The sequence below is a fragment of the Corynebacterium sp. HMSC071F07 genome (assembly GCF_001810285.1).
GTDB classification, from domain to species: Bacteria; Actinomycetota; Actinomycetes; order Mycobacteriales; family Mycobacteriaceae; genus Corynebacterium; species Corynebacterium simulans.
This window is the reverse complement of sequence record NZ_KV800702.1, coordinates 64,934-122,258: the sequence shown is the minus strand read 5'-3', so window position 1 is coordinate 122,258 and position 57,325 is coordinate 64,934. Positions and strand designations below refer to the sequence as shown.

Sequence of the window (57,325 nt, the reverse complement as noted above, 5' to 3'; positions counted from 1 at the left end):
TTTTTTCTCCGTCTTTGAGGAGTGCGCGCGGTAATTCTGCAGCGCTTTGTAGCGGCCATTGAGGCGGCGCTTGCGGTCTTTGCGGTCTCCTGCAAGGGCAGTGGCCTCCACGTGCTGCTTGCCAAATTTATTAAGCAGCAGGTCGTCGATGAGGCGCACCTGGCCGGGGCGGAAGCGGTAGTTGATGGCGTCGTGTACGAAGGCGATGTCACCTGCATTCAGCAGCGACTTCAATTGGCTCATTGTGGTCACACCGTTGAGCTCCAAAATCTCTGCTAGGAAGCGGTAGTGCTCCGAACGCGAGCGCGGGAAGCGCCCGCCCATCAACACAGCCAAGACACCGGGCAGGGTCTCGGCGGAAAGCTCTACGTCTTCGCTGGTATCCGTGGAAGGATCTTTCAGCGCAGCAATCTGATCGAATTGCTGGTCCGCCAGCTCGATAAGCCCGGCGGCCAAGGTAAAGAGGCGGTCAACCTGCGCGGAAGGAGCCGCAGTGCCTTGCTTATAGCGGATATCGTGCTCGAACTCTGCCCACGCATGCTGCAGCGCGGTGCGTATTTGTACCTCAAAGGTCCAGCCTTCGTACTCTGCGAGCTCTTCAATCGCGTTGGTCACGCGCAGCACTAAATGGTGGGAGCCGTAGCCAAAACCGCCGGAAATGCGGGTCTCTGCGGCCTTATCCACCGAGCGCACCACCGCAAAGGAATCGCCCAAGACCTCGAGCGCCTGGGGGATAGCGGTGGAGTGGAAGACCGTAATGCGCACGCCGAGAACGTCGTGGATGTCTTCCCAGGGTCTGGGGTAATAAAGCTCGCCGTTTGCGTGGCGCTTTTGGCCTTGGCTTTTAGCGATGGCCAGCGCTTGACGCGGGCGGAGGCGCGGTCGAAGATAACGCCGGCGTCGTTAAGCAGGTCCTCGATGGCCTCGTTGAAGTCTGCTTCTGCTCGTGGATGCCGGCGAACCCACTCGTGATACTGGTTGCTCAACCGAGAGATGGCGGATTCCTTCACCCCGCACCGACCTCCTGACTTTTTGCTTAAGCATGCGTTTATTCCCCTAAGCTTCTAGAGGAAATCCGTTAGCCCATAATAGTGGTTCGGGCGCAAGAACCGCACCGCGCAGGCGCCTTTGCTCGTTTAAGCGCCGTGACCAGTGCCGGACGCGCTTTAGCGGCGAGTCATGCAAGGCCACCACCGTGGCGGGATCCGGAACCAGGTAGTACAACGTCTGCCGAGCTGTTGCATGGGTTAAGCGGCGCAGGTGCGAGTCCATGATGCTGAAAGTCTGCGGATGCGCCAACCACGCACTAGCCTCGGCGCCGCGGGCCTGGATTTGAATGCCTTCCTCGCAGCCCGGCAGAATCTCCGCCGCGCAACGGGTGCGAAAGCGCAGTCCTTGGGCAGTAAGAGCGCGCCTTTGCAGGTTCGCTGCCGCCAAGTCCCACGCTTGGCGGGTGCTCAAGCCGAAACCGCTGATAGTGCGATGCGAAACAAAAGCCCGCGGAGCGTGTGCGGAGGTGTCTGCGAACTCGTCGCGCTGAAGGAATAGCACCGAAAGCTGGCGGGAGAGCTGCACTCCAGCGGGAGTATCGCCAAAGCCCTGGTCCGTCAAGGTAGCGCCCGAAAAGTCCTTCCGGCGCGCTAGGGCCGGCAGCAACCCCGCTAGGGCGATGGCCTCGAAATCTAGCGACTCAAACTTTTCCGGCGCAATGGCAGTGGTCATGGCGTGTGTCCTCCCCGCAGGACGAATATTTCACTTTCTGCACTAATTGGACTGCCATTTCCCGCCATCGGTTCCCAACGGAGTAGGAGAGTTTTAAAAAGGCGGCTGCTCGTTGAGCTGGAGTTCTTCCAGCAGCTTCGACGCCGGCCACAATGCGATGTCCTGGCCTTTTTCGATGAGCTCTTCGGCGCGCTTTTCCTTCGAGGTCTTCGTCGCCCACTCGCCGAGGACCAGAATGGTGGTCTTTTTGGTGACGTTCTTGCCAATCTTGCCGCCGCGCTCAGCGATGCCCTTCCAGAGCAGACCTTTATCGAAAGGCTCAAAGTCACCGGTCAGAGTTACGTTTTGGCCAAAGAGCGCGCCTTCCGGATCCGCATCGAGGTTCGGGTCCGGAATGGTATCCGGTGTGGCTACCGACTGCCACGGAGCGGGTCCGCGGCCGGACTTCTTTTCCTTTCCGCCGGCCTTTGCGTCGGTCTTAGTACCCGACTTACGGGTCTTGTCGCGGAAGTCCGTGCCAGCGCCAAGGTCGGCCGCAGAGGTAGGCGCGGTATGCGCGCGCAGTACCGGCAGAATTGCCTCTTTATCCAACTTGCCGAGGCTAAATTCGCGGGAACGGAAGAGCTCATCCACCGAGCCCACGTGCCCAAAGCGCCGCGCAAGGTCCGCGACGATGACGCCGGCTGCGCGGGCGTCGGCAGTTGCCTCGGGGTGTTGGAAGCCATCGGCACCACAGAATGCCGCCACCGTGGGCAGCTTGTGGTTGACCACATCGATAACGCCGGCAGAAGAGGCATCGCGAGCCAGTGCTAGCGAACATGCCAAAGTGATCTCCGGAATCGAACCGCCAGCCTTCAGCAGGCCCTGACGCAAAGCGGTGGAATCGAACTGTGCGTTATGCGCGACTAAAACATCGCCGTCCATGAACTCAAAAAGTTCCGCCGCGGCCTCTGCAAAAGGCTGGGCACCCTCGACGTCGGCAGGCTTAATGCCGTGGATCGAGATGTTGATATCGGCGAACTTCTCAAGGCCCGGCGGGGGAGTACACAGCCAAGTGCGGGATTCGGTTTCCTGCCCATCGCGGAAACGCACCGCACCAATCTGGCACACCGAACCCCAATCATCGTTGGCGGTTTCCACATCAACGGCGGTGAAGTTCAGCCCGCTGACCGAGGCCGCCTCCGCCGGCGCCTCACCGCGCAGCGCAGCCTCGACCGCACGCGCGAAAGCCGCCGCGTCCTGATTGGGGGCAAAGGCAATGCGCTTGCCGACGCCGCCTAATTCCACGTATCCAAAGCCCGCCGCGGTGGGGGCGCAGACGGTGACATCGGTGACGTCGCTTAGCGCAACCTGCTCCTGTTTAGCCTTGCCCAGGCAAGCAGAAAGCAAAGAAGCTTGGAAAATAAGCTCCTTATTCGTGACATCGATGCGGGTGGCGTGGGCGTGAAAAGACACGAACTACCTTTCCGGGGAAAATCGGAGGAAAATTTCTTAAGCGTCGAAGACTGGCGGCTCTTCCTGGCGCAGAATCAGCGTCGAGCGCGGTTGAACAGTGATCGTACCCTCTGCATCAATGTAGGTTTCCTCCGCGGGGTAGCCGCCGGAATCCGCCGTATCGACCATAAGCCGCCAGCGCGCGCCCAAGTCCTTGGTAGGCAGGGTGAACTCAATCTCGCCGTGGTGGGCGTTGAAGATCATGATGAAGGAATCATCGGTGATGCGCTCGCCGCGGGCAGTGGTCTCGGTGATTGCGTTTCCGTTGAGGTAAACCATCAACGCGCGGCCAAAGTCATGATCCCAGTCGTCCTGCGTCATCAGCTTGCCAGAGGGCACCAGCCAGGCGATGTCGCGGTCCTGCACGTCGGAGCCCAGCGGGCCACCGGCCAAGAAACGCTGCCTGCGGAAGACCGGATGCGCGCGGCGGATGGCGAGCACACGCTTGGTAAAGCCCAGCATCGCCTCGGACTTTTCTTCTTCCAGCAGCGACCAATCCATCCAGGAAATCTCGTTGTCCTGGCAATAGACGTTGTTATTGCCGCCCTGCGTGCGCCCGAACTCGTCGCCGTGGCAAAGCATCGGCGTGCCCTGGGAAAGCAACAAGGTGGTCAGGAAGTTGCGCACCTGCCGGCGGCGCAACTTCTTTATCTCTTCGTCCTCGGTAGGCCCTTCCACGCCGTGGTTCCAGGAACGGTTGAAGGACTCGCCGTCGCGGGAGTCCTCGCCGTTTTCCTCATTGTGCTTGTCGTTGTAGGTGACGAGGTCCCGCAGCGTAAATCCATCGTGGGCGGTGATGAAGTTGATGGAAGCGGTAGGGCGGCGGCCATTGTTGCCATAAAGATCGGAAGAGCCGGTAAGCCGCGAGGCAAACTCTCCCAAGGTGGCGGGCTCGCCGCGCCAGAAATCGCGCACGGTGTCGCGGTACTTGCCGTTCCACTCGCTCCAAATCGGTGGAAAGTTTCCCACTTGGTAGCCATCATGGCCCACGTCCCAGGGCTCCGCGATGAGCTTTACTTGGCTGACCACGGGGTCTTGTTGCACGAGGTCGAAGAAGGTGGCGAGCTTGTCGACGTCGTCAAGCTCCCGCGCCAGCGTCGCCGCCAGGTCGAAGCGGAAGCCGTCCACATGCATCTCCGTGACCCAGTAGCGCAGCGAATCCATAATCAGCTGCAGCGAGTGCGGATGCCGAACGTTAAGGGAATTACCGGTGCCAGTGTAGTCCATGTAGAGGCTCTTGTCCTCATCAACCAGGCGATAGTAGGCGTGGTTATCGATGCCGCGGAAGGCGATGGTGGGGCCTAGATGGTTGCCCTCCGCGGTGTGGTTATAGACCACGTCGAGGATGACCTCGATGCCTTCCTCATGGAAGGCACGCACCATGGCCTTGAACTCCGCGACGGCCTCGCCGGGCTTTTTGGCATAGGCATAGTCCAGGTGAGGAGCGAAGAAGCCGAAGGTGTTGTAGCCCCAGTAGTTGCGGAGGCCGAGGTTGCGTAGGCGATCATCCTGCAGGAACTGGTGCACCGGCATCAGCTCGACGGCGGTGACGCCGAGCTCCTTGAAATAGTTGATGATCGCTGGATGCGCCATGCCCGCGTACGTGCCTCGCAGCTCCTCAGGCACGTCGGGATGGCGCATAGTCATGCCCTTGACGTGGGCTTCGTAGATGACCGTCTCATTATCAGGGGTGCGGGGGCGGCGGTCGCCGGCCCAATCGAAGAAGGGGTTGATGACCACCGAAAGCATGGTGTGGCCGAGGGAATCTTCAGTGTTGCGGCCGGTGCCTTCCTCTTCGGCGTGGATGTCATAGGAGTAGAGGGAGGCGTCGCCATCGAAATCGCCGTCGAAGGCCCTAGCATACGGATCTACCAGCAGCTTTGAGGGATCGCAGCGCAGGCCATTGGCGGGGTCATAGGGGCCATAGATGCGATAGCCATAGCGCTGGCCCGGGCCAACGTTGGGCAGGTAGGCATGCCAGACGTGGGCTGTTATTTCATTCAGCTCGACGCGCTCTTCTTTTCCTTCGCGGTCGATGAGGCAGAGCTCGATTTTTTCGGCGATTTCAGAAAAGATGGCGAAGTTTGTACCGGAGCCATCGAACGTGGATCCTAGTGGCGCGGGTTTTCCTGGCCAGGCTTGGGGAGGGCAGACAGCGGTTTCAGTCATGCCCTAGAGCATAATTAATTTTCCGTGCCCGCGAGCGGGTTGCGCAGGCCGTTTACGATGATCTCGACGCCGCGGTGGATATCTGGGCGGTGGTCTACGGGGGATTTATCCGCGGCGTCTGCAGAGGCTGTGGCCTTAGCTGACTCTGCCAACTGCTGGCGCGATTGTTCCATCTGGGTAGCGCCCAAGACTAGGTGCGCGATGGCTAGCGACGCCGCCTGAACCTCGGCTTCCAAGGCGCAGTGGCCTTCGACTGACTTAAATGAGGCGGCGATCTTTTCGGTGAGTACTTCCCAAGTCCCGGAATCAGGGTAGGCGAGGCCCGCGCTGGCAACCTCTGCGCCATCGCGCCAGCTGAGTAGGGCAGAGTGCAGGCTCTTTGCGACGTTTAGCGGGCTCGTGCCGGAAACAGGCGCCAGGATTTTCTCGGCCATGGCGGCGATGAGCGCTTGCTTGTTGGCGACGTGCCAGTACAGCGCGCCGGGCGCTACGCCGAGTGCGGTGGAGACTCTGCGCATCGTAACGTCCGCGAGCCCGTAGGAATTTAAGAGCTCGAGGGCAGTCGAAAGAATACGGTCTCGGTCTAATTGCACGCTGTTATCTTACCCGTCCGGCTGTCGGTGCATCCGTGCGGCACGGCAGGTGTATAAGGCCTGTGCGCCGAATAGTGGTGACTGGCTTAACATTTGCCAGTAAATGTGTAAGAAAAGGCCTAAGTTCACAGGCTTCTTTGAGGGATCCGACATGTATTCCGCACCTTCGACTTGTTAGGATGAGGCGGAAAGAAAACTGGCTCAGGCTGTTTCGCTCGCGCTGAATCGGCGACCATTCGGAACCGATTTACAGCGACCTACATTTAGCCTTGACGCCAGCCATCGTAAATATTTCAGGAGCCTAACCCTTGTCTTTTCTAACCCCTGCGAAGAAGTCCCTCGTTGCTGTAGCCATGGTTCTGCCGATGACCCTCGTTGCCTGCGGTAACGACGAAGAAGCCAACAACGCTCAGGGTGGCGACAAGACCACCGCCACGAAGACCACGCAGGCTTCCAAGGATGCGGACAAGTCTGCTGCTCCGAGCAAGGAAAAGAAGTCCGAGGACAAGGACGCAAACAAGGATAAGAAGGACGGCAAGGACGCAGAGAAGAAGGGAGGCGCAGACAAGGACTCCAACGCAGCCGCTGCGGAGGAGACCCTGGCTAACCCATTCGAGGGTGGCGCCAACCCGCTTGAGAACGCCGCGCCGGTCGCTCCGGTTGAGGGCGCTCCGGCAGAGCAGGGAGATGTCGACGGCATCAATCAGCTGGTCCGTGGCCTCTACGAGACCAAGACCATGCGCCAGTTCTTCAAGTACATGCCGGATCACACCTGCTCCGCAGTGCTGAACGCGCAGGGCTCTGAGGTTGCCAACATGGACTACAACCAGATCCCGGATGTTCCGATGAACGAGCTGAAGAACATGCTCGCAGCTTCCGGCCAGGACACCTCCCAGCTGGATGGCTTCGACTGGAACGCAATTGGCGTTGAGTCCATCAACGACGTTGTTGTCAACGGTGACGATGCTTCCGCAACCGTCAACGTCAACACCAACGAAGGTCTGGATAGCTCCACCATGCGTTTCCGCCGCGAGAACGGCAACTGGACCTTCTGTGGCGAGGTCTAAACTCTCCGCGGAGAAAATAGCGTCAAACAAGGCGCTGTAATTTATAAGGAGGGAGTGCTTTGGCACTTCCTCCTTTTCGTTTTAGTTCTTTCGAGTCAGGCCTTATAAAGAAATGGTGTCCAAGTCCAAGTTTCGTATTCCTCGCTCCATCGGGTTCGGTGCGGGGCTGCTTGCCCTAGTCCTTGTTGTCTATTCGGTAGTGGGGGCGGTGTGGGGGATGTGGCGCCCGACTCTTACCGGCCGTGAAGTAGAAGACGGCGGCTATGCCATCGAAAATGTTGCTGACGTGCAATTTTCTTCCTTCATTGTATTCGCTGTCCTGGTGGGTTTCTTGGGGCTTTGCTTCGGGCTGTTTTCTTATATGCGCGGCGCGGCGTTCCGCGGCGTCGGGCAATTGCTGTGGTGTGGGGTGGCCTGCCTGGCAGGTGCGGCGGCTTTCTATGTGGTTGGCGGGGTAACGGCGCATTCCGCGCCGGCGGATCCGGGGCAGGTGGTCCAGTTTGTGCCAAAGTTTGCCCCGGGGATCGCGTGGGTGGTTTCGCCGTTTATGGCGATGTTTGCTTATTGGTCGGCGGCCTTCGTGGATGTGCCGGGCGTAGATTAGAGGCCGAGGATGCGGGGCTCGGGGGTATACATTATGTGTAATTTGCTGGACGTGTGGCGGGAATCATGCTGTGGAGTAAACCAGCATTGTTCCAGCTATGCGGGTCGATTTTGTCCAAAAGCTAAATAAGCACGGAAAAACCATTGGTATTTCGGGGTGGGTGCGACACAATGAAAAATAAGTCACACTAGTGAAAAGTTGTATCTCTCACCACCGAGGAATTTTCCCATGGACTATGTATTGGCTCTGGGTGAAAACCCAGACTTTCCTATCTGGTTGCGGGCCTCGCACCTCATCAACTTCGTACTCATCGGTATGCTGCTGCGCTCCGGCATCGAAATGCTCTCTTCCTTGCCGCGTCTGTGGTGGCGCAGTGATTGCGCGCCTGGCACCGAGTGGATCAAATTTACAAAGCGTGAGCTGCCCAAAGAGGAGGGCGTTTACACCTCCCTTATGGATGAGCTTTCGGTCTCGCCGATGCTTTCCCTGCCCGGCCGCGAGAACATCGGATTGGGCCGCCACTGGCACGGCGCCGCGGTGATGCTGTGGGTGCTCAATGGCTTTGTCTACGTTACCCTGCTCTTTGCCACCGGCCTGTGGCGCCGGCTGATTCCGACCTCCTGGGATATAGTCCCTGAGGCCTGGGAATCGGCCAAGGTCTACTTGAGCCTGCAGGCACCCTCGCTGGAGCACTTCACGCCATACGACGCCCTCCAGCAGCTCGCGTACTCCTTCGTCATTTTCATCCTGGCGCCGTTTATGATGCTCACCGGCGTAGCCATGGCCCCGGCCGTGCGAGTGAAGTTCCCTCGCTACGTGAAGTTCTGGGGTGGCCACCAAGGTGCTCGCTCCCTGCACTTCATTGGAATGGTGCTGATGAGCGCGTTTATTGTTGTGCACGTCTTCCTCGTGTTCTTCGTTCACCGCGAGCACAACATGGTCCACATGGTCTTCGGCGACGTGAGCGTGGAGCGCTACGCGCAGGCCTTTACCACCGTGGTCTTTACCATCGTGGTGGTCATTTTGTTCTGGATCTTCTTGTCCTACTGGTCCCTGGCGGATCGCGCCCGTGCCCAGCGCATCGTGGTGAAGTTTACCGAGCTCGGCCGCAAGCTCTTCCTGAACTGGTTGAAGGTTTCGCCTTCTACCCAGCAGGCTTATACCGATAAGGACATTTCCAAGTTTCACTGGACTAACGGCCTGCCGCCGACGCCCGATGAGTCGCCGGAGTGGACCAAGTTCCGCGAGAATGACTGGAAGGGCTACGAAATCACGCTGGCTGATGACATTAATGGCGTAGAGAAGGTCGTCACCATCGAGCAGCTACGTGAGTTGCCGCAGCAGTCCTACGTGGCAACGCATACTTGCATGCAGGGTTGGTCGGCGACCTCCCGCTGGGCTGGGCCTTCCATCGAGGACGTGCTAAGCCTGTTGGGACCACGCCCAGAAGGCGCCAACTACGTCATGGTCGAGTCCTATGGCCTAGCGCAGAAGATGTACGACAACCGCCCGCGCGAGCCCTTCTATGCCTGCTTTAGCATTGACGACGCCCTGGATGCACAGTCTGTCATCGCCCTGTCCCGCAACGGCCATGAAGTCGACATCCATCTCGGTGCCCCGGCGCGCTGCCGCGTGGAATCCAACCACGGCTACAAGGCCGTGAAGTGGGTTTCCAAGGTTAGCTGGATCGCTGATTACGCAGGCTACGGCGACGGCCGCGGCGGTACCCGCGAGGATTCTGCGCTGCAGGCGTTCAACGGCCGTATCTAAGTTCGGGAATCTAACGGCAAAAGTCGTACAATTTGACTCATGTCGATTATTGTTTCCACTCACTACCACGTCAGCGGCGTAAAGAATGACAACGATGTCCGCAAAGCGCTGCAGGCACTCTATGACATCTTCGCTTCCGGTGGCCTGGGCCAGGCCACCTTCGAAATTACGGACCATGAGTATGCCCGCCTTGTGGTCAAGCACAAGGACGATGTGATCCCCTCCGTCCCGGCGATGAACGAGGCCCTGGCTAAGGCTGGCAACTACGAAATCGTCCAGTAGTTTGAGCCTTTAAGGCCTGTTAAGGCCACTGGACCGGTGAGGCGCCAACCGCCTCTCGGGCAATATCGTCGATGCCGTGCAGGATGTGCTTCATGCCGCGGCCCAGGCTGGTCAATAGCTGGGCGTCGGTAAGCCCGCCGCCTGCCATGACCGCGTAATCCAAGCGCACCTGCAGGCCGTCGACGTTCGAGTGACAAAACGCCGCCGCCGAATGATGCGTGCGGTTCCAGTCGTTGCACGTTAAAAATATGCGGGTGAAATCCTCACCCTTTAAGTTCGGGTCCCAGTGGCCCTTGATGATTAGGCTCGGGCCCACATCGAGCACGAATGCAAATAAAACATCGTTTATCCAGGCATAAACGGATTGCTCGGCGTCCGTCTGGAAGCGATTGATGCCTAGCCTGCGCAGGATATCCTCCACCCGTGCGATGTCCACGGGCAGCACCTCCGCTGTTGCGCTTTCCGACGCCGGCGAATCCTCCGCTGGGGATGGCTGGCTGCGGAGGGAAGGGAAGGCGTCGGCAAGCGCGTTCAAAAACAACCTCGCATTGCGCAAAGCCGGCACCAGCGCTGCCTCCAACTGGGAATCCTGCGGCTCGTCCTGAACCACCAAGAATGTATGCCCCCACAGCGTGACCGCAGTGGGGTCGGCATAATCCACCACCACGCGCGGCGAGATGCAGTCGTGGTTCCAGTCGTTGGCGAATTCGCCGAGCGCTGCTATATCTTCGAAGCCCAAGTGGCCTTGGTGGGTGGTATAAAAATGCAACACCGGCTCGCCTGCAGCGTCGAGGCTCACGCGGGGTTCACCCCCTGTGGGATGTGGAAAAATCACTAGCTCATCAGTGGCTTTAATGGAATGAATACCCAAGCGGGAAGCGATCTCGCACATGCGAGCCAGGAGCCTCGTGCTCGTGGCGGACTCGCAGCTGGCATCTGAATCGAATTCATCCATGCGCTGGGCCCTGCCTTCCATAATTTGCTTAAGCGATAGTGCAATAAGGGGAGAGAAGCTGTGGCCCAATTCTATTACCAAAACTCGCCCTACCGCTGGGGAATCGGCGTTAGTATATTGGTCTAGCTATAGAAAGGGCTCGGACTATGTTGCACACCATCGATCTGCGCGGAAAGACTTTAAGCCCCGCCCGCCTGCGCCGAGTCATGCCACGCGGCGGCGCTGACGTTGCGGCTTATCTGGACAAGGTAGCACCGATGGTGCATGCGGTGCGGGAAAAGGGCGCGGCTGCGGCATTGGACTATGGCGAGCATTTCGATCGTGTACGCCCGGCCGCCGTGCGCGTTTCCCAAGCCGCGCTCACTGCAGCCGCCGCCGGGCTGGAGCCTCGGGTCCGTGCCGCTATCGAGGAATCCATCAAGCGCGTGCGCAAGGTGCACGCGGAGCAGAAGCCGGCCGCGCACACTACGACGCTTGGCCCGGGAGCCACGGTGACGGAGGTCTTCCAGCCGATAGAGCGCGTGGGCCTTTATGTTCCAGGTGGCAAGGCGGTTTATCCTTCCTCGGTCATCATGAATGCCGTTCCCGCGCAGGAGGCGGGCGCTTCCAGCCTGGTGGTGGCCTCGCCGCCGCAGGAGCAGTTCGCTGGCATGCCGCATCCGACAGTGCTGGCAACCTGCCACATGCTGGGCGTCGACGAGGTATGGGCCGTCGGCGGGGGACAGGCCGTAGCCTTGCTAGCCTACGGCGATGAGGAACCGGTGACGGGCGAGGCCTCCCTCGAGCCGGTAGATATTATTACTGGCCCTGGCAATATCTTCGTCACCGCAGCCAAGCGCCTGGTACGCGGCGTGGTGGGCACCGATGCGGAGGCAGGGCCCACAGAGATTGCCATCCTCGCGGATTCCACGGCAAACCCGGTCTATATTGCCTACGATCTAATCTCCCAGGCAGAACACGATCCGCTGGCGGCGAGCGTGCTCATCACTGACTCGCCGGAGCTTGCCGCGCTTGTCGACGCCGAGGTTTCCACGCGCTACCTTGTCACCCGCAACGCCGAGCGGGTGCGCGAGGCGCTGGAAGGCCAACAATCGGGAATCATTCTGGTCGATGACCTAGAGGCCGGAATCGCGGTTGCCAATGCCTATGCCGCAGAGCACCTGGAAATCCACACCAATGATGCCCGCGCTGTGGCCGAACGCATTAAGCATGCTGGCGCGATTTTCGTCGGGGAGTACGCACCGGTGCCGCTGGGGGATTATTCCGCAGGCTCCAACCACGTGCTGCCAACTTCTGGAACTGCCCGCTTTAGCGCCGGGTTATCCACTCATACTTTCCTGCGCCCAGTAAACCTCATCGAGTATGACCGAGCGGCGCTGGCAGAGATCTCTGACAACGTCATCGCCTTCGCCGCCGCCGAACAGTTGCCAGCCCATGGCGAATCCATCGCCGCCCGTTTTCAAGGAATATAGCCATGACCCAACTTTCTGATCTGCCCCTGCGTAAAGAGCTGCGCGGCAAGTCTGCCTACGGTGCGCCGCAGCTGCGTGTGGCCAACCAGCTCAACACCAACGAAAACCCCTATTCGCCTTCTGCCGCCCTCGTAGCGGATCTCGTGCGCAGCATCGAGGAGCAGGCAAGCACGCTCAATCGCTATCCGGATCGCGACGCCACCGAGCTACGCCGCGCGCTGGCTGAGTACTTAAGCGCCCAAACCGGCACTAAACTGAAAGCGGAAAACCTCTGGGCGGCAAATGGCTCCAACGAGGTTCTGCAGCAACTCCTGCAGGCCTTCGGCGGCCCAGGGCGTAAAGCCCTGGGCTTTAGCCCCAGCTACTCCATGCACCCCATCTTGTGCGCGGGCACCCACACCGAGTTCATCGATTGCCCACGCGGTGCGGATTTCCGCATCGACGTGCCCCGAGCGCTGGAAGCTATAGCGCAGCACCGCCCCGACATCGTATTTATCACCACGCCGAATAATCCCACTGGCGATGTCACGCGCCTTGCAGACATCGAAAAACTGGTCCAGGCCGCGCCGGGAATCATCATCGTGGACGAGGCCTACATGGAGTTTTCTTCCTCGCCCTCGGCTGCCCACTTGATTGCGAAATATCCCACCAAGGTGGTGGTCTCGCGCACCATGTCCAAGGCCTTCGACTTCGCCGGCGGGCGCCTGGGATACTTCGTGGCTGACCCAGCCTTCATCGAGGCCGTTATGCTCGTGCGCCTTCCTTATCACCTTTCCACGCTTTCCCAGGCCGCGGCCATCGTCGCGCTGCGGCATAGCGCTGAGACACTGGAAACGGTGCACAAGCTGGCCACGGAGCGCGAACGCGTCGTCGCCAAGCTGCAGGAGCTGGGATATTTTGTGGTAGAAAGCGAGGCCAACTTCGTGTTCTTTGGCCGCTTTGCAGATCAGCACGCGGTCTGGGAGCGGTTTTTGAGTAGCGAGGTGCTGATTCGCGACGTCGGCCAGCGCGGATTTCTGCGAGCCACCATCGGGCTGCCGGCAGAAAACGATGCCTTCCTTGCGGCGGCAGCGAAACTTAGCGGTACAGTAACTGCGGAAGGAGAAGACTAATGGCAAACCGCATCGGCAAAGCGGAAAGGGTGACCAACGAGTCCCAAATCCGCGTCGAAATAAACCTCGACGGCAGCGGGGACGCAGACATCAGCACCGGCCTGCCATTCTTCGACCACATGCTGGGCGCGATGTGCACCCACGGCAGCTTCGACCTCATGGTCCACGCCCAAGGCGATACCCACATCGATGCCCACCACACGGTGGAAGACACCGCGATTGTGTTGGGCCGCGCGCTTGCCGACGCCGCCGGCAACAAAGCTGGCATCCGCCGCTTCGGTTCGCAGCTTTTGCCCATGGATGAGACATTGGTAGAAGCAGTGGTGGATCTTTCCGGCCGCGCCTACTTCGTGATGAACGGCGAGCCGGAGCATCTACAATGGCAGATTATTGGCGGCCACTATGCCACAGTCATCAACCGCCACTTCTTCGAAACATTGGCCACACACGCGGCAATGACCTTGCACCTCAACGTGCGCTACGGGCGCGACCCGCACCACATCACCGAGGCAGAATTCAAGGCGGTAGCCCGTGCGCTGCGGCAGGCCGTCGAACCGGATCCCCGAGTAAAGGGGATTCCTTCCACGAAGGGAGCTTTATAATTTCTGGGAACTTTTTGATTTTGGTCCTGTTCTTGGTGGCAGGACTTCTTTTTGGTGGTGCCTGGTCTGCTTATCAGCAAGGCTCTAAGTTCTTTACCATCGTGGCTGCTGTGCTCGGCGCGGTATCCATCGCAGCGGCGCTGGCGTGGATGTTTGGTGTGATGGGCCAGTGAGCAACGCGAAGCAGTCCATCTGGAAGGTCCCGGGCTATACCGCCACGATGGTCGCCGTTGCGGCGGCCTTTGGCGCGTGGTCCATTCTGCTGCCGGTGGTCCCGCTGGCGGTTCTAGACTCGGGCGGCTCGGCAACCCTGGCAGGCGCCTCGACCGGCGCTTTCATGGCTGCCACGGTTATCACCCAGACTTTGACCCCGCGCATGTTGCGTACCTTTGGCTACCGTCCCGTCATGGCGGCGGCCGCGCTGCTGCTCGGTGTTCCGGCCTTCGGCCACTTGCTTGGTAACGCCGCCGTTGTCGTGCTTGTCTTTTCCGCCCTGCGCGGGATTGGCTTCGGCGCGTTGACAGTTTCGGAAAGCGCGCTGATCGCAGAAATCGCCCCCTCGCGGCTGCTGGGCAAGGCCACCGGAATGATTGGCGTCTTTGTCGGATTCGCCCAGATGGTCTTCTTGCCGGCCGGCATTGCGATGGGGCAGGCTTGGGGCTTTGAAACCGCGTACATCACCGCTGGCATCATCGGCATCATTGGCTTCGTGATGTGTTTGCGTGTGCCATCGCTGAAGGCGGCGTCGTCAAGCGTGGCGAACCGTGAGACCGGAGCCGTCGCTCCGATGTGGAAACTCTTCGCCGTGCCGGCCCTAGCTCTTACCACCTTCTCCATGAGCTACGGCGTGGTCTCCACGTTCATCGCCCCCGCGGCGCGAGAACTGGACCCAGCCACCGGCGCGGCCGTCGGCGGCCTGCTGCTTTCCTTAGTGGGTGCTGCGACGATGGTGATGCGTTACTTCGCAGGCGCGGTGGCAGACCGCCTTGGCAAACCCGGCACTTTGTATATCCCGGCCCAGCTCGCGGCCGCCGGTGGCGTGGCGTTGATTGCCCTCACGCTCGCGGAGAGCTGGTCGCTGTGGCTGCTGGTTTGCGGCGCCGTAATTTTCGGCGGTGCCTTTGGCATCGCGCAGAACGAGGCACTGCTGGCGATGTTCGACCGCGCGCCTCGCGAAAAGATTTCCGAGGCCTCTGCGGTGTGGAATATTTTCTACGACGCGGGCACCGGCCTGGGCTCCACGGTGCTGGGCGCGTTGGTCGCCAGCACCGGCTATAGCGGCGCGTTTGGTGCGGGCGCTGCGATTATCGCGGGCGGGCTGTTGCTGACCGTCAGCGATACGCTGCTGGGACGTACCCGCGTTAGCGAGACACACGATATTAAGACCCGTTTGCGAAGGTTGCGTAAGGTATAGCCCATGACAGGCAAGAATGTTGTTGTGCTGGACTACGGTGCCGGCAATCTGCGTTCGGCGCAGCGCGCGCTTGAACACGCAGGCGCGCAGGTCACCGTCACTGCGGATCCCCAGGTGGCCGTAGCTGCCGACGGCCTCGTGGTCCCCGGAGTCGGCGCCTTTGCCGCGTGCATGGAGGGGCTGAAAAGGGCCCAGGGCCCGCGGATCATCGGCCAGCGCTTGGCCGGTGGCAGGCCGGTGTTGGGGATCTGCGTGGGCATGCAAGTGCTTTTCGACGCCGGCTTCGAGCACGGCATTGCCACCGATGGTTGCGGGGAGTGGCCCGGCCGGGTGGAAAAGCTGCAGGCTGACGTGCTTCCGCATATGGGCTGGAATACCGTGGAATTTGCTGCGGACTCGGCGATGTTCGCGGGGATTTCTCCGCAAGAGCGCTTCTATTTCGTGCACTCCTATGCGGCCCGCCGCTGGGAGCTGGAAACCGAAATCACCGAGCCGCCGCGGGTGGCCTGGGCTGAGCACGATGGGGACCGTTTCGTGGCGGCCGTGGAAAATGGCGCGCTGTGGGCCACCCAGTTCCACCCGGAGAAGTCCGGCGAGGTAGGAGCGCAGTTGTTGCGCAACTGGATTAATACGCTTTAAGTAGGATTTGAAACCATGACCTTTACTTTGTTGCCGGCCGTCGACGCCGTTGACGGCCAGGCTGTGCGACTTGACCAAGGCGCGGCCGGAACCGAAAAGAACTATGGCACCCCGCGCGAGGCCGCGCTCAAGTGGCAGGAGCAGGGAGCTTCATGGCTGCACTTTGTCGACCTCGATGCGGCTTTTGGCCGCGGTTCTAATCACGCGCTGATGGCGGAGATCACCGCGGAGCTTTCGATGCAGGTGGAACTGAGCGGCGGAATTCGCGACGATGAGTCTTTGGAGCGTGCGCTTGCCACCGGTGCGCGGCGGGTCAACATCGGCACCGCGGCGCTGGAGAAACCGGAGTGGGTCGAGGAAATGCTGGAAAAGCACGGCGACAAAATTGCCGTGGACTTAGCGGTGCAGCTAGAAGAAGGCGAGTGGCGCTGCCGCGGCAACGGCTGGGTATCGGATGGCGGAGACCTCTGGGAGGTACTCGAGCGCCTCGATGCGGCAGGCTGCCAGCGCTTCGTGGTCACCGACGTCACCAAAGACGGCACCCTCGAAGGGCCCAACGTGGAGCTGCTGCGTGAGGTTGCTGCGGCTACCGAGGCAAAGATTACGGCCTCGGGCGGCATCTCTAGCCTGGATGATCTTCGCGAGCTGGCGCTGTATGAAAACGAGGGCATCGATTCCGCGATTGTCGGGAAAGCGCTCTATGAGCAGCGCTTTAGCCTCGAAGAAGCAATCGCGGCGGTGGCGGAGGTAGAGCCGCTGCCGGAAGAGGATTACATCGACCCCATTGACACCTATTAAAGCGAGGAGCGCCAATTCATGACTCAACCGCGTGAGCTCGTGGCTTTTGCCGAGGCGGCCGTTGACCAAGTAAGCGAATTATTCCGCGCCGGCCTCGGCGCGCCGCCTGCCCATTTCAAGGGCGAGGGCGATTTTGCCACGGAAGTGGACCTGCAGATCGAGGCGCAGCTGCGCCAGCATCTCACCCAGCTCGCAGGCATTCCGGTTTATGGCGAGGAGTCTGCCTCGCCTTCCGGCGTGTTTGCGTCCGAGGAGACCATGTGGGTGGTCGATCCCATTGATGGCACTGCGAACTATTCCGCGGGCAACCCGCTGTGCGGCGTTCTGGTCAGCCTCGTCCATGACTCCCGCCCCGTAGTTGCGGTGGCGGACTTCCCGCTGCTGACGCGCCGCGTGGTGGCTGCCGAGGGCATGGGCCTGCGCTCGGTTGGCGGACCTGCCACAGGCTTTGGCGGCGGCGCGGATTCTCTCGGTTTTGACGAAGGCCGCGGGCACGTCGGCTGCTCTTCGCACCTGCCCACGGATATCTTCCACGAGCTGCGCGAGACCGGGCTGCGCCCACGCATGACCGGCTCCGTGGGGGTTGATTCGGCTTTCGTGGCGCAGGGCGTCTTCGACGGCGTGGTGAACTTCTCGCCGCATCCGTGGGACAACGCCGCGGGCGCTCTGCTCATCAAGGCCGCTGGCGGCATCGCGACCGACCCCGAAGGCAACGACTGGGCACCGGGCGCCCGCGGTCTGGTCGCCGGCACCCCTCAGGTGCACGCCACGATTCTCGACATCGTGGCCCGCCACAGTCAAAAATCTTAAAAAGGAGGATGCCATGGCCTTGGCCGTGCGTGTTATCCCTTGCCTCGATGTGGACAACGGCCGCGTGGTCAAGGGCATAAACTTTGAAAACCTGCGCGATGCCGGCGACCCAGTAGAGTTGGCCGCCCGCTACGAAGAACTCGGTGCCGATGAACTGACCTTCCTCGACGTCAGCGCCTCGAAAGAAGGCCGGGGCACCATGCTCGAGGTGGTGCGACGTACCGCAGACCAGGTCTTTATCCCACTGACCGTGGGCGGCGGCGTGCGTTGCATCGACGACGTCCGTAAGCTGCTGCGCGCCGGGGCCGATAAAGTAGCCGTCAACTCCGCGGCGTTTTCCCGCCCGGAGCTGCTGCGCGAGCTTGCCCGGGTCTTCGGCTCCCAATGCATCGTCCTATCCGTCGACGCCCGCAGAACCCCACGCATGCCTTCCGGCTTCGAGGTCACCACCCACGGCGGCACGCGCTCCGCTGAACTCGACGCCATCGAATGGGCGGCCCGCGGCGCGGAGCTGGGTGTCGGCGAGATTCTGCTGAACTCCATGGACGGCGACGGCACGAAGGCAGGCTTCGACATCGAGCTCATCAAAAAGGTGCGTGCTGCGGTGTCTATCCCCGTCATCGCCTCCGGCGGAGCGGGCAAGGCAGCCGACTTCCCACCGGCTATTGCAGCTGGCGCCGACGCCGTCCTCGCGGCCTCCATCTTCCACTTCGGCGAGGTGGAAATCGCCGAGGTGAAGGATGCCCTCGCGGCGGCCTCCTACGAGGTACGCAAGTGAGTAGCCCGGCAGACTTCGAGCTAGACCCGGGCGTCGCTAAGCTGCTCAAGCGCAACGCCGACGGCCTGGTTCCCGCCATCGCCCAGTCCGAGCAAGGCGAGGTGTTGATGTTGGCATGGATGGATGACCACGCACTCGCGCACACCTTGGCCACGCGCAAGGGCACCTATTACTCGCGTTCGCGGCAGGACTATTGGATAAAAGGCCAGACCTCGGGGCATACCCAAGAAGTACTGGGGGTGCGGCTGGATTGCGATGGCGACACCATCCTGATTACAGTTCGCCAAGAAGGCGCGGCCTGCCATACCGGAGACCGCACTTGTTTCGATTCTCGTGACCTTTTGGGAGGCGCATTTTAGATGGCACGCCGTCTTGGCCCACTTTTAATTGCTGCAGGCGCAATCCTGCTGTGGCTTTCATCCCGCATGACGTGGGCTACCGCTGCCGTAGAAGACGATAAGTCCGGCTCCAGCACCGTCGACATGGTGGGTTCCTTCTGGTCCCTCGAGCTAATCGCGCTGACCCTTGTGCTTTTGGCTGGTTCGGTCGCCGTGGCGGCCCTGCGTCGCACCTCCCGCCGCATCGTGGCCGTCATTTGCGCGCTGGCCGCAGCCGCCGTGGCGTGGAGCCCAGTCTCCCTGCTGACCTACGGCGCCGACGCCGCTCGCGCCCAAGAACTCCTGCGCGCCGGCTCCTCCGACGAGAATGCCGTCAACGGTGCGCATATCTCCGAGTGGGCCACCGTCCTCAGCACCGAGGCCGCAAAGGCTGGCCCCATTCTTGCCATCTTCGGCGCAGCGTGCGCGCTGTTTGGGGCGATGCTGCTGGTGCGCAAACCGGGCGTCGACAAGCCCCGCTCGACCAAGTACGAAAGCCCGGCCGCCCGCCAGGAGCGCATCGCCGAGGAACTAGAGACCACCACCGATTCCGGTCGCGTGATGTGGGATGCGCTCGACGCCGACATTGACCCCACGGACGTAAAACGCCCCTGAATTTCTATTTCGCGGGCCATCGCGATAGCCTAAGTGTGATCTCAAACGCCCCTGTGGAGGGAGGTGCTGATGTCCACTCCGATCGCCGTAGACCACCTGATAGCAGGTGTGCTTGACGACGTCGCCGTGCGCGAAGCCCGCGTCTCCTTCCAAGACATCAAAGCGCGCTCGCGTTCCATGAGCGAGCCTCGCGACGTCCGTGCTGCGCTGTTACGCCAGGGCTGCTCCGTGATTACCGAAATCAAACGCGCCGTGCCTTATGCCGGCGAAATCGCACATCTGGACTCTCCGGAGTCGGTGGCGCAGATTGCCGCGCAGCTAGCTGCCACGGGGGTCCACCTGATGGCCTGCCAGACCGACAGGCGGCGCTTCCACGGTTCTTTGGAGGATATGCGCCAGGCCCGCGAGGCGATCGATATCCCGATGATTTGCCGCGACATCATCGTGGACCCGTACCAGATCCACGAGGCGCGCTGCTATGGCGCGGATGCGGTGCCGCTGCAGGTGGAGATCTTGGAGCAAGCGCGGTTGGAGGCGCTGCTCGATCGCATTGAATCGCTGGGAATGACCGCAATTTTAGAGGTGCGCACCTGTGATGAAGTCGACCGCGCCATCAAGGCCGGTGGCAGCGTGGTGGCCATTAACGCATGGTCGGTGGCCTCGGATGCCATCAACCGCGAGGCCTTCTCCGAGATTGTGCCGGGGCTGCCGGAATCCATCGTGCGCATCGCAATCGGCGGAGTGAATTCGCCACGTAACGTGTTGAGATATGCCTCCCAGGGCGCCGATGCGGTGCTGGTAGGAGAGGCCATCATGGCGGCCCAAGACCCCGCCGCCGCGGCGCGTTCCTTGGTCGCTGCTGGCCAGCACCCGGCGTGCCCTTCGCGGAAGTCTCTTTAGTGGCTTTGTCCCGCCGGATAAGGCAAACTGTCTAGCGTGCAAATTCTGGCAAACATCCCGTCCCCGCCGCAGGGCGTGTGGCATTTAGGTCCGTTTCCGCTGCGTGCTTACGCACTTTGTATCATTGTCGGCATTCTGGTGGCGATGTGGATGACGCAGCGCCGCTACGTTGCGCGTGGCGGCAATTCCGATGTCGTGTGGGATGCGGCCATCGTTATCATCCCGGCGGGCATCGTCGGCGGGCGCTTGTATCACGTGATTACGGATCACCAGAAGTATTTCTGTGCCGACTGTAACCCGGCCGATGCCTTGAAAATCACCAACGGCGGCCTCGGTATTTGGGGCGCGGTGGCGCTCGGCGTGTTCGCGATTTGGGTGATGTTCAAGATTAAAAAGGTGCCCATGGCGCCGTTTGCCGACGCCGTCGCTCCCGGCCTCATCCTTGCCCAAGCCATCGGGCGGCTCGGCAACTGGTTTAACCAGGAGCTTTACGGCCGGCCCACCGACGTTCCGTGGGCGCTGGATATTTACTACCGCATCAACGAGGCAGGGGAGTATGCGCCGGTCTCGGGCCGCTCAACTGGGGAAGTAATAACGTCCGTGCACCCGACCTTCCTCTACGAGCTGGTCTGGAATGTTGCCGTGTGCTTGTTCTTACTGTGGGCGCAAAAGGCGTGGAAGCTGGGGTACGGCCGAGTGTTTGCGCTCTATGTGGCGGGGTATACGCTGGGTCGTTTCTTCGTTGAGAATATGCGCTCGGATGAGGCCACGATGGTCTTCGGCCTGCGAATCAACGTCATTGTTTCAGTAGTGCTTTTCATCGTGGCGCTGGTGGTATTTTTCAAGCTTCCGCGCGGGCAGGAGACTCCCGCTGAGGTAGATCCTGCGCGTAACGGGCCGAAAGCGCTCGGTGAGTCGCAGGAATCACACTAAGCAGTGTACGTTGCCCATTCATGCCCGCTTTTAAGCGGGCATTTCTGGTTTTGTTGGCTTTGGCAGTGGCCGTTGCCGGCGAACGCGGGTAGGTTGGGTTTCGTTAGCATTCCCGATGTGAATAGGGCTTTTAATGTTGGATAGAAGAACCAAAATCGTTTGTACCTTAGGTCCCGCTGTGGCAAGCAAGGACGGAATCCTGCGCCTCGTGCAAGAGGGCATGGACGTCGCTCGCCTTAACATGTCCCACGGCGAGCACACCGACCACGAAGCCAATTATCGCTGGGTACGTGAGGCCACCGATGAAACTGGCCGCGCCGTCGGCATCCTAGCCGACCTGCAGGGCCCGAAAATTCGCCTGGGTCGCTTCATCAACGGCGAGGAGATGTGGGCAGAAGGTGAAATCGTTCGCATCACCGTCGACGACGTCGAAGGCACCCACGACCGCGTCTCCACCACCTACAAGAACCTCGCGAAGGATGCGAAGGCTGGCGACCGACTGCTTATCGACGACGGCAAGGTCGCCGTGGTCTGTAAAGAAGTAGATGGCAACGACGTCGTCTGTGAGGTCACTGAAGGTGGCCCCGTATCCAACAACAAGGGCGTTTCCCTGCCCGGCATGGATATTTCCGTGCCGGCTCTATCCGAAAAGGACATCGCCGACCTGCGCTTCGCTCTGCAGCTCGGCGTCGACATGATCGCGCTGTCCTTCGTGCGCTCGCCAGCCGACGTCGACCTAGTCCACGCCATCATGGACGAAGAGGGCCGTCGCGTGCCGGTCATCGCGAAGCTGGAGAAGCCGGAGGCGGTCGATGCTCTGGAGTCCATCGTCCTTGCTTTCGACGCTATCATGATTGCCCGTGGTGACCTGGGCGTCGAGGTGCCGCTCGAGCAGGTGCCGCTGTTCCAGAAGCGCGCCATCCAAATCGCGCGTGAAAACGCTAAGCCGGTCATCGTGGCAACCCAGATGCTGGATTCCATGATCAGCAACCTGCGCCCGACCCGCGCGGAAGCATCAGATGTGGCCAATGCCGTGCTCGATGGCGCCGACGCCGTCATGCTCTCCGGCGAAACTTCCGTGGGCATCGACCCACAGAACGTCGTGCGCACTATGTCTCGTATCGTGCAGAACGCTGAGTCCGATGGCCAGGTGCCGCCGCTTTCGCACGTTCCGCGCACCAAGCGCGGAGTGGTGTCGTACTCGGCGCGCGACATCGCTGAGCGCCTGAATGCGAAGGCAATCGTTGCCTTCACCACCTCCGGCGATACCGCAAAGCGCGTGGCGCGTTTGCACTCCAAGCTGCCGCTGCTGGCGTTTACCCCGTTCCCGGAGGTGCGCTCGCAGCTGGCCCTGACCTGGGGCGCACAGACTTTCCTGAGCGATGCCGTGGACTCCACCGACGACATGATGGCTACCATCGACCGCTCGCTGCTGGCCATGGATAGTTACAAGGAAGGCGACCTCATCGTCGTCATCGCTGGCACCCCGCCGGGAATTGCGGGCAACACCAACATGATTCAGTGCCACATGTTGGGTGAAAGCCGCTAACCGAGCTCCTTGAGCGCGCTTCGCCGGCGCTCGGTAATCGCTGGCCCGTCAGCCCTGTGGCCTTCCTGCTTTTGCGCAGGGAGGCCTCTTTTTGTGGATAACTTTGTGGCCGCGTCATCGGAAAGCGCGTTTTAGCCTCTTTTAGGCGAAGTTATCCACAGACCAAAAATTGATGCTTGTGGCGGTCTTGTGAGTGCTTTTAGTGTGAAAGGTATGAACCTTCAGACGTATTTGCAAGCACGGGCGCGCGGCGTGGATCTTCTCGCCGAGGCGGCCGCGCTAAGCAAGTCTGAAATCATGGCATTAGGCGCAAGCCCCGATGACGCCGACCATCTCATCCGCCTCGCCGAGCCTTATTTTGGCAAGACGCCGTATACCCGCAAGCAGGCTCGTGCGCTCGCCGGCGCGCGGCGCCGTGGCCATGGATTGAGCGTGCTGGCCCGAATCGAAAAATACGTCGCGCGGGTGCGCAACCACCATCACGCGTGGGACCTAAGAGTCGAGTTGTGCCACGTGCCAGCCAATAACGTGGACGGGCTCGCGCGCGCTCGGCTACGCGAGCTCCTCACTCCGCCGCAGCCCCAGCCGCAGGTATCGCATACCCGGTACTCCAACGGCCTGGGCGCAATCCGTATCACCGATAAGGCGATGACCATCGAGGACTTTCGCGCCATCATTTCGCATGCGGACGGCGCCCTTGAGGGTTTTCGCGCGTTGGTGGCCGGAAACGCGAGCGGCGGGGCCGTTAAAGTATCGACCTCGGCGATTGTTTATCTTGACCAACTCGACCGCATCGTAAATGGTGAGGGTGAGGAGGTCACCATTGAGCTGAGTAACGGCGCGGTGGTCTCTGGCGCGCAGTATATTCAGCGCGCGCTGGCCCAGCATGGGGAGGCCGTCCTCGTGCATCCGCTGGCTGGGCCGGTCGATGCTTTCCGAACCCAGCGCATCGCAAACGATAAACAGCGTGCCATGCTCAAAGCGAAGTTCCGCGAGTGTGTGTGGCCGGGATGTTCCGTGCCTTTCGATGACTGCCAAATCCACCACATTGAAGCCTGGAACCACGGCGGGCACACCAACCTCCAAAATTTGGTGCCACTTTGCGCCTATCACAACGGGCTCAACCAGGATGACCCGCTAGGGCCCGCGCATCGCGGACGCATCACGCTTATCGACGGCCGCCTTGCCTGGCTTTCACCCAAAACCGGCAGGCCGTTGTTTCTAAAACACAACCTCCGCCCGCCACCCTAGGTTTGCGCCGGGCCGCCCCTGCCGGTCGCTCGTGCAAACGGAGCCACGGGTTGCACGGCGGGGGTGTCAGTAGCGGCGGTTGAGTAGCGGCGGTTGAGTGGCGGCGGTTGAGTGGCGGGGCCGCGTAGGGCGGGGAAAGCCAAAAAGGCGCTAGGTGAAATGCCTAGCGCCTACTGGTCGTGGTTACTTACTAATTGGGGTGGGGTCGTGGGTACTTACTAATTGGGGTGGGGTCGAGCTTCCAGACTTCGGCGGCGTAATCGGCAATCGTGCGATCAGAGGAGAAGCGGCCGGAAAGGCAGATATTCAGCCATGCCTTCTTGGCCCAGTCGAGTGGGGCGTCGACGTAGTCCTGCGCCATGCGGTCGCGGGTCTTCCGGTAAGAGTCGAAGTCACCGAGAACGTAGTAGGTGTCTTGGGCGTGGATGCCCTGGCCGTCGAGAAGCGAGGAGCGCAAGTCTCCGAACATGCCGGAATTCTCGTGGCCTAAAGTGCCATTGTTGAGGGCATCCAGAACGCGCTTCAAACCCGAGACGGATTCGTAGAGCTCGCCAGGGTTATAAGACTCTCGCAGTGCTGGCAGCTCCTCGTTGGAAGCGCCGAAGATATACGCGTTGTCCTCGCCGACTGCCTCTACGATTTCGACGTTTGCCCCGTCCATCGTTCCCAAGGTGAGCGCGCCATTCATCATGAACTTCATGTTCGAGGTGCCGGATGCTTCCTTACCCGCCACCGAAATCTGCTCCGAGATGTCGGCGGCCGGGATGATGTGCTCGGCAGGGGAGACGTTGTAATTTTCCACGAACACAACGCGAATGACATCGCGGGTGTCCTCGTCGTTATTGACCAGCTCAGCGATGGAGTTGATGAGCTTGATGATCTCCTTAGCACGGACATAGCCCGGGGCGGCCTTCGCACCAAAGATGAAGGTACGCTTCGGCACGGACTCGCCGTCTTCTTTGATACGGAAATACAAGTCCAGGATATAAAGCGCATTCAACAGCTGACGCTTGTACTCGTGCAGGCGCTTGATCTGCACGTCGAAGATAGAATCCGGGTCGACTTCCGCGCCCTGATGCTGCATGATCCACTCTGCGAAGTCGACTTTGTTTTTGTGCTTTACCTCCATGAGCTTGCGCAGAACCTTCTTGTTCTCAGAAAGCTGGGTAAGCGAGGCAAGTGAACTAAGGTCGGTGACCCACTCATCAGAACCGGACTGCTTGGTCAGAAGCTTCGCCAGGCGCGGGTTACACATCTTCAGCCACCGGCGAGGCGTGACACCGTTGGTCTTGTTGTTGAATTTCTCCGGCCACAATTCATGCCACTCGTAGAGCGTGTCGGCCTTGATGATCTCCGTATGCAGGGCGGCGACGCCGTTGATAGAAAACGCTGCGTAGCAGGCAATCCACGCCATGTGCACCTGCCCGTTGGATACCGGCGCCATGTATTCGATGCGCTGGGAATCGATGCCCCGAGCTTCCATATCCAGCCGGAAACGACGGTCGATTTCTTCCACCAACTGCCAGATGCGCCAAAACAGCTTCTGGAAAATAGACACTTCCCAGCTCTCCAGCGCCTCGGCGAGAACGGTGTGGTTGGTATAAGCAAAAGTCTCTGTGACAACCTTCCAGGCATCGTCCCAGGATAAGCCGTGGTCGTCGAGAAGCAGGCGCAAAAGCTCTGGAATCGCCAACACCGGGTGTGTGTCGTTGAGCTGGATGCAGTTGTACTTCGCGAATCCGCGCAGGTCGTCGCCGTGGTGGGCGATGTAGTTATCGATCATCTGCTGCAGCGAAGCAGAAACGAAGAAGTACTGCTGGCGCACGCGCAGCACCTTGCCCTCGTAGGTCGTGTCGTTGGGGTAGAGCACTCGGCAGATGTCCATGACGCGCTCGCGCTCGACGATGGCGTCGGTAAACCGCTGTGAGTTGAACGCATCGTAGTCGAATTCGTCGATGGGTTCGGACTTCCACAGGCGCAGGGTGCCGACGTTGTCGGTGCCGTAGCCGGTAATCGGCATGTCGTAGGGAATCGCGCGGACGTCCATGTCATCGAAGTGCACACGACGCTGATCGGAAGCACGGCGAATGACAAACTCGTAACCGTTTTCCATCCATGCGTCGGGCTGCTCCTTTTGGTGCCCATTGTCAAAGGACTGGCGGAACAAGCCGTAGCGGTAGAGCAGGCCGTAGCCGGTGACTGGGTAGTCCTGCGTGACCGCCGAATCGAGGAAGCAAGCAGCGAGTCGGCCTAGGCCACCATTGCCGAGGGCGGCGTCGTGCTCGGCCTCGAGGACGTCGGAAAGCTCGCGGCCGGCTGCCTTCGCTGCGGCCTTGGCTTCGTCGACCAAGTCCAGGTTGGTGAGGTTATTAAGCAGCGCGCGGCCTTGCAGGAACTCGGCGGAAAAGTAGTGCTGCTGGCGGGTCGCAGAGTAGGCAGCGCGGGTGGCTTCCCAATTGTCAGCGATTTCGGCTACGACAGCAGAAGATAAGCCGGACCAGAATTTGCGCTGGCTGGCAGCAGAAGGGCTAACCCCGGCAGCGGAGCGCACGTGTGCGGGGACAGTGGACTGAAAAGCAGAGTGCTTGGGCTGGCTCATTTATTACCTATCTGGTTCTTTAAGAGAATGGAAAATACCGTGTGCCAGCTTATCCGGCCTTGAGCGCAAGCGCTTGCTTAATTTGCGAGGTAGGCCAGCACCGCTGCTGCGGCGGCTTGGGTACTCGATGCCACGGTGGGTTCATAATCGGGCAGGAATATCGCTTGGTGGTTGACGGGTGGGTTATCTGCCAGTTCTGCGGGTGTCGAGCCAATAAACCAGAAATAATACGGCACACCCCAAGCTTGGGGGAGGTAGCAAAAGTCCTCGGAGGCCGTCGAAGGTTCGGCAGTACCCGAGGCCGCGCCGAAGACGGCGTCAAAGACTGCGCGCACGGTTTCGTGGGCGGCAGGATCGTTGTCGGTGACTTCGCCGTGGGCAAAGTACTCGAATTCCGGCGGCTTGGGGGCGTCGGAGGCTACGCATTCCGCGCGCACCATTCGCTCGAGGGAGGCATATACACGCTTGGCGACGTCCGGTTTGTAATAACGGGTATTCAACACCAACTCGGCAGTCTCAGGAATGATGTTGTTTTTATCGCCTGAATGCAGCTCCCCCACAGAAATGACAAAGAAGTCATGCGGTGCCACCTCGCGCCCAACGATCGCTTGCAAACGCGTGATGACCATGGCGGCGATATAGGTCGGGTCAACGGCTGCGTGCGGCATCGAGGCATGTGCCGAGCGTCCGTGAATGGTGATGCGCAGGGAGTCGCAACCGGCCATGATTGCTCCGGAGCGGGACAGAACATCGCCTGCTTTGCCGGGCATAACGTGTTGGCCGAGGCAGATGTCGGGTTTCGGGACGCGGGTAGTAAGGGAATCGGCCAGCATATATTTGCTCCCATGGAAGATTCTTCTGCTGGCTGGAAAAGAGCGAGGAAGGTGCCGGACCAGGCGTCGCGGTGGGCGTCGAGAAGCGCGCAGGCTCCGAGCAGCGCTGTAGTGTGCATGTCGTGGCCGCAAGCATGCATGTTGCCGTTGCGGGAGGCGTATGCAACTGCTGTTTCCTCTTGCACGGGCAGCCCGTCGAAGTCAGCGCGGAAAAGAGCGGTGGGGCCGGGGCCGTTGCGGAAGATGGCCACGGCCCCGAAACCGCCGATAGGCTGGACAATCTCGCAGTCGAAAGTGCGCAGGCGCTCGAGGATTCGACCGGCGGTGCGCTCTTCTTCGTGGGAGAGCTCAGGGTGAGCGTGAAGGTCCTCGTAGAATTCGCGCTGCCAGCTAAGGTCTCCGTGGGAGTCTTTCAAGAGGTTTGCGATTTTGGTGGAATCTGCCATAGCTAATTTTCTTTTCGTTTGGGTAGGGTTACCTACATGCCAATTATTCAGTTTGATGTTCTTGTGCCGAACGCTCAGGCCAAGCGAGTGGCGGAGGTCTTTAGCACTGCCACCGAAAAGCTGGTTGCACATGAAACGCTGGCCGCTGCCCGCGTAACCCGCGAGGAAGATCCCACCTTGCCGGCCGGCTTGGAGGAGCAGTTGCGTCAGACCTACCGCGACGAGCACTTTGACCGCGAGCTAGAAAATGCCAATGTTTATCGCTACAACATTGAGGTCGACGGTGTGAAGGGATCCGTGAACCAGCTGACGATGGTGCTAGCGCGACTTCTCACCCCGCACGCGGTGTTGCCGAAGGACCACGTGCTTTTGGAAGATGAGGTCGCGCACGAGCGGCCTGCTATTTTTCCGTGGTCTGTACAGGTGCAACCTTAGCGGCCAGCGCGTGGGCGGCGGCGCGCAATTGCTCCACGACGTCGCCTTTCGCGGCGCCTTGAGCACTGTCGAGTTCGATTCCTACGGCGCCGTGGGGAAGCGGCGATGCGATGGAGCCTGCGATGACGCCGACTGGCGTTTCGCCGGCTAGCTCGGCGACGGTACCGACAACTTTGCCGGTGAGGGATTGCTCATCAAAGCGGCCCTCGCCGGTGACAACGAGGTCTGCCTCGGCGAGTTTCGCCGACAGGCCGATTTTTTCTGCCACATACGCGCCGCCGGGGACTACTTCGAAGTGTTCTTCGCTTCCCCAGAGCGTTTGCGAAAGCCAGCGCAAAGCGATGGGGATGCCGCCTGCGGCGCCAAAGGATTCGGCGTTTTCGTCGGTGCCGGTTACTTCGCAGAGGCGAAGAAGAGCGCCCGCGAGCAGCGCGATGTGTTCTCCCTCGACGCCTTTTTGTGGGCCGTACATGGTCGCGGCCTGGATAGGCACGGCTCGGGTATCGGCGAGGAGGGTGTAGTCAAGGGCACTGGCCTTGATGTTGAGCTGGGCGGTGTCGATGTTGTCGAGGCGAACGAGGGGAGCGCCGCCCTTGGGTAGTGCGTAGCCGCGCTCGTCGTGTGCTGCAGCACCAAGTGCGGCGAGGATGCCCATTCCGCCGTCGATGGTCGCGCTGCCGCCAAGACATAAAACGATGTGCTTAGCGCCGCGGGCTTCGGTGTCCGCGATGAGCACTCCGGTGCCGTAGGAATCCGAGTGCAGTGGGTCGAGGTCATTGGCGACGGCGGGCAGCCCGGTGGCGGAGGCGACGTCGATTAGCGCATGCTCGCCGGCCAGGAAGTAGCTGGCTTCGGTCAGCCGCCCGCGGGCGTCGGTAGTGGGCAGTGTAATCGTTTGCACCTCGACGCCGGAAAGGCTGGCGGCGGTGGCGAGGATTTCGGAGGTGCCTTCGCCGCCGTCGGCCATGGGGCAGGTGGTGATGGTGGCGTCGGGAAGGGCCTCGCGCAGACCGCCAGCGATGGCTGCCGCGGCCTGCATTGCGCTTGCTGTCCCTTTGAAAGAGTCCGGTGCGACGATGATATGCATGCCGAAAAGTATAGGTGGCCACTAATTCGTGGGCGGTTTTACCTCGCGGATACTTGCACTTTTGGTCACACGATAGAAAACTGTTTGGTGTCCTGTAAACCACCGATTCGGCACCCTCGCCGGCGAAAGGCGCACCAGATGCACATCGAAAAGCAAATTTCCAACTACTACGACATGCTTTTAAAGCGAAACGCCGGCGAGCCCGAGTTTCACCAAGCCCTCTCCGAGGTACTGGATTCGCTGAAGATTGTCCTGAACAAGGATCCGCACTACGCCGACTACGGCCTGGTCGAGCGCCTATGCGAACCCGAGCGCCAGCTCATCTTCCGCGTTCCCTGGACCGATGATCGTGGAAACGTTTGCGTCAACCGCGGTTTCCGTGTGTAATTCAATTCCGCACTGGGCCCGTACAAAGGCGGGCTGCGTTTCCATCCTTCGGTGAACCTGGGCATCATCAAGTTCTTGGGCTTTGAGCAGATTTTTAAAAACTCGCTGACCGGCCTGCCCATCGGTGGCGGTAAGGGCGGTTCTGATTTCGACCCGAAGGGTAAGTCGGATGCGGAAATCATGCGCTTTTGTCAGTCCTTTATGACGGAATTGCACCGCTACATCGGTGAATATCAGGATGTTCCGGCAGGCGATATCGGTGTTGGCGGGCGCGAGATTGGTTACCTGTTCGGCCAGTTCCGCAGGCTGGAAAACCGCCACGAGTCTGGCGTGCTGACAGGCAAGGGGCTGTCCTGGGGCGGCTCCCTGGTGCGCACCGAGGCCACCGGCTACGGCTTGGTCTATCTCACCGCAGAGATGATGAAGGCCCACGGCGAGTCCTTTAGCGGAGCAAAGGTCATTGTCTCTGGTTCTGGAAACGTGGCGATTTACGCGGCCGAGAAGGTCCAACAGTTGGGCGGCACCGTCGTAGCGATGTCTGACTCCGCGGGGTATGTCGAAACCCCAAACGGCGTTGACTTCGAGCTGCTGAAAGATGTCAAGGAGATTCGCCGCGAGCGCATTAGCGTATATGCCCAGGAGGCAGGCGTGAAATATGACGAGGGCGGCAATATCTGGGCCATGCCTGCCGACGTTGCGTTGCCGTGCGCTACTCAAAACGAGCTCGACGTCGACGCCGCGCGGCTGCTGGCAGAAAATGGCGTGCGCTACGTCGCCGAGGGAGCAAATATGCCGTGTACTGCAGAAGCGACGCACTTCTTCGTGGGCTCGCAGGTTAAATTCGCGCCGGGCAAGGCCGCGAATGCCGGCGGCGTGGCCACCTCTGCGCTGGAGATGCAGCAAAATGCATCGCGCGATTCGTGGTCTTTTGACTACACCGACAAACGATTGCACGAAATCATGTCGAATATCTTCAAAAACATCGACCGCACCGCGCGGGAGTATGACATGGAAGGCGATTATGTCGCGGGCGCGAATATCGCGGGCTTTAAGAAGGTGGCTGATGCGATGTTGGCGCAGGGCGTCGTATAGCGCTGCTTAAAGCCTGAAGTCGAACTTTAGATTTTTATTGCAAGTGCCGCGTGGGAAACGTGTGAAAAAAGTTTCTTTGGTTACTCTGAGCGCATGTACCGCGTATTTGAGTCCCTAGATGAACTTGTTCGCAATCTGGAGCAGGCCTACTCCGTTCCCATGACGGCCAACTGCATGGTCCCGCGCCACGAGATGCTCGCGCTTCTCGACGACCTCCGTAACGCCCTGCCCGTCGAAATGGACGATGCGCAGGATGTCCTAGATAAGCAGGACGAAATCTTGGCTGGCGCGGAGGAACGCGCTGCGCAGATTGTCGCGGATGCAAACGCGCAGTCTGACGAGATTATGGCGCGTGCGCAGGAAGACTCTGACGCCATGCTTTCCGACGCCCAGCAGCGCTCGACCGCCATGGTCGCCCAGGCGGAAGACGATGCCAGCGCCATGATCGAAAGCGCGCGTGCCGATGCGGACCGCACCATCGCGCAGGGCAATCAGGAATACGAGCGCAGCGTCGCCGCAGGCCAGGCGGAGCAGGAGCGCTTGGTCTCTGAGTCCGAGGTGGTCCGCCGCTCGAACGATGAGGCGCAGCGCATTGTGGAGACCGCCCACACCGAGTCGAATCGTTTGCGCACCGAGTGTGATGAGTTTGTCGATTCTAAGCTCGGCGAGTTTGAAAGCTCTCTTTCCGGCCTGCTGCGTACCGTGAACTCTGACCGTCAAGCGCTGCGCCGCGGCGCGGGCGTGCGTTCCCGCATAAGCGATCCGCGCGCAGATGTGCGCAGCGAGCGCGGCGAGTACCGTGCCGACCGGGGCGAGCGCGGCGAGTACCGCGCCGAAAGCTCCGAGCGCTACGAACGCTAAGACCTATAGCGCGGATGCGTCAAGCACCGAGAGCTTCCGGCACCCGGGCGCTAGCGCGGCGATTGCACACTCTGTTTGCATAGGGTTTGCATAGCTCGGCTGCGGCGCGGAGACGATGGTCCTTGCTGGTGGCCAGACGGTTTGTCGTACACCGTCTGTTCATCAGCTGGGGCCATCGTCTTTGTGGCAACGGCAATCGCCGCTGATACCGCAGCGGGAAAACCGAACACGCCCCACATCAATGCAAACGTTTCCATAGGCGTACCCGCGATGAGGCGCACAGAAAATAGCGCCTCCACCAAATATTGCCCTGCGACAACGCTCAAAATTCCGCCGAGTGCCGTAGCAACGGACATGAGAACGCCCGATAGCCCTTCGCGCGCATTCCAGGCCAGCCACGCGGTGCCAAGGCCTAGGAGCGCGGAGGCGACAATCATCGTGATGTCGAAGGGCAGCGGAAGCGCCACGAAAGCACCAAGCACAAGCCCCAAACCCAGACCGCGATAGGCCAGGGAGCGTAGTGCCATCCCCGGCCGTAGGCGGCTGCGGCGGTATCGCAGATATGCGATTGCGCCAAGCACTACCACCGGCAGCACACAAAGCAGAGAAAATGCCCATCCAAGCTGGGCTAATTCGCTGTTTGGTGCAGTGGTGCCGTAATTCATAGTCCCCAGACTAAGGCCCCCTAAGCCATTGGGAAACCACCTGCCTTTAGTGCATAAGACCTTGTGCGGTGCAGTTCAGGCAACACCCAGATAGCGGGCAAAAGGCGGCGTCGGCAAGCGTGGGCAAAGCTCTGCTAAAAGGATGGCGCCGCACAATGTAGGCTAAGAGACGTTATGGCAGATGTATTGGAATCACCGCTGAAATTTAACGTGGCCGAGCTCTTGCGTGGCCAGGGCGCTGCCGCAATGCCGGAGCAGCGCGTGCAGAAGGGCCCTGCGCCCGAACGTATCGGCGTCGAGATGATCGCCGTTGCAAAAGGCGACGAGATTACGGTCGACGCCACCTTGACACCGCTGGGATCGGGCGTGCTTGTCGACGCCACGGTTACCGGCCCTCTCACCGGCGAATGCGCTCGTTGTTTGCGCCCGCTGCAGCCGCAGCTGGATCTGCAGGTCTCGCAGGTTTTTGCTGCAGACGAGTCTTTCATCAGCGGCGACGAACTCGATGATGAGGATGCAGGCTCTGGCGATGAAGTTCCTGAGGTCGTAGACGACGAAATCGATTTACTGCAGACTGTCATCGATGAAGCTGGCCTGAGCTTGCCTTTCGCGCCGGTGTGCGAGGAAGGCTGCGACATAGAGATGCCGGAGGGTGTTTCCACCGGAGTCTCTGGGGAAGAGGAAGACAAAGTCGATATCCGTTGGTCTGGACTGGAGAAGTTCCTGTGAGCAAGAAGAAGAAGCTGACCGGCGAGGAAGCCCTCAAGCAGGCCTATAGCGCCGTCGATCATGGCCCGTTGCTGCAGGCATTGGGCATCGACCTGGCCGATGAAAACTTGCGTCTGGCGCTGACCCACCGCTCTTTTGCCAACGAAAACGGGTACTTGCCCAACAACGAACGCCTCGAGTTTCTAGGCGACGCTGTCCTTGGCCTGTCCGTGGCTTCGAAGCTCTACGAGCAGTATCCTTCGCGTCCGGAATCGGATATTTCGAAGATGCGCGCTTCCATCGTCTCGCGATACGGGCTTTCCGATATCGCTCGCGAGATTGAGCTGGGCCAACATATCCTGCTGGGCAAGGGCGAGCAGTCCACCGGCGGCCGTGACAAAGATTCGATTCTGGCGGATACCACCGAGGCCATCTTCGGCGCGATTTATCGCCAGCACGGCTTTGAGGTCGCGCGCGATGTCATTCTGCGCCTGTTCCAGAAGAAGATCGACAACGCTGTCGTCTCCGGCCGCCACATGGACTGGAAGACCAACCTGCAGGAGCTGTGCGCCGAGCTGAAGGCCCCGATGCCGGTCTATACCGCTACCTCTACCGGCCCAGAGCACGACCAGACCTTCACCGCGGTGGCTACCGTCGCGGGCCTGACCGTGGGCAACGGCGTTGGCCACAACAAGAAGCTGGCCGAGCAGCAGGCGGCGCAAGAGGCGTGCGATACTCTGCGCGAAACTCCGCTTTTGGTCCAGGGCACCGCTAATCGCGAGAATTAATGCCTGAACTTCCAGAAGTCGAGTCCGTCCGCCGCGGGCTCGAGGCCTATCTTCCCGGCCGCCGCTTCGAGTCCGTGAAAGTCTTGCACCCGCGGGCCAACCGCGGCCAGGATGGCCCCTTGGAACAGCTCCTAGCCGGCCGCGAAATCGCGAGTGTGGCACGGCGCGGCAAGTTCATGTGGCTGGAATTCGCCGACGAAGACCTCACGGATCCCGGCCGCGATGTGCTTTTCGTACATCTCGGCATGTCCGGCCAAATGCGGGTGGGGGAGACGGACTCGAAACATGTACGCATCGCGGCGTCGTTAAGCGGCGGCGTCCAGTTGAACTTCGTGGACCAGCGCACCTTTGGATATTGGTTGCTGGCCCCCTGGACGAAGATCGCGCACATCGCGCAGGACCCGCTGGAGTCGGACTTTGACCTTGTTGCCACGGCGCGGCGGCTGCGGGGGAAGAAGACGGCGGTGAAGACGGCGTTGTTGGATCAGACTGTGGTCTCGGGAATCGGTAATATTTATGCCGACGAGGCGCTCTGGCTAGCCCGCATACAGCCCCAAAAGAAGGCCTCCACGCTGCGCCAACGCGACGCAGTTGCGCTTGTCGACGCCGCCGCGACCGTCATGCGCGCTGCCCTTAAAGTCGGCGGCACTAGCTTCGATGCGCTTTATGTCAACGTCAATGGTGAGTCGGGTTATTTCGACCGCTCTTTGCATGCCTACGGCCGCGGCGATGAGCCGTGCGATAGGTGTGCGACGCCACTAAAAAGGGTGGTTGTGGGCGGCAGATCTACCCACTATTGCCCCCGCTGCCAAACCTATTAATGGATCGATAGGGGATATATAGCGTTTAATATTCCACATGGAATTTATTGAGAACGCTGTGACAACGTTCAACGATTCGGTATGGACTTATCTGATCCCGTGGATCTTGATTGCTGCGGGACTATTTTTCGGCTTTAGGACTGCGCTCGTACAGGTGCGCATGGTCCCGCAAATGTTCAAGGCTGTGGTGGAACGTCCGAAGGGCGTCGGCCGCGACGAAGACGAGGACTACGGCGGAATCTCCGCTTTCAAGGCTTTTACCATTTCGGCGGCCTCGCGCGTGGGCACCGGCAACGTCGCGGGCGTGGCTGTGGCTATTTCCGTGGGCGGACCTGGTGCCGTGTTCTGGATGTGGCTGATTGCCATCCTGGGTGGTGCGACGGCGTTTATCGAGTCCACCCTGGCTCAGGTGTGGAAGGTCCGTGAAGGCACTGCTTACCGCGGCGGCCCGGCTTATTACATGAAGCGTGGCCTAGGCTGGGGCCCGCTTGCCGCTATCTTCTCTGTGGCCATCGCCTTTACCTTCGGCTTTGTCTACAACGCATTCCAGACCAACGCCATTGCCGATTCCATCGCGTTCTCCTTCGGCCGTGACGACTTCTCCTTCCGCTTTATCATCGGCGGCGTTATCGCTGCTATCTCCGCTCTCATCATCTTCGGTGGTGTGCAGCGTATCGCGAATATCACCCAGGTCATCGTTCCGTTTATGGCGGTTGCGTACCTGCTCATCGGCGGCTTCGTCGTCGTGGCCAATTTTGACAAGGTCCCGGGCATGATCGGTGACATCATCGGCCACGCCTTGGGCTTCAAGGAAATTGCCGGCGCCGGTCTAGGCGCTGCCATGATGAAGGGAATCCAGCGCGGCCTGTTTTCCAATGAGGCCGGCGAGGGCTCCGCGCCGAACGCCGCAGCTACCGCCGCCGTGTCGCACCCCGTCAAACAGGGGCTGGTGCAGACCTTGGGCGTTTATTTCGACACGCTGGTTGTCTGTTCTATCACCGCCTTCATCATCCTGCTGGGCCCTACCGTCAACTACGGCGCGGAAGCCGAGGGTGTTTCCCTGACGCAGGCTGCACTGGCTTCTGAGGTGGGCGATTGGGGCATCCATTTCGTCAGCTTCATCCTATTCTTCCTGGCATTTTCTTCGATTCTGGGCAACTACTACTTGGCAGAGGCCAACGTGGAGTACTTAACCCGCAAAAAGAGCGTGCTGATCCTCTTCCGCCTCGTGGTGCTCTTCTTCGTATGGTTTGGCGCCGTGGGCTCTTTGCCTTTGGTCTTCGCCCTGGCAGATACCGGCGCGGCAACGATGGTCTTCCTGAATATTCTTGCCATCGTTCCTTTGTCCGGCGTAGCCATCAAGCTGCTGAAGAACTTCAACGAGCAGCGTCGTGACGGCGTGGACCCGATTTTCCATCGCGACATGATGCCGGAACTGAAAAACGTCGAGTGCTGGGACGGCTCTGACCCGGTTACCCGCCGCAGCCCGGAGGACCGCAAGCACTTGCAGCACAAGTACGATCTGTCGGATCGCACCAATCTACGGGAGTACTAAATGCAACGCCTGACCGCTTTCGTGCACGGTACGGTCCAAGGCGTTGGCTTCCGTTGGTGGACGCGCTCTCGGGCCCTCGAATTGGGCCTTGCGGGCCACGCCACGAACTTAAAGGGCGGGCGCGTGCAGGTTGTTGCCGAAGGCCCGCGCGAGGACTGCGAGCGCCTGCTCGAGTTATTGCGCGAGCAGCCTTCCACCACCATGCGCCCCGGAACCGTAACCATCGTGGTGGAGCAGTGGTCGGACCCACGCGGTGAGAGCGGCTTTATCGAACGCTAACGCCTAGGCTTGCTAAACTTTCACGAATGCACCTGAAATCGCTCACGCTCAAAGGCTTCAAGTCTTTCGCGTCCGCGACGAACCTGAAATTCGAGCCCGGCATCTGCGCCGTGGTTGGTCCGAACGGCTCAGGTAAGTCGAACGTCGTCGACGCGTTGGCGTGGGTCATGGGCGAGGGCAGCGCCAAGACCCTGCGCGGCGGCAAGATGCAGGACGTCATCTTCGCCGGCGCGGGCGACCGCAAGGCGCTAGGCCGCGCCGAGGTAACCCTTACCATCGACAACTCCGATGGCGCGCTGCCCATCGAATACTCCGAGGTTTCTGTCACCCGCCGCATGTTCCGCGACGGCGCCAGCGAGTATGAAATCAACGGCGCCAAAGCGCGCCTTATGGATATCCAGGAGCTGCTTTCTGACTCCGGTATCGGCCGCGAGATGCACATCATCGTCGGTCAGGGCAAGCTCTCCGAAATCCTAGAATCGCGCCCAGAAGATCGCCGCGCCTACATTGAGGAAGCCGCCGGCGTGCTCAAACACCGGCGTCGTAAAGAAAAAGCGCAGCGCAAGCTCACCGGCATGCAGGCCAACTTGGATCGCCTGCAGGATCTCACCGAAGAGCTGGGCAAACAGCTAAAGCCTTTGGCCCGTCAGGCCGAAACCGCCCAGCGCGCGGCCACCGTCCAAGCGGATTTGCGCGATGCCCGCCTGCGCATCGCCGGCGACCAAGTCGTGCAAACCCGCAAGAAGTACGCCGATGCCGAGCAACAGGCTCAGGTGCTCGCCGAGCAGGTGGCGGAAGCTACCGAGCAGCACGAAGAGGCCACAGGCGTCCAGTTGGAAATCGAGGCCCAGCTCGAGGAGGTTAATCCGCAGGCCGAGGCCGCGCAGAAGCTGTGGTTCGACCTGTCGACGCTGTCCGAGCGCATCGCCGCCACCCAGCGCATTGCGGAAGAGCGCGCGAAAAACGTCGGCGCACAGGTCGCCTATGCAGGCCAAGACCCAGAAGAGCTCGAGGCCCGTGTCCTGCGCGCGGACGAGGAGCACGCAGAGCTGCTCATGGAGGCCGAAGAGGCCGCCGAGCGTCTGGAGTCCATCCGCGAGGAGGTGGCGCAACGCCGCGCCGTCTTCGAAGAGGCGGAAAAGGAACACATGGCGCAGCTACGCGCGATTGCGGATCGTCGCGAGGGCGTGGTTCGCCTCATCGCCTCCGAGGAAATCCTCGCCGGGCAGGTCTCCGCGGCAGAGGAGGAGCTCGTGCGCCAGGAGGAGACGCTGCAGTCCACCAAGGCGCGCACGCGCACGGCGCAGGCTGAGGCGGACGAAGTTGCCGATAGGTTGGAGGCCTTAAACGCCGAGCGCGAGCCGTTGGAAGAGGCCCACGTGCGGGCGGCGAGTGAGTCAGGGGCGGCCGAAAAACGCCTGGAGCAGCTTCGCGACGGCCAGCGCGAACGCGAACGCGCGGTCTACACGCTGCGCTCGCGCATCGATACTTTGGCGCAGACTGCCCCGGAAAATATCGACTTGGGCGAGGGCTTTAAGCCGCTGGCGCAATACATCACCACCTCCCATGACACGGCCGTTGCGGCGGCGTTGGGCGCGTTCGCGGAGGCGCAAACGGGCGCGGTTACAGAGGACATCGTGGCAGCCTTGAGCACCGCCGCCCGCACCCCGCTGGTGGACACCACTGCCGCGGGTGCCTCCGACTGGCGTCTGGACGCCAACCTGCCCAGCGGTGCGACCTGGCTGCTGGATGAGATGCAGCTTGCACCCGAGGTACAGGCGGCGCTGACGCGTCTGCTTTCCGACGTCGCGCTGGTCGGCGATCTTGCCCTAGCTCGCGAGCTGGTGCGCGAGGATCCGCGCCTGCGCGCGGTTACTGCCGAGGGCCTGTTGGTGGGCGAGGGCTGGGTCGAAGCCGGTACCGGCGCTTCTTCTACCGTCGAGGTCACCGCGCGCATCGCGGAGGCAGAAGGCCAGCTGGAATCTGCCACGCAGGAGTTGGAAGAGCTTTCCGGCACCCTGGAGGGCGCGAAGATGGCGGCCGAGGAGGCTCGCGTCGCGGCGGCCTCGGCAAAGGCGGCCTTGCGTGAGCACGACACGACCGTGGAAGCCTGGCAGCGCGACCACCAGCGCCTGCTGAAGCAGCACGAGGTCAACAAGGCTGAGCATGAGAAAGCCGCGGCCCGTGCGACCGAGATTGAGGTCAAGCTTGCCGAAGTGCGCGAGCAGCTGGCTGAGACCCGCGACCGCCTCTCGCGCGTCGATGAGGAGGTCGAAGACGGCGAGCCTTCCTCCCACGAGCGCGATGCTGCCTCGGCCGCTTTGGAGCAGGTCAAGGCCATGGAGATGGAGGCCCAGCTCGCGGCGCGCACCGCCCAAGACAAGGTGGGGCAGGCTGCGGGTAAGGGCGACGCGCTGCGTCGCCAAGCGCAGCATGAACGTCAGGCAAAGGCCCGCCATGAGCAAGCGATGGCGCGTCGTAAAGCGCAGGCCGACTTAGCTCAAGCGGTGGCAGGCCATGCCACGGACCTTGCCGGACGCGCATCCCAGGCCCTGGAGCGCGCCACCGCTGAGCGCGATGAGCTGGTTAATCAGCGCAACGTGTTAGGCGGGCGCTTGCAAGCGGCCAAGCAGCAGGTTTCGGCAACACGGCAGAAGCTCGACCGTCTGACGGCGAACGCCAATCATTCCGAAATCGCCCGCTCGCAGGCGCAGGTGCGCGTGGATGAGACCGAAGCGAAGATCGTGGACCAGTTGGGTATTGCGATCCCTGACTTGCTGCGCGATTACACGCCGGGCGAGGACTTCGACCGTAGCGCGGAAAAGGCGCGACTGAAGCAGGCAGAAAAGGACCTGAACTCCCTGGGCAAGGTCAACCCGCTGGCGCTGGAGGAGTACAAGGCGCTGGAGGAGCGCTATTCCTTCCTGTCTACGCAGCTCGATGACGTTATCCAGGCGCGCAAGGATTTGGCGGGCGTGATTGAGGACGTGGATCAACAGATTCTGCAGCTTTTCACCGATGCGTGGAACGACGTGGAGGCGGAGTTCCCGAAGGTCTTCCAGACCCTTTTCCCGGGTGGCGAGGGCCGCCTGATCCTGACGGAGCCGGATGACATGCTGGCCACCGGCATTGAGGTTGAGGCGCGCCCGCCGGGCAAGAAAGTCAAGCGCCTGTCCTTGCTTTCTGGTGGTGAGAAGTCCCTGACCGCCTTGGCGATGCTGGTGGCCATCTTCCGTGCGCGCCCGAGCCCGTTCTACGTGATGGACGAGGTTGAAGCCGCGCTTGATGACGTCAACCTGCGACGCCTCATCGCCCTGTTTGAGGAACTGCGCAAGGATTCGCAGCTTATCGTCATCACGCACCAGAAGCCGACGATGGATGTGGCTAACGTCCTCTACGGCGTGACGATGCGTGGCGATGGCGTCACGCGCGTGATTTCGCAGCGTATGAGCCAGGCTGGCGACGCCCCCGGTTCCGCCGCTGCAGCCGAGGATGCCACACGCCTGGGCGTCGATGCCCCGCGCGGCGCTGCGCTTGGCGACGCCGCCGAGCCCGACGCTGGGCCCGACGCAGGGCCCGACGCTGAGCCCGAAACTCAGGGTTAATCCGCAGGGTAGTAGTGCCAGGCTGCAGCAAGCCTGGCACTATAGAGGGCATGAATACGACGTTGATGTGGATTCTTATTGCCGTAGCCGTCATTGTGCTGCTGGCGATTGTGCTGGTAGCAGTAGGTAAAAAGCGCGGCGATGCCAAGAAAGTATCGTTCGAAAAGCCGGCCGAGGAAGCTCCCAAGGAGCTGACCCAGGAGCAAAAGTCTGGCAACTACCAGGCCAAGTCCGGGTTCAACTTTGCCCCCGCCGGCAGCGGCGCCAAGGAGCCAGAGAAGGTTCCCGCTCAGCCAGCCAAGCCGGCCGAGCCCACCAAGCCGGCCGAGCCTGCTGAGCCTAAGGCTGAGAAGTCCGCACCCGCCGCTGGTGCTGCAACCGGCGCGGCCGCTGCCGGTACCGCTGCCGCAGGAGCTGCAGCTGCTGCCTCCAAGCCGGCGGAGTCTGAGCCTGCCAAGACTGAACCTGAAAAGGCCAAGCCGGTAGCAGATGAAACCCCGGTTGAACAGCCGGCCGTCGAGGAGCCGGCAGCAGAAGAACCGGTTGCTGAGGCGCCGCAGGAGGAAGCGATCGCGGAAGAGCCGACGGTTGTTACCGAAAGTACAGACGAAGTCCCGACAGATGAAGCCGCCGAATCTCCAGCAGAAGCTTCTGATGCCGAAGCTGCGGAGGTTGAGGAAGCTGCGGAGGCTGAGGAAGCCGCGGCGGCAGCCGATGCGCAGACGCAGGGCGCTGAGGCAGCGCTAGAGGCCGAGCCGGAGGAGCTTGAAGTCTCTGCGGACGCTGAGGTTGTCGAGGCGGCGGAGGCGACGGAACCTGATATCGCGCCGGCGGGTGGCCGTTTGGGTCGCCTGCGCGGCCGCCTGTCGCGCTCGCAGAATGCTATTGGACAGGGCCTGATGGGCATCTTGTCCGCGGGTGACCTCGACGAGGAAGCGTGGGAGGAAATCGAAGACACCCTCATCATGGCGGACTTGGGCACCAAGTCCACTATGAAGGTCACGGAGGCGCTGCGCGATAAGTTCGCAGAGCGCGGCGTCGCCAGTGAGGAAGAGGCCCGCGCGATGCTGCGCGAGTGCCTCATAGAGGCCGGCCACCCGGAGATGGACCGTTCCATCAAGGCCATGCCGAACGAGGGCAAGCCAGCTGTCATCATGGTCGTCGGCGTCAACGGCACCGGCAAGACCACCACCACGGGCAAGCTTGCGCGCGTGCTCGTCGCGATGGGCCACAAGGTGTTGTTGGGCGCCGCGGATACCTTCCGCGCAGCCGCAGCGGATCAGCTCGAAACCTGGGGTCGCCGCGTCGGCGCCAGCACTGTCCGCGGCAAGGAGGGCGCTGACCCGGCTTCCGTTGCTTTCGATGCCGTTGCAGCGGGCGTTGACCAAGGCGTAGACGTCGTCCTCGTCGACACCGCCGGCCGCCTGCACACTTCTGTTGACCTGATGGATCAGCTGGGCAAGGTCAAGCGCGTGGTGGAAAAGAAGACTGAGGTGGACGAGGTTCTGCTGGTTCTCGACGCCACCGTTGGCCAGAACGGCCTAGCACAGGCCCGCATTTTCCGTGAGGTCGTCGACATCACGGGCGTGGTACTGACCAAGCTCGATGGCACCGCCAAGGGCGGCATTGTCTTCCAGGTTCAGGAGGAGCTAGGCGTCCCAGTCAAGCTTGTTGGCCTGGGCGAGGGTGCCGATGACCTCGCGCCATTCGAGGTCGAGGGCTTCGTCGACGCGCTGCTCGGGGAGAAGTAGCCTCCTTTAGCCTCGCGTTTGCCGCCGTGGATTTCTTTCCGCGGCGGCTTTTTATGTATGGGGCGGTGCTTTCTGGCGCCGCCGCTAGAACGATGCTGGAAAGCGCTGCTTGGAGGTTGTTTTTCTTGCAAAATCGCCGCGCGATTTGTCGCCTTGAGCACCGAAAAAATGTGCTTTGACGTGGGCCACAATGGTAGTGTGGGAACGTCGTATTTTATGCGCGCTCTAAGTAATAAATCTCTACACAATGGTTTGTGAGGCTAATTTTTCGTGACACTTATTTATGTTGTCCTCCTCGCAGCTTTGGCAGTGGTCCTTGCCCCAGTAATCGTCAAGGTTGCTGATCGCGCCGCCGGCTACCCCCTAGCCGGCATTTTTATTGTGGCGGCAGGTCTTCTTGCTAAAGAATTTGGAACTTTATCGGCGGGCGAAGAGCTGTCTTTCTCGCGCACGTGGGTCGGCGACGTCGTCGGCACCGGCATCGACGTCCACTTCGCTCTGCGCGGCGATGCCTTGGGCGTATTCTTCGCCTTGCTGGCTTTGGTCATCGGCGCCGTAGTCCTTACCTACTCGGCCGCCTACCTGCCCAAGGGCAAAGGAAACACCAGCTTCTATCTGCTGATGACGGCATTTACCATGTCGATCCTGCTGCTGGCGCTGGCTAACGACGTCATCCTGCTCTTTCTTGCCTGGGAGCTGGTTTCCCTGGCCTCGTTTATGCTTATCGCGCGTTCGGGTAAGGCAGGTGAGAAGGGCTCGCAGCGCACGCTGATTTTGACCTTTATCGGTGGCCTTACCCTGTTGGCAGGCGTGGCCATCGCGGCGACGGCCGCGGGTACTACCAACCTGGAAAAGATTCTGGCCTCCGGTGTCTGGCACGAGCGCCCAGGCCTTACTGCCGCCGTGGCAGTTCTTATTGCTTGCTCTGCTTTTACCAAGGCCGCGCAGTTTCCGTTCCACTTCTGGCTGCCAGAGGCCATGGCCGCAGCAACGCCGGTCTCTGCCTTCCTGCACGCAGCCGCAGTGGTCAAGGCAGGCGTGTACCTGCTGATTCGTTTCTCCACCATCTTCCACGACGTGGCCGTGTGGAACTGGCTGCTCATCGTCGTTGGTATGGGCACCGCCGTTATGTCCGCGGTCTTTGCGGTGCAAAAGACTGACCTGAAGAAGCTGACCGCTTATTCCACCGTCTCGCACCTGGGCTGGATCGTGGCCACCATCGGCGTCGGCACGCCTTTTGCTATCACCGCCGCCCTGGTGCACACGCTGGCGCACGCACTGTTTAAGTCTTCCATCTTCATGCTCATCGGCGTGATTGATCACGAGGCCGGCTCCCGCGATATCCGCCGCCTCGGCGTGCTGTGGAACAAGATGCCATGGACCTTCGGCTCCATGGTTATCGGCGCGGCATCGATGGCCGCGGTTCCACCGCTTTTGGGCTTCGTTTCCAAGGAAGGCATGCTCACCGCCTTCGAAGACGCGCCCATCGGTGGGGCAGGGCAGCTGGTGCTGCTGATGGTTGCCGCAATCGGCGCCTTCTTTACCTTCACCTACTCCGCCAAGATCGTCTTCGGCGCCTTCTTCGACGGCCCGCGCAACATGTCCAAGGTCCACGAGGCGCCTGTTCGCCTCTGGCTGCCGGCAGCACTTCCGGGCTTTATGTCCTTGCCGCTGGTCTTCGTGTTGGGCAAGTTCGACAAGCCTTTGGACTTGATGGCAGGTTCCGTGGGAATGGAATCTCACGCCCATCTTTCCTTGTGGCACGGGGTGAACGTTCCACTGGTCATCTCCGTTGTAGTGCTCATTGCAGGCATCGCTGGCATCTTCATTCGCAAGCAGTTGTGGTCCGCATTCGAGGACACCAAGCTGGTTCCGCGCACCGGCAACGAGATTCTGCGCTCCGTCCAAAATGGCGCGACCGCGATCGGCCGCTTCGTCGGCCGCATGTCCGATACCCATAATCCTTCACGCCTGATGCTGCCCATCGTCTTGCTGCTCATCATTCTGGCTGCGGCAGGCCTTATCAGCGAGGGCGTCGACGGCGTCGCACTTGCACCACGCGTCGAAGGCCTGGATAACCCATGGGATCTTTTGCCGCTTTCCATCGTCGCGCTGTCCATGTTTGGCCTGGTGCGCACCCGCAACCGCCTGACGGGCGCGGTGATGATCGGCATCGCCGGCACGGGCGTGACCCTGCAGATGTTCCTGCTCGGCGCACCCGACGTCGCGCTGACCCAGTTCACCGTCGAGGCGCTGTCTGTCATCGTGATGATGATGGTGCTGCGCTACCTGCCGGAGAAGTTCCGCCCAGTGCAAGAGACATCGCGTAAGACCGGCTCCATCGTGGTAGCTGTCCTCGCCGGCGTGGCCGCCTTCCTTGGTGTCTGGGGCCTGATGGGCCGCCACGAGCGTTCCGATATTTCTCTGTGGTACCTGGACAACGCTCCGGATATCACCGGCGGCGACAACGTCGTGGCCACCATCATCGTGGAGTTCCGTGCACTCGATACCCTGGGCGAGCTTTCAGTTCTGGGCATGGCCGCCGTGGTGATTGCTTCTGTTACCTCCACGCTGCCGCGCTTCCCATTTACCTCCGGCACGCGCCCGGCTCCGTTCGGCCAGTCGCAGCTAAATTCGGTTCCGCTGCGTAAGGGCATTGCCATCGTTATTCCGATTCTGGTTGTCACCTCCGTCGTGGTCTTCTACCGCGGTCACCAGGCCTCGGGCGGTGGTTTCCCGGCCGCGCTGATTATGGGCGCAGCCATCGGCCTGACCTACCTGTCCCGCGGCTCTGATGAGATTGTCTTCGGCCGCATGACCCCGATTCACCTCACGGGCGTCGGCATCATCGTGGCGCTGACTGCAGGCTTTATCGGTTACATCCCGCACCACGGCGAGCCGGGCGGCTTCCTGACCGCCATCCATGGCCACGCCTTGGGCCAGCACTGGACCACGTCGCTGATTTTCGACCTCGGTATTTATCTCGCGGTTCTGGGCATGCTGACCATGGCCATCAACGCCCTCGGCGGTTATCTGCGCCCGGGCACGGAGCGCGACTTCTTGCCATGGATCCACGATGACGATTCCGCGTTGCCGACGACCCCGCGCGTTGTGCTTGACGACGTCGATGATCCTTACCCCGAGCCCATCAACCCTTCGAGCAATCCGCTGGCTTTGCTCAACAAGTCTGAGGCTCGAACTAAGAAGGACTCGCCGCGCGTGGCACGCCAGAAAGGCGGGGAGAAATAATGATTCTTGCACTAACCATCGCACTGCTTATCGGTTCTGCGGTCTATCTCATCCAGCAGCGTGGCTTGGTCCACATCGTGCTGGGCATGATGGCCTTCGGCCACGGCGCTAACCTGACGCTGCTCGCTACGGGCGTGTACTCCTACCGCGGGGAATCTTTTCCCTCGCAGGTCGCACACGACCAGATGGCGGACCCGCTTCCGCAGGCCTTCGTGCTTACCGCCGTGGTCATTTCCATGGCGACCTCCACGATCTTGCTAACCATGGCGGCTATGGGCGCCAATGATGACACGGACATCGTGGAGCCGGTTGATGACAACACCATTGACCACGCGTTTTCCACGCTGGGTCGTGATTCTAAGAATCGAGAGATTTTGCAGCGTTCGGCCAACAAGATGGATCGCGTCAAGCAGTTGGATCACAGTGAGGAAGGGGAGAAGTAATGGCTGAACTCGTCAGTGCACTGTTGCCGCTATTCCCAGCGGTTCCCCTCGTGGCCGCGGCCTTGGCCCTAATGGCCCCGTGGCGCGGCGTGCGTGATTCCATCATGCTGATTATCCCGGGCATCGGAATCTTTGCTGGCTTCGCGCTCTTGCTCTATACCTTGAACAACGGCGTGGTGGCCCACACCGTGGGCGGCTACCCAGGTAACGCGGGTATTGCCTTCGCGGCAGATACCTTCTCAGCGTTGATGATTGTCACGACGATGATCGTCGCATTCGGCGCCAACTGGTTTGCCATCGTGGGCGGCGAGACGAAGTCGCGCTACTACCCATCGTTGACGCTGATTCTCATCACCGGTGTTTGCGGCGCGCTGCTTACCGCAGACCTCTTCAACTTCTTCGTGTTCATCGAGGTCATGTTGCTGCCTTCTTATGGCCTCATCACGATGTCCGGTACCTGGTCGCGCCTCGCGGCCGGCCGTGCCTTCGTTCTGGTTAACCTCTTTGCCTCGACGCTGCTGGTCGTCGGCGTGGGCTATATCTACTCCGTTACCGGCGCGGTCAACCTCGCCGCACTAGAGGGCGCTGCGGCAGGCCACGGCCCGGTGACCGTGGCCTCGGGAATCGTAGTCATCGCCATCGCGGCGAAGGCCGGCGTCTTCCCCGTGCAGTCCTGGCTGCCGCGTACCTACCCAGGCACCTCGGCTGCCGTGATGGGCTTGTTCTCCGGCCTGCACACCAAGGTTGCGGTCTACATGCTCTACCGCCTGTGGGTCCACCTTTTTGGCATGGACCAGCGCTGGGGCACGCTCATCATCGTGGTCATGATCATCTCGATGCTGATCGGCGCATTTGGTGGCTTGGCCGAAAACTCCATCCGCCGCGTGTTGGGCTATCAGATGCTCAACGGCATGCCTTTCATCTTGGTGATGATGGCCTTTACCACCCACGATCCGCAGCGAGCTCTCGCCGCCGGCATCTTGTACACCATCCACCACATGCTCACGGTGGGCTCGCTCATCCTGGCCTCTGGTGCCATCGAAGAGACCTACGGCACTGGCTTGCTATCTAAGCTTTCGGGCTTGGCACGCCGCGATCCGCTCATCGCCTGGATCTTCGCCGCCGGTGCCTTTTCCGTGGTGGGCTTCCCGCCATTTTCTGGCATGTGGGGCAAGGTCTTGATCGTCATCGAGATCGCCCGCACCGGTGGGGTATGGGCATGGATTGTCATCGCGGTCATCATCATCGCTTCCTTTGCCGCCTTCTTGTCCATGCTGCGCGTGTGGCGCGAGGTTTTCTGGGGCAAGGATCTGCCAAAGCAGAAGGTGCCGAAGGAACTGATCATCCGCAAGAAGCTGATGGCTCCTTCCGCGGCGCTGATCATGGGCTCGCTGACCATGTTCGTCCTGGCAGGCCCGTTCATGGATATCACCCTGCACGCGGCACAGGATCTGCTGGATACTCAGGCTTATACCGAAGCCGTGCTTGGCGACGCCCCCGTTGCCTTGCCGGACATCGACTCCATCCAGGGAGGTCGCTAAATGAAACTTTTCTTCCACTCCTGTGCCTATGGCCTATGGCTGATTAAGGAGATCTTCGTTGCCGGTTTCGGCCTGGCCGTGGAGTCTTTCAAGCCACATAATTCCTACCACCCGGTCATCGTGCGCTACCCGCTGCGCGTGACCGATGCGTGGGAGATCTTCTGGTTTACCTCGTCTATCACCGCAACCCCTGGCACTTTGTCGCTGGGCCTGCGCGAGCCGGTGGCAGAGGGTTTGCCGCGTATCGTGCTCGTCCAGGCGGTCATGGGCGATGACCCGGTAGAAATCATGGAGTCGCTCGCGGACATGGAGGAGCGCTTGGCGCCGCACGTGAAGGATATCGACTATGGCGTGCCAGGCCAGAGCGATACCAAGGCCCTGGATCCGGCCTTCTACGAGTACCCACTCGAGACCGTCGGCCGCCACATGCGTGCGCCGGATATCGCGCAAGAAGAAGACACCCCGTTGCCAGCGGATGAGACGGAGAAGTATTCCGTCTGGCCGCTGCGTCCGGAAAGGAAGGGCGAATAATGGTAGATTTCGCGCACTTTAGCGCTTTCGAATGGGTCATTTTCGTCTGCATATTCGTGATGGGCGGTGCCCTGGCTTCGGCCTTGATCTTGGCGCTGCGCTCCCGCGACGAGCTGACACGTACCGTCATGTCAGACATGGCCTTCTACGGCATGCTGTGCATGTACATCGCTTGGACCTTTGTCAATCACGCCTCGATTCTCTATGACATCGCCATGCTGGCAGCGATTGCAGCCGGCGTGCTGCCTACGTTGTCGATGGCGCGCATCATTTCGAAGGGACGTCGATAAGCATGGCGTGGTACGAAATCATCGCATCCATTCTCCTCATCGTGGCCACCTTGTTGGTGGTTGCTACCGCAATCGCGCTGTGGCGCGCCCCCGACGCGTTGACCCGAGTAAACCTCTTGGGCCCGACCGTCGGCCTTGCGGTGCCGCTGTTGCTCGTGGGAAAGCTCGTGGTGGACTTTGCTGAAAACGGCTTTGATCTGTGGTCGCTGGTGCGCGTTCTTATCGCATGCTTTGGCGTGTGGATTATCGGCTCCGTTGGCTCTTTCTACATGGGCCGCTCCATCTACGGCGTCACCGTCACGGACGTGAAGTATGCGCGCCGCATGCGGAAGCAGACCGACATGGTAGAGGCCAGTGAAGACGAGATTTAATTAGCGCCGCGGCGGCGCCGTTGACGCTAATATGATCACATTAGGCACATACTTTCAATCGGAGCCCAAGGAGTAGGACATGAAACTCATCACTGCTGTTGTAAAGCCTTTTACGCTGCCGGATATTCGCGAGGCATTGGAACAGCTTGAGGTTCATGGTCTCACCGTGACTGAGACGCAGGGCTTTGGCCAGCAGCGCGGACACAGCGAGGTCTACCGCGGCGCCGAGTACGCCACCGACTTCGTCCCGAAGGTCAAGCTGGAGGTCGTTGTTAATGACGCAGCGGTAGAAGAGACCATCAACGCCATCGTTGAGGCTGCCTACACCGGCAAGATCGGTGACGGCAAGCTGTGGGTAACCCCAGTCGAGGACGTCATCCGCGTGCGCACCGGCGAGCGCGGCGAGGCTGCTGTCTAAATGGACAAAGCCGCGCAGCTGCGCGCAGAAGCTTTCGATGCGGCAGAAGCATTGATTAAGACCCTGGAGCTGCCAGAGGGCACCGCCCTCGCAGCGACGGGGTCTTTTGCGCGCCGCGAGATGACAAAGTATTCCGATCTGGATCTGCTGTTGATTCATCCAGAGGGGATGGTGCTAGACGAGCAGGCGGTGGCCAATATTTGGTATCCCATCTGGCAGGCGGGGTATCACCTGGATTATGCCCTGCGTACCCCGGGCGAGTGCGCGGAGATAGCCGGCACGGATCCGGCGGCGGGTTTTGCGCAGCTGGATCTGTCTTTTGTGGCGGGGAGCAAGGCGCTTGTCGACGAAGCCCGCGCCAAGCTTCTATCCCAGTGGCGGGTGCTGCTGCAAAAGCATTTCGATTCTTTCGTCAGCACCGCAATTGCGCGCTGGCGGCGTTCGGGCACGTTGGCCACGATGGCGAATCCGGACATTAAAAACGGGCGGGGTGGCCTGCGCGATATCCAGTTCATTAGGGCCCTGGCCCTGGGCAATCTTGCCGACGCCCCGCGGCTGGATGCCGAGCGTGACCTGCTGCTCGATGTCCGAAGCCTTTTGCATATGCATGCCCATCGTCACCGCGACCTTTTGGACCCTGAATTCGCCGCGGAGATCGCTGACGAGCTGGGTTTCGCGGACCGTTACGAGCTTTCGGCGACGGTGGTGCGCGCGGCATCGACAGTCGATAGGGCGATGGAGCGCGCGCTTGCCACGGCCCGCGGCGTCGTGGGCAAAAGGCAACGAGACCGTTCGCGCAAGCCTTTGGATCTAGGCGTCGTCGATAGTGGCGGCTACGTCACGCTGGCGCGCAACGCTGATCTGCAGGACCCAGGGCTAGGGCTGCGCGTGGCGGCGGCGTCGGCGCGCACGAGCCGGCCCATAGAGCCGGGCGTGTGGAAGCTGCTGGCTAACGCGCCTGCGCTTCCGGAGTGTTGGAATACCGCGATAACCGACGCCTTCTTTACCATCTTGTCTTCGCCCACCGACACGCCACGGCTCATTGAGGAGCTTGACGAAGTGGGACTGTGGGAGACTCTGATGCCGGAGTGGGGGCACATCCGCGGGATGCTGCCACGGGAGCGTAGTCACGCCCACACTGTGGATTATCACACCATGCTGACCGTGGCGCGCTGCGCGGAGGTACGTACCACGGTCGCGCGTCCGGACTTATTGCTGCTAGCGGCGCTGTACCACGACATCGGCAAGGGCTATGGCCGCCCGCATTCCGTCGTAGGAGCGGAAATGGTGGCCAAGGCCGCGGCAAAAATGCGGCTGAGCCTGGCGGATCGTTCGCGCGTGCAGACGCTCGTGGCAGAGCACACAACCTTGGCCGCACTGGTCTCCCGCATGGACCCGGAATCGGACGCGGCCCGGGATAAGTTGCTGGCGGCGGTGCATTATGACCACCTGACGCTCTCGCTGTTGCTGGTCTTGGCACGCGCGGACGCTTTATCGACTGGCCCCAGCGTGTGGAATTCGCGCTTGGAGGCGGGCATTCGAGTGCTGTCTTCGCGCGCCTTTGCTCAGATGGAGGCGCTGGCACCTACGAAGCCGGTGGTGTATGCGGAAAAGGAGATTGCGCTCAAGGCGAACTATGATGAACGCACCCTGACGGTTTCGTGGCGGGGCAAGTATCAGCGCGAGGTCATCCGCCCGCTGGCGCTGATTGCGGCGTTGGGGTGGACCATCGAGTCCTCCCGCATGGGCAGGGTAAGTGACGAGCAAGGCGAGGGCTTTGCTGCCGAATTCGACGTGCGTACCGTGGCGGAGAGCTTCGATGCGGCGGCCGATGAGGCGCGTTTCATCCAGTCCTATAAATCTGGCGTGTACACCATGCTTCCGGAGATTGATGGCGCGCCCACAACGGCGATGTGGACGGGAAGCATCTTCGAGGTGCGCACGGGCGAGCGTACGGGTGTGCTTGGACATGTCATCGCCAAGCTTCCCGATTGCGAATGGATTACGAGCTACGTTCCGGGCGCAACGATGGTGCTGCACGCCAAACCGCTAGGCGATGTCGCGCGCGCGACATTGGTCAGGAATGTGACCGAAGCGCTAGTCAGCGGCTAAGCTGGGGGAGTTAAAAAAATACTCGAGATTGTTTAGGGAGCACTCACTCGTGTTTGAGTCACTGTCCGATCGCTTGCAAACTGCCTTGTCGGGCCTGCGTGGCAAGGGCAAGCTGACCGAGGCCGACATCAATGCCACCGCGCGCGAGATTCGCCTTGCGCTGCTGGAAGCTGACGTCTCGCTGACCGTAGTCCGCGCGTTCATCAAGCGTATTAAGGAGCGCGCTGCCGGTGCAGAGGTCTCTGAGGCGCTGAACCCGGCGCAGCAGGTTGTCAAGATTGTCAATGAAGAACTCGTTGACGTCCTGGGTGGCGAGACTCGCCGCCTGCAGCTGGCAAAGAACCCGCCTACGGTCATCATGTTGGCTGGTCTGCAGGGTGCTGGTAAGACCACTTTGGCCGGTAAGCTGTCCAAGCACCTGGCCAAGCAAGGCCATACACCGATGCTGGTCGCCTGTGACTTGCAGCGTCCGGGCGCGGTCCAGCAGCTGCAGATTGTTGGTGAGCGTGCGGAGGTGCAGGTCTTTGCTCCGGACCCAGGTACCTCCATCGACTCCAACGATCACGAGATGGGTACCTCCCACGGTGACCCAGTCGCCGTCGCCCAGGCCGGCATCGAGGAAGCTAAGCGGACCCAGCACGACATCGTGATTATCGATACCGCGGGCCGCCTCGGCATCGATGAGACCTTGATGACGCAGGCACGCAACATTCGCGATGCTGTGAACCCGGACGAGGTCCTCTTTGTCATCGATTCCATGATCGGTCAGGACGCGGTGCAGACCGCCGAGGCCTTCCGTGACGGCGTTGATTTCACCGGCGTCGTGCTGACCAAGCTCGATGGCGATGCCCGCGGTGGTGCGGCGCTGTCCATCCGTGAGGTCACCGGCAAGCCGATCATGTTTGCCTCCACCGGTGAGAAGCTTGAGGACTTTGACGTCTTCCACCCAGAGCGCATGGCTTCGCGCATCCTGGGCATGGGTGACCTTCTCTCGCTGATTGAGCAGGCTGAGGCCACCCTGGACCACCAGAAGGCAGAGGAAGCTGCCGCCAAGCTGGGCACCGGTGAGCTAACGCTCAACGACTTCTTGGACCAGATGCTGATGATCCGCCGCATGGGCCCGATTGGCAATCTGCTGAAAATGATGCCGGGCGGCAAGCAGATGAACAAGATGGCGGAAATGGTCGATGAGAAGCAGCTCGACCGCATCCAGGCCATCATCCGCGGTATGACCCCGCAAGAGCGTGAGAATCCGAAGATCCTTAACGCCTCGCGCCGTAAGCGTATTGCAAACGGTTCTGGCGTTTCCGTCTCCGAGGTCAACCAGCTCATCGAGCGCTTCAACGAGGCGAAGAAGATGATGTCCAAGATGGCCGGCCAGTTTGGCATGGGCCCGGGCATGGGGCGCTCTGCCACCAAGAAGAAGCGGAAGGGGCGCAAGGGCAAGAACGGCAAGCGCAAGGCCCCGAAGAACCGTCCAGGCGGCGGCATGCCAGGCATGCCAGGCGGTATGCCGGGAATGCCAGGCGGCATGCCTTCCATGGAGGAGCTGCAGAAGCTGCAGGAGCAGATGGGCGGCGGCGGAATGCCAGGCATGCCAGGGGGTATGCCTAAGATGCCGAAGGGCATGGAAAACATCGACTTGAATAACCTGGACTTTGGCCAGGGCAAGAAGTAGTCGGGCCTAGAAGAGGCGAGGGAACTCCTCGCCTCTTTTTTCGCGTTTTGGAGGCGTGTTTTTCTACGACTAAAGTTGTATTTATGAAGCCGACTCCAGCCGTTCGCCAAGTTCGCCACGACATCAACGCCAAGCCTTTCATCGCAATCTGGGAGGTGACGCGCGCGTGCCAGCTGGTGTGCCAGCATTGCCGCGCCGATGCGCAGCATGAGCCAGCGCCAGGGCAGCTGAGCACGCAGCAGGGCAAGGCGCTATTGGATTCCATCGCGAGCTATGAGAAGCCGCGTCCCATTGTGGTGCTCACAGGCGGCGATCCTTTTGAGCGTGGCGACCTCGAGGAGCTGACGGAGTACGGCACCTCGCTGGGGCTAAACATCTCCCTTTCGCCTTCGGTCACCCCGCGTCTTACTCGCGAGCGCCTAGAGGGCCTGCGGGCCGCGGGTGGCTCGGCGTTATCGCTTTCGCTCGACGGCGCGACGGCCAAGACCCACGATTATTTTCGCGGCTTTTCCGGCATCTTTGACCAGACCATCGAGATGGCGGAGGTGGTCACGGACGTGGGCTACCGCCTGCAGATCAACTCCACGATCACCAAGAACAACGTTTATGAGGCGCCACAGCTGCTCAAGCGCGTCATCGACATGGGAGCAAAGCTGTGGAGCGTGTTTTCTTGGTGCCAACTGGCCGTGGAACGGGTCTCGAGGCGCTGACTCCGCACGAGCGAGAGGACGCTATGCACTGGCTGCACGATGTTTCGAATTGCGTGGCAATCAAGACCACTGAGGGCCCGCAGTATCGCCGTATCGTGCTGGAGGCACAGCAGGGCAAGGAATACGTCGGGGGAGAGCTCTATCGCTATCTCACCGAAGAGACCGAGCGGGTACTCGGGCCTGCCGACGCCGCGCATACTCGCCGCCCGCGCCCGCCTATGGCGATTAATGCAGGCTCCGGCTTCGTGTTCATCGACCACCTCGGCGATGTTTATCCCAACGGCTTCCTACCGATGCACTGCGGCAACGTCAAAGACACTCCGCTGCCCGAAATCTATGCCAATTCGCCTGTCTTTAAGAAGTTGCGCGACCCCGCCCAGTGGTCGGGCAAGTGCTCCGTGTGCGAGTACGCCACCGTCTGCGGCGGTTCCCGCTCGACCGCGTTCGCAATGACGGGTGATCCGCTAGCTTCCGACCCGACGTGCGCATACGTGCCCGCGGCGTGGGTCAAATAGCAGAAAGCGTGGTGCCATCTGGCACCACGCTTTCTTTGCTCTAGGGTGAGGAAATTAAGTAATCCGCGACTTAGACTGCGTCGTTGTCGGTCAGATACGGGTAGGGGACCGGCTGGGCATTGGAGGCCGTGGCCGTGGAATCGGCCGGTGCTGACGGCGTGGTCGGTGCGGTTGAGGTCGGCATGTTAGCAGGCGTCTTAGGCGGTGCCTGCTTTACTTTTTTGCCGGCCAGGAACGGCTCGATGGCCTCGCGCAGCATTGGCATTGCGGACTCCGCGAAGGCGTTGCTGATGTGGTGCATATCGCGGTAGACCATCGTGTTGCCGATGACCACCGGGCAGTCGCCATTTTTGTCACAGAACCAGGAAGAGGTATCCAGCGACAGCATGTTGTCGTATTGGGACAGGATTTCCGCGCCTGGATCGACCGGTGCGTAGACCTTGTCGAAGGTCATGCCGCAGCCCTTCTCGTCCTCGGTGGCGACATAGCACTCGTCGAACTCGCGGCCCTTGCCAGCATCGTCAAAGCCCCACGGGTTATCGCGCAGGCCCATAAATGGAATCTTGGCGTTTGCCAATTGCTTCCAGAACTCGGCGTAGCCTGCCGGGACGTAGTCTGGGCCTTCGCCCAGCGGGCCGGATGGGCGAGTGGTATTCGAGATGACCAGCGCCGGATCCGCATCCAGGATGCGCTCGGTGACCATCTCGCCCCACTCGTGGCATTCAGGGGTAACGGTCAGGTCTTCGCCAAGTTCAATCGGGCAACCCTGACGCAGCATTGGGATGATCTTGAAGTGCATCTCACGGCCCAGGCGGTCCAAGCCGGACATCCACTGTTCCGCGTGGGAGCCACCGACGACGTAGACCTCGGTCTTTGACTCACGGTCGCCCCACTCACATGGAGTGCCGTCGCGGCGGGCATCCGGCAGGTAATCCGCCGGCATGTCCTGCCCAATAAAGCAATAGGCCACTGCGGTTGGCGGCATGAGGCCGCCAACGAGGATCGGGTCCGGCTTGTACTCTACGTCCTTCGGCACCGGCTTATTTAGTGCGAGGGCCGTGGCACCTGGGTAGAGCTTCGGGTCGAGGTTCTCCGCATTCTCGGAGTAGATGGTGTTCATCCACAGCGGCTGAATGGAAAGCAAACCGACAACGCAGGCGCCCACGACGACGCCGCCTACTGCTCGGAATGCGCCAGCGCGCTGCTTCATTGAGGCAATTGCGCTATTGACCGGCATATCGTCCGCCGTCGGGCGCTTGCGGGCCTGGCGCAGCGGCTTCTCCAAGAAGCGGTGGGTAAGATCTGCCAGCACCAGGGAGATGGCGATGATAATGATGCCCAGCCACCATGGAGGGGTCTCCAGCTCGAGGGCCTTGGTGGACAAAATCAGAAGCGGCCAGTGCCAGAGGTAGAGCGGGTAGGCGACGTCGCCAAGCCAACGCGCCTTTTTTGAAGCCATGTGGCGGGAGATGGAACCGCCGCCGCCCAAGATGATGAGCACCGCACCACCCAACGGCAGCAGGGAGAGCGGGCCTGGATAAGCCGTGGTCTCAGCGATGATAGCGCCGGTAAACGCTAGGCACACCAGGCCGAGGCCAGTAAACAGGTTGGAAAAACGGTTAGAAATATTCCACTTCGTACCGTAAATAGCTAAAACCGCACCCAGGGTCAGCTCCCATGCGCGCGACCACGTGGAGTAGTAGTTCGCGGCCGTGCCGTAGAGGCCATCGCGGGAAGCATAGGCAAAGGACGCGACGGTAACGACGATAAGGATAGGGCCAGCAATCTGGTTGACGGTGGGGAAGCGCACCTGCTTGAGGCGCTTCGGGTCCGGCGCTGGGCGCAGTTTCATGATGGCTGCCAGAATCAGCGCAAAGGCGATGCCCATGATGTAGAACTGACCCTGTACAGCCATGGACCACATGTGCTGCAGAGGGGAGGTGCTAGCAGAAGCTGCGGTGTAGTCCGCGTTTTGGCGGGCTAGCTCCCAGTTCTGGAAATACAGCATCGTGGCCGTGATTTGCTGGGCGAGCTCTGTGCGCATCAGTTCCGGAGTAAAAATGCGAACCAAGATATAGGTGGCGCCGATGACCAACACGAGGCTGGGAACGAGGCGTCGCAAAGTGCGCCAGATTGGCCACCATGGATTCAAAGAAGCATTAGGCTTGGCCGCGTAACGCAGCTGGGAGCCTAAGAAAAAGTAGCCCGAAAGCAAAAGGAACACGTCCACGCCGCCCGAGACTCGGCCGACGAAGACGTGATAAATGACCACGAGTGCGATGGCGATGCCGCGCAGACCATCGAGGTCATAGCGGTAACGGAAGCTGCGTGGTGAATTTTCAGTCATAATTTCTCTCAGCAGGCCAATTAAGGCATACGTCTGCCCCTTAAAGGTTTTGCCTCAAGGGGAAGTGTTAGGAAGTATATAAAGGCAAACTGGCCTGAAAGGTGTCTAGGTTAGCGTCAAATAGGTTACTCTCTCGGGCCGCGCTGTTCATAACGCCACGGGCAGTGCTCATAACGCCACGGGCAGTGCCGCCAAAGATTGCATAAAAGTCAAAGGAAAAGTGCCACCAGAGTTCGCCGCGGGAGGATTTCCGTTTTGGGGAGTCTGCCGCTAATATAGTCGGGGTTGTCTATAGGTAGTTGGTTCTATAGATGGACAACACTAGATAGACAACACTGCAAACTTAACATTCTGCGTAACGCCGTATACCGCCTACGGACGGCCGGCACGTCACGCGCAGGGTAAATCCAAGAGCTGAACCGGCGTGGTTTGAATCCACGCGTCTGAACTGCTCGGTGACTAGAAAAGGAGCCAATCATGGCTGTCAAGATCAAGCTGCAGCGTATGGGTAAGATCCGCAACGCTGAGTACCGCGTCATCATCGCTGATGCACGCACCCGCCGTTCCGGCAAGGCTATCGAGAACATCGGCATCTATCAGCCGAAGCAGGAGCCTTCCCTCATCCAGATCGATTCCGAGCGCGCACAGTACTGGCTGGGCGTCGGCGCACAGCCGACCGAGCCGGTTCTCGCACTGTTGAAGGTGACCGGTGACTGGCAGAAGTTCAAGGGCCTGCCAGGTGCTGAGGGCACCCTGAAGGTTGCTGAGGAGAAGCCTTCCAAGCTGGAGCTGTTCAACGCTGCACTGGCTGAGGCCAACAACGGCCCGACCATCGAGGCTATTACCGAAAAGAAGAAGAAAGCCAAGGAAGAGGCAGAGGCTAAGGCTGCTGCTGAGAAGGCTGCAGAAGAAGCTGCTGCCGCTGAGGCTGCCGCTGCAGAGTCCGAGGAGTCCGCTGAGGCTTCTGAGGAGTCCGCAGAGTAATCTCGCCGCGCTTTTGCGTAACTAGATCTTCTAATCAGATCTTCTAAAGGGCGCCTGTTACCTCCCGTAAAGGGGAACGGTAACAGGCGCCCTTTGCTTCCTTTGCTATTGCGCTTCCGGGCGCACGCTGCCTGGGTAGTTGCGATAAGGATTTTCCGGATTCTTAAAATCGGTGCCGCGGATGGAGGCGGCGAAGACGGATTTGGCGATGTCGAGCTTCATTTGCTCCGGCAGCGCGCTGAGGTGACCGCTGGTGGCGAGTACCGAAAAGCCGTGCACCGTGGCCCAAGCAGCAAGCGCGTTGACGGGAAAGTGCGT

The 57,325-nt window shown here is 60.8% G+C and carries 47 protein-coding genes and 5 pseudogenes (1 of these 52 only partly in view); 40 read left to right on the top strand and 12 right to left on the bottom strand.

All coding sequences use genetic code 11. The annotated features are described in order from the left end of the window. The 5 genes and pseudogenes from HMPREF2724_RS04325 to HMPREF2724_RS04305 form a co-directional block, all read right to left on the bottom strand. Window positions 1-1,010: pseudogene (locus HMPREF2724_RS04325) on the bottom strand (GTP pyrophosphokinase family protein); it reaches 15 nt to the left of the window's first position. Window positions 1,011-1,056: 46 nt separating this feature from the next. Then, window positions 1,057-1,722 carry a hypothetical protein gene (locus tag HMPREF2724_RS04320; RefSeq protein ID WP_061923393.1) on the bottom strand — a complete coding sequence of 222 codons (666 nt, stop codon included), beginning with the start codon at window positions 1,720-1,722 and terminating at the stop codon, window positions 1,057-1,059. A 93-nt stretch (window positions 1,723-1,815) separates the two neighbouring features. After that, window positions 1,816-3,177 (bottom strand): 3'-5' exonuclease, encoded by a 1,362-nt coding sequence (locus tag HMPREF2724_RS04315; protein WP_070587327.1) that lies wholly within the window; start codon window positions 3,175-3,177, stop codon window positions 1,816-1,818. 36 nt (window positions 3,178-3,213) lie between these two features. Beyond that, window positions 3,214-5,385 (bottom strand): glycogen debranching protein GlgX, encoded by a 2,172-nt coding sequence (gene glgX, locus HMPREF2724_RS04310; RefSeq protein WP_070587325.1) that lies wholly within the window; start codon window positions 5,383-5,385, stop codon window positions 3,214-3,216. 14 nt (window positions 5,386-5,399) lie between these two features. After that, window positions 5,400-5,978 (bottom strand): TetR family transcriptional regulator, encoded by a 579-nt coding sequence (locus HMPREF2724_RS04305; protein WP_061923383.1) that lies wholly within the window; start codon window positions 5,976-5,978, stop codon window positions 5,400-5,402. Between the two features lie 308 nt (window positions 5,979-6,286). Between HMPREF2724_RS04305 and HMPREF2724_RS04300 the strand changes: the two genes are divergently transcribed. The 4 genes from HMPREF2724_RS04300 (at window position 6,287) to HMPREF2724_RS04285 (ending at window position 9,701) form a co-directional block, all read left to right on the top strand. Continuing rightward, on the top strand, window positions 6,287-7,045 hold the full coding sequence (locus HMPREF2724_RS04300; RefSeq protein ID WP_061923380.1) for a hypothetical protein: 759 nt from the start codon (window positions 6,287-6,289) through the stop codon (window positions 7,043-7,045). A 115-nt stretch (window positions 7,046-7,160) separates the two neighbouring features. Further along, on the top strand, window positions 7,161-7,649 hold the full coding sequence (locus HMPREF2724_RS04295; RefSeq protein WP_235591056.1) for a hypothetical protein: 489 nt from the start codon (window positions 7,161-7,163) through the stop codon (window positions 7,647-7,649). A gap of 228 nt (window positions 7,650-7,877) precedes the next feature. Next, on the top strand, window positions 7,878-9,419 hold the full coding sequence (locus tag HMPREF2724_RS04290) for a molybdopterin-dependent oxidoreductase (protein ID WP_061923374.1): 1,542 nt from the start codon (window positions 7,878-7,880) through the stop codon (window positions 9,417-9,419). A gap of 39 nt (window positions 9,420-9,458) precedes the next feature. Next, complete coding sequence (locus tag HMPREF2724_RS04285) at window positions 9,459-9,701, top strand: hypothetical protein (protein WP_061923371.1); 243 nt, start codon at window positions 9,459-9,461, stop codon at window positions 9,699-9,701. Window positions 9,702-9,720: 19 nt separating this feature from the next. Here HMPREF2724_RS04285 and HMPREF2724_RS04280 read toward each other — a convergent pair whose 3' ends face one another. Beyond that, on the bottom strand, window positions 9,721-10,656 hold the full coding sequence (locus HMPREF2724_RS04280) for a YbjN domain-containing protein (RefSeq protein ID WP_070587322.1): 936 nt from the start codon (window positions 10,654-10,656) through the stop codon (window positions 9,721-9,723). Between the two features lie 146 nt (window positions 10,657-10,802). Between HMPREF2724_RS04280 and hisD the strand changes: the two genes are divergently transcribed. From hisD to HMPREF2724_RS04210, 15 genes are all read left to right on the top strand, one after another. Beyond that, window positions 10,803-12,128 (top strand): histidinol dehydrogenase, encoded by a 1,326-nt coding sequence (gene hisD, locus HMPREF2724_RS04275; protein WP_061923365.1) that lies wholly within the window; start codon window positions 10,803-10,805, stop codon window positions 12,126-12,128. Between the two features lie 2 nt (window positions 12,129-12,130). Next, window positions 12,131-13,240, top strand: coding sequence for a histidinol-phosphate transaminase (locus HMPREF2724_RS04270; RefSeq protein WP_061923361.1), 1,110 nt, complete (start codon window positions 12,131-12,133; stop codon window positions 13,238-13,240). Continuing rightward, complete coding sequence (hisB, locus tag HMPREF2724_RS04265; RefSeq protein ID WP_061923358.1) at window positions 13,240-13,842, top strand: imidazoleglycerol-phosphate dehydratase HisB; 603 nt, start codon at window positions 13,240-13,242, stop codon at window positions 13,840-13,842. The genes HMPREF2724_RS04270 and hisB overlap by 1 nt, the downstream gene beginning before the upstream one ends. Before the next feature lie 14 nt (window positions 13,843-13,856). Beyond that, entirely contained in the window at window positions 13,857-14,015 is a 159-nt protein-coding gene (locus HMPREF2724_RS12800; RefSeq protein ID WP_162839574.1) for a hypothetical protein, read from the top strand. A gap of 47 nt (window positions 14,016-14,062) precedes the next feature. Next, window positions 14,063-15,256 (top strand): MFS transporter, encoded by a 1,194-nt coding sequence (locus tag HMPREF2724_RS04260; RefSeq protein ID WP_201040729.1) that lies wholly within the window; start codon window positions 14,063-14,065, stop codon window positions 15,254-15,256. 3 nt (window positions 15,257-15,259) lie between these two features. Then, window positions 15,260-15,895 (top strand): imidazole glycerol phosphate synthase subunit HisH, encoded by a 636-nt coding sequence (gene hisH / locus HMPREF2724_RS04255; RefSeq protein WP_061923352.1) that lies wholly within the window; start codon window positions 15,260-15,262, stop codon window positions 15,893-15,895. Window positions 15,896-15,910: 15 nt separating this feature from the next. Then, window positions 15,911-16,693 (top strand): bifunctional 1-(5-phosphoribosyl)-5-((5-phosphoribosylamino)methylideneamino)imidazole-4-carboxamide isomerase/phosphoribosylanthranilate isomerase PriA, encoded by a 783-nt coding sequence (gene priA, locus HMPREF2724_RS04250; RefSeq protein ID WP_061923350.1) that lies wholly within the window; start codon window positions 15,911-15,913, stop codon window positions 16,691-16,693. Window positions 16,694-16,711: 18 nt separating this feature from the next. Further along, a complete protein-coding gene (locus HMPREF2724_RS04245; RefSeq protein WP_070587320.1) occupies window positions 16,712-17,503 on the top strand; it encodes an inositol monophosphatase family protein in 792 nt (263 codons plus the stop codon). 13 nt (window positions 17,504-17,516) lie between these two features. Continuing rightward, window positions 17,517-18,281 (top strand): imidazole glycerol phosphate synthase subunit HisF, encoded by a 765-nt coding sequence (gene hisF / locus HMPREF2724_RS04240; protein WP_061923344.1) that lies wholly within the window; start codon window positions 17,517-17,519, stop codon window positions 18,279-18,281. Then, a complete protein-coding gene (gene hisI, locus HMPREF2724_RS04235) occupies window positions 18,278-18,640 on the top strand; it encodes a phosphoribosyl-AMP cyclohydrolase (protein ID WP_061923341.1) in 363 nt (120 codons plus the stop codon). The genes hisF and hisI overlap by 4 nt, the downstream gene beginning before the upstream one ends. After that, a complete protein-coding gene (locus HMPREF2724_RS04230) occupies window positions 18,641-19,273 on the top strand; it encodes a TIGR02234 family membrane protein (protein ID WP_061923337.1) in 633 nt (210 codons plus the stop codon). Between the two features lie 69 nt (window positions 19,274-19,342). Continuing rightward, window positions 19,343-20,173, top strand: a complete 831-nt coding sequence (locus HMPREF2724_RS04225; RefSeq protein WP_061923334.1) for an indole-3-glycerol phosphate synthase TrpC — start codon at window positions 19,343-19,345, stop codon at window positions 20,171-20,173. A 36-nt stretch (window positions 20,174-20,209) separates the two neighbouring features. Beyond that, complete coding sequence (gene lgt / locus HMPREF2724_RS04220) at window positions 20,210-21,106, top strand: prolipoprotein diacylglyceryl transferase (protein ID WP_061923331.1); 897 nt, start codon at window positions 20,210-20,212, stop codon at window positions 21,104-21,106. A gap of 136 nt (window positions 21,107-21,242) precedes the next feature. Then, window positions 21,243-22,655 carry a pyruvate kinase gene (pyk, locus tag HMPREF2724_RS04215; RefSeq protein WP_061923688.1) on the top strand — a complete coding sequence of 471 codons (1,413 nt, stop codon included), beginning with the start codon at window positions 21,243-21,245 and terminating at the stop codon, window positions 22,653-22,655. Window positions 22,656-22,868: 213 nt separating this feature from the next. Next, window positions 22,869-23,906, top strand: coding sequence for an HNH endonuclease signature motif containing protein (locus HMPREF2724_RS04210; protein ID WP_061923327.1), 1,038 nt, complete (start codon window positions 22,869-22,871; stop codon window positions 23,904-23,906). Window positions 23,907-24,096: 190 nt separating this feature from the next. Here HMPREF2724_RS04210 and HMPREF2724_RS04205 read toward each other — a convergent pair whose 3' ends face one another. After that, window positions 24,097-26,505, bottom strand: a complete 2,409-nt coding sequence (locus HMPREF2724_RS04205; protein ID WP_070587318.1) for a glycogen/starch/alpha-glucan phosphorylase — start codon at window positions 26,503-26,505, stop codon at window positions 24,097-24,099. A 77-nt stretch (window positions 26,506-26,582) separates the two neighbouring features. Beyond that, window positions 26,583-27,784 (bottom strand): annotated as a pseudogene (locus HMPREF2724_RS04200) (amidohydrolase). 36 nt (window positions 27,785-27,820) lie between these two features. Between HMPREF2724_RS04200 and HMPREF2724_RS04195 the strand changes: the two are divergent. Further along, entirely contained in the window at window positions 27,821-28,219 is a 399-nt protein-coding gene (locus HMPREF2724_RS04195; protein ID WP_070587316.1) for a hypothetical protein, read from the top strand. On the opposite strand, the gene HMPREF2724_RS04190 is transcribed toward HMPREF2724_RS04195, so the two are convergent. Beyond that, window positions 28,185-29,306: a glycerate kinase gene (locus HMPREF2724_RS04190; RefSeq protein ID WP_070587313.1), complete on the bottom strand. Its 1,122-nt coding sequence runs from the start codon at window positions 29,304-29,306 to the stop codon at window positions 28,185-28,187. The two genes, HMPREF2724_RS04195 and HMPREF2724_RS04190, sit on opposite strands and share 35 nt — an antisense overlap. Before the next feature lie 138 nt (window positions 29,307-29,444). Here HMPREF2724_RS04190 and gdhA point away from each other — a divergent pair. Next, a pseudogene (gdhA, locus tag HMPREF2724_RS04185) lies at window positions 29,445-30,785 on the top strand (NADP-specific glutamate dehydrogenase). Between the two features lie 93 nt (window positions 30,786-30,878). Then, window positions 30,879-31,646, top strand: coding sequence for a DivIVA domain-containing protein (locus HMPREF2724_RS04180; protein WP_141740978.1), 768 nt, complete (start codon window positions 30,879-30,881; stop codon window positions 31,644-31,646). A gap of 50 nt (window positions 31,647-31,696) precedes the next feature. Here HMPREF2724_RS04180 and HMPREF2724_RS04175 read toward each other — a convergent pair whose 3' ends face one another. Further along, the gene (locus HMPREF2724_RS04175; RefSeq protein ID WP_070587310.1) at window positions 31,697-32,311 is read right to left on the bottom strand and encodes a hypothetical protein; all 615 of its coding nucleotides are present in this window, start codon (window positions 32,309-32,311) and stop codon (window positions 31,697-31,699) included. 174 nt (window positions 32,312-32,485) lie between these two features. Between HMPREF2724_RS04175 and HMPREF2724_RS04170 the strand changes: the two genes are divergently transcribed. From HMPREF2724_RS04170 to HMPREF2724_RS04090, 17 genes and pseudogenes are all read left to right on the top strand, one after another. Next, the gene (locus HMPREF2724_RS04170; protein WP_246818205.1) at window positions 32,486-33,040 is read left to right on the top strand and encodes a YceD family protein; all 555 of its coding nucleotides are present in this window, start codon (window positions 32,486-32,488) and stop codon (window positions 33,038-33,040) included. Next, window positions 33,037-33,807, top strand: a complete 771-nt coding sequence (gene rnc / locus HMPREF2724_RS04165) for a ribonuclease III (RefSeq protein ID WP_070433275.1) — start codon at window positions 33,037-33,039, stop codon at window positions 33,805-33,807. The genes HMPREF2724_RS04170 and rnc overlap by 4 nt, the downstream gene beginning before the upstream one ends. Beyond that, a complete protein-coding gene (mutM, locus tag HMPREF2724_RS04160) occupies window positions 33,807-34,628 on the top strand; it encodes a bifunctional DNA-formamidopyrimidine glycosylase/DNA-(apurinic or apyrimidinic site) lyase (protein WP_070433274.1) in 822 nt (273 codons plus the stop codon). Before rnc ends, mutM begins: the two co-directional genes overlap by 1 nt. Window positions 34,629-34,665: 37 nt before the next feature. Next, window positions 34,666-36,183 (top strand): alanine/glycine:cation symporter family protein, encoded by a 1,518-nt coding sequence (locus HMPREF2724_RS04155; RefSeq protein WP_070433273.1) that lies wholly within the window; start codon window positions 34,666-34,668, stop codon window positions 36,181-36,183. Then, on the top strand, window positions 36,184-36,462 hold the full coding sequence (locus tag HMPREF2724_RS04150; protein ID WP_070587309.1) for an acylphosphatase: 279 nt from the start codon (window positions 36,184-36,186) through the stop codon (window positions 36,460-36,462). It begins immediately after the preceding gene. A 26-nt stretch (window positions 36,463-36,488) separates the two neighbouring features. After that, complete coding sequence (gene smc, locus HMPREF2724_RS04145; protein WP_070587308.1) at window positions 36,489-40,067, top strand: chromosome segregation protein SMC; 3,579 nt, start codon at window positions 36,489-36,491, stop codon at window positions 40,065-40,067. 50 nt (window positions 40,068-40,117) lie between these two features. Next, window positions 40,118-41,818 carry a signal recognition particle-docking protein FtsY gene (gene ftsY, locus HMPREF2724_RS04140; protein WP_070587307.1) on the top strand — a complete coding sequence of 567 codons (1,701 nt, stop codon included), beginning with the start codon at window positions 40,118-40,120 and terminating at the stop codon, window positions 41,816-41,818. A gap of 270 nt (window positions 41,819-42,088) precedes the next feature. Beyond that, entirely contained in the window at window positions 42,089-45,067 is a 2,979-nt protein-coding gene (locus HMPREF2724_RS04135) for a DUF4040 family protein (protein ID WP_070587306.1), read from the top strand. After that, complete coding sequence (locus tag HMPREF2724_RS04130; protein ID WP_062038374.1) at window positions 45,067-45,510, top strand: cation:proton antiporter subunit C; 444 nt, start codon at window positions 45,067-45,069, stop codon at window positions 45,508-45,510. The genes HMPREF2724_RS04135 and HMPREF2724_RS04130 overlap by 1 nt, the downstream gene beginning before the upstream one ends. Beyond that, window positions 45,510-47,051: a monovalent cation/H+ antiporter subunit D family protein gene (locus HMPREF2724_RS04125; RefSeq protein ID WP_070587304.1), complete on the top strand. Its 1,542-nt coding sequence runs from the start codon at window positions 45,510-45,512 to the stop codon at window positions 47,049-47,051. Before HMPREF2724_RS04130 ends, HMPREF2724_RS04125 begins: the two co-directional genes overlap by 1 nt. Next, on the top strand, window positions 47,052-47,582 hold the full coding sequence (locus HMPREF2724_RS04120; protein WP_070587302.1) for a monovalent cation/H+ antiporter subunit E: 531 nt from the start codon (window positions 47,052-47,054) through the stop codon (window positions 47,580-47,582). It begins immediately after the preceding gene. Then, window positions 47,582-47,872 (top strand): cation:proton antiporter, encoded by a 291-nt coding sequence (locus HMPREF2724_RS04115; protein ID WP_070587299.1) that lies wholly within the window; start codon window positions 47,582-47,584, stop codon window positions 47,870-47,872. Before HMPREF2724_RS04120 ends, HMPREF2724_RS04115 begins: the two co-directional genes overlap by 1 nt. A gap of 2 nt (window positions 47,873-47,874) precedes the next feature. Beyond that, a complete protein-coding gene (locus HMPREF2724_RS04110; RefSeq protein ID WP_061923276.1) occupies window positions 47,875-48,243 on the top strand; it encodes a Na+/H+ antiporter subunit G in 369 nt (122 codons plus the stop codon). Between the two features lie 79 nt (window positions 48,244-48,322). Beyond that, the gene (locus tag HMPREF2724_RS04105; protein ID WP_062038390.1) at window positions 48,323-48,661 is read left to right on the top strand and encodes a P-II family nitrogen regulator; all 339 of its coding nucleotides are present in this window, start codon (window positions 48,323-48,325) and stop codon (window positions 48,659-48,661) included. Further along, entirely contained in the window at window positions 48,662-50,773 is a 2,112-nt protein-coding gene (locus HMPREF2724_RS04100; protein WP_070587296.1) for a [protein-PII] uridylyltransferase, read from the top strand. A 49-nt stretch (window positions 50,774-50,822) separates the two neighbouring features. Beyond that, window positions 50,823-52,451 carry a signal recognition particle protein gene (gene ffh, locus HMPREF2724_RS04095; RefSeq protein WP_070456386.1) on the top strand — a complete coding sequence of 543 codons (1,629 nt, stop codon included), beginning with the start codon at window positions 50,823-50,825 and terminating at the stop codon, window positions 52,449-52,451. A gap of 83 nt (window positions 52,452-52,534) precedes the next feature. Beyond that, window positions 52,535-53,676: pseudogene (locus HMPREF2724_RS04090) on the top strand (TIGR04053 family radical SAM/SPASM domain-containing protein). 70 nt (window positions 53,677-53,746) lie between these two features. On the opposite strand, the gene HMPREF2724_RS04085 reads toward HMPREF2724_RS04090, so the two are convergent. After that, the gene (locus HMPREF2724_RS04085) at window positions 53,747-56,023 is read right to left on the bottom strand and encodes an acyltransferase family protein (RefSeq protein ID WP_070587295.1); all 2,277 of its coding nucleotides are present in this window, start codon (window positions 56,021-56,023) and stop codon (window positions 53,747-53,749) included. 477 nt (window positions 56,024-56,500) lie between these two features. Between HMPREF2724_RS04085 and rpsP the strand changes: the two genes are divergently transcribed. After that, a complete protein-coding gene (gene rpsP, locus HMPREF2724_RS04080; RefSeq protein WP_062038405.1) occupies window positions 56,501-57,007 on the top strand; it encodes a 30S ribosomal protein S16 in 507 nt (168 codons plus the stop codon). Window positions 57,008-57,112: 105 nt separating this feature from the next. Here rpsP and HMPREF2724_RS12795 read toward each other — a convergent pair. Continuing rightward, window positions 57,113-57,325: pseudogene (locus HMPREF2724_RS12795) on the bottom strand (WHG domain-containing protein); the annotation flags it as partial.

What these genes read in the sequence shown, in the direction of transcription:
- HMPREF2724_RS04320 (WP_061923393.1), bottom strand. Translation starts at nt 1,722, where the DNA reads ATGACCACTGCCATTGCGCCGGAAAAGTTTGAGTCGCTAGATTTCGAG.
- glgX (WP_070587325.1), bottom strand. Translation starts at nt 5,385, where the DNA reads ATGACTGAAACCGCTGTCTGCCCTCCCCAAGCCTGGCCAGGAAAACCC.
- HMPREF2724_RS04290 (WP_061923374.1), top strand. Translation starts at nt 7,878, where the DNA reads ATGGACTATGTATTGGCTCTGGGTGAAAACCCAGACTTTCCTATCTGG.
- HMPREF2724_RS04285 (WP_061923371.1), top strand. Translation starts at nt 9,459, where the DNA reads ATGTCGATTATTGTTTCCACTCACTACCACGTCAGCGGCGTAAAGAAT.
- HMPREF2724_RS04280 (WP_070587322.1), bottom strand. Translation starts at nt 10,656, where the DNA reads ATGGATGAATTCGATTCAGATGCCAGCTGCGAGTCCGCCACGAGCACG.
- hisD (WP_061923365.1), top strand. Translation starts at nt 10,803, where the DNA reads ATGTTGCACACCATCGATCTGCGCGGAAAGACTTTAAGCCCCGCCCGC.
- HMPREF2724_RS04270 (WP_061923361.1), top strand. Translation starts at nt 12,131, where the DNA reads ATGACCCAACTTTCTGATCTGCCCCTGCGTAAAGAGCTGCGCGGCAAG.
- hisB (WP_061923358.1), top strand. Translation starts at nt 13,240, where the DNA reads ATGGCAAACCGCATCGGCAAAGCGGAAAGGGTGACCAACGAGTCCCAA.
- HMPREF2724_RS04260 (WP_201040729.1), top strand. Translation starts at nt 14,063, where the DNA reads ATGGTCGCCGTTGCGGCGGCCTTTGGCGCGTGGTCCATTCTGCTGCCG.
- hisH (WP_061923352.1), top strand. Translation starts at nt 15,260, where the DNA reads ATGACAGGCAAGAATGTTGTTGTGCTGGACTACGGTGCCGGCAATCTG.
- priA (WP_061923350.1), top strand. Translation starts at nt 15,911, where the DNA reads ATGACCTTTACTTTGTTGCCGGCCGTCGACGCCGTTGACGGCCAGGCT.
- HMPREF2724_RS04245 (WP_070587320.1), top strand. Translation starts at nt 16,712, where the DNA reads ATGACTCAACCGCGTGAGCTCGTGGCTTTTGCCGAGGCGGCCGTTGAC.
- hisF (WP_061923344.1), top strand. Translation starts at nt 17,517, where the DNA reads ATGGCCTTGGCCGTGCGTGTTATCCCTTGCCTCGATGTGGACAACGGC.
- HMPREF2724_RS04230 (WP_061923337.1), top strand. Translation starts at nt 18,641, where the DNA reads ATGGCACGCCGTCTTGGCCCACTTTTAATTGCTGCAGGCGCAATCCTG.
- HMPREF2724_RS04225 (WP_061923334.1), top strand. Translation starts at nt 19,343, where the DNA reads ATGTCCACTCCGATCGCCGTAGACCACCTGATAGCAGGTGTGCTTGAC.
- HMPREF2724_RS04210 (WP_061923327.1), top strand. Translation starts at nt 22,869, where the DNA reads ATGAACCTTCAGACGTATTTGCAAGCACGGGCGCGCGGCGTGGATCTT.
- HMPREF2724_RS04205 (WP_070587318.1), bottom strand. Translation starts at nt 26,505, where the DNA reads ATGAGCCAGCCCAAGCACTCTGCTTTTCAGTCCACTGTCCCCGCACAC.
- HMPREF2724_RS04195 (WP_070587316.1), top strand. Translation starts at nt 27,821, where the DNA reads ATGCCAATTATTCAGTTTGATGTTCTTGTGCCGAACGCTCAGGCCAAG.
- HMPREF2724_RS04190 (WP_070587313.1), bottom strand. Translation starts at nt 29,306, where the DNA reads ATGCATATCATCGTCGCACCGGACTCTTTCAAAGGGACAGCAAGCGCA.
- HMPREF2724_RS04180 (WP_141740978.1), top strand. Translation starts at nt 30,879, where the DNA reads ATGTACCGCGTATTTGAGTCCCTAGATGAACTTGTTCGCAATCTGGAG.
- HMPREF2724_RS04175 (WP_070587310.1), bottom strand. Translation starts at nt 32,311, where the DNA reads ATGAATTACGGCACCACTGCACCAAACAGCGAATTAGCCCAGCTTGGA.
- HMPREF2724_RS04170 (WP_246818205.1), top strand. Translation starts at nt 32,486, where the DNA reads ATGGCAGATGTATTGGAATCACCGCTGAAATTTAACGTGGCCGAGCTC.
- mutM (WP_070433274.1), top strand. Translation starts at nt 33,807, where the DNA reads ATGCCTGAACTTCCAGAAGTCGAGTCCGTCCGCCGCGGGCTCGAGGCC.
- HMPREF2724_RS04155 (WP_070433273.1), top strand. Translation starts at nt 34,666, where the DNA reads ATGGAATTTATTGAGAACGCTGTGACAACGTTCAACGATTCGGTATGG.
- HMPREF2724_RS04150 (WP_070587309.1), top strand. Translation starts at nt 36,184, where the DNA reads ATGCAACGCCTGACCGCTTTCGTGCACGGTACGGTCCAAGGCGTTGGC.
- smc (WP_070587308.1), top strand. Translation starts at nt 36,489, where the DNA reads ATGCACCTGAAATCGCTCACGCTCAAAGGCTTCAAGTCTTTCGCGTCC.
- ftsY (WP_070587307.1), top strand. Translation starts at nt 40,118, where the DNA reads ATGAATACGACGTTGATGTGGATTCTTATTGCCGTAGCCGTCATTGTG.
- HMPREF2724_RS04130 (WP_062038374.1), top strand. Translation starts at nt 45,067, where the DNA reads ATGATTCTTGCACTAACCATCGCACTGCTTATCGGTTCTGCGGTCTAT.
- HMPREF2724_RS04125 (WP_070587304.1), top strand. Translation starts at nt 45,510, where the DNA reads ATGGCTGAACTCGTCAGTGCACTGTTGCCGCTATTCCCAGCGGTTCCC.
- HMPREF2724_RS04120 (WP_070587302.1), top strand. Translation starts at nt 47,052, where the DNA reads ATGAAACTTTTCTTCCACTCCTGTGCCTATGGCCTATGGCTGATTAAG.
- HMPREF2724_RS04115 (WP_070587299.1), top strand. Translation starts at nt 47,582, where the DNA reads ATGGTAGATTTCGCGCACTTTAGCGCTTTCGAATGGGTCATTTTCGTC.
- HMPREF2724_RS04110 (WP_061923276.1), top strand. Translation starts at nt 47,875, where the DNA reads ATGGCGTGGTACGAAATCATCGCATCCATTCTCCTCATCGTGGCCACC.
- HMPREF2724_RS04105 (WP_062038390.1), top strand. Translation starts at nt 48,323, where the DNA reads ATGAAACTCATCACTGCTGTTGTAAAGCCTTTTACGCTGCCGGATATT.
- HMPREF2724_RS04100 (WP_070587296.1), top strand. Translation starts at nt 48,662, where the DNA reads ATGGACAAAGCCGCGCAGCTGCGCGCAGAAGCTTTCGATGCGGCAGAA.
- HMPREF2724_RS04085 (WP_070587295.1), bottom strand. Translation starts at nt 56,023, where the DNA reads ATGACTGAAAATTCACCACGCAGCTTCCGTTACCGCTATGACCTCGAT.
- rpsP (WP_062038405.1), top strand. Translation starts at nt 56,501, where the DNA reads ATGGCTGTCAAGATCAAGCTGCAGCGTATGGGTAAGATCCGCAACGCT.